The sequence below is a fragment of the Neoaquamicrobium sediminum genome, assembly GCF_040970315.1.
GTDB lineage: Bacteria > Pseudomonadota > Alphaproteobacteria > Rhizobiales > Rhizobiaceae > Aerobium > Aerobium sediminum.
In genome coordinates, this window is the sequence record NZ_JAZHFV010000012.1 from 1 (window position 1) to 57018 (window position 57018).

Here is a 57018-nt window from a genome sequence, read left to right on the forward strand (position 1 = left end):
CTGCGCCACGCAGAAAAGGGAAAAAGTGGACGACTTTTACGCCGCCCGCAGCCGGACAATCCCGCCGCTACCGTGGTCTAGTTTTCCACCGCCGTTCTCAGGCCATGATAGCGCGCATGGAACACTGCCCGCCAGCTTGCGTTAATTTTGCCAAAGCCAATCGAGCGAGATAGTGCAATGGCCAAGTTCAACATCGGAGATTCAGTAAGCTGGAATTCGGAGGCCGGGCGGGTCTCCGGAAAGATCATCAAGATTCACGAGCGTGACTTCGACTACAAGGGGCACATGCGGCGCGCTTCCCAGGAAGAGCCTCAATACGAAATCAAGAGCGAAAAAACGGACCATATCGCCGCTCACAAGGAATCGGCACTTTCGAAAATTGGTTGAGGCAATCGAGGTGGGCCCGGTCTTCACCATCGGCCACTCAAACCGATCATTGACGACCTTTAAGCATATGCTTTTGGGAGAAGCCGTGGATTTGGTCGTTGATGTGCGTCGGTTTCCCAGATCACGATCCAATCCGGCCTACAATTCGGAGAGTCTCGCACCACAGCTCCAATGTGACGGGATCGGCTACATCCACTGCCCGCCACTTGGCGGTCTAAGGTCCAAAGTCTCGGAGATTCCGCCTGTCGATAACGGCTTCTGGCGCAACAAAAGCTTCCAAAATTACGCCGATTATGCCCTCACCGACGTATTTCAAACTGCATTGATGAAGCTTCTCGACCTTTGTGGCGAACATCGTTGTGCGCTCATGTGCGCGGAGGCGGTATGGTGGCGTTGCCACCGGCGGATCATCTCCGACCACCTGATCGCACATGGCGTGAGCGTCTATCATGTCATGGATATCGGAAAGCTCACACCGGCGCATTTGTCGGATGGTGCAGTTGTCGATTCCGATCTGCGTGTTCGCTACCCATCTCAGTAGTGACCAATTGGCCTCGTTCGGAAATCGGTCGGGTTCGCCTTTTGCCCAGCGCCTCGATGTCGCGCTCAAGGGAGGCGACAGCCAGCTTTTGTCTGTGCCGCCGACAACTGAAGCTGAAACAGAATGACGACACATCACCATTGATGACCGCGACATCCCAATCTTCGTCATGGCCCACAACGCAAGTGACGCCGTCGCGATGAGCGATCCAGAATAAAGGAAAAGTCGTCAAAGCGGGCGTCGTCTCAAGCATGTTCGTGGACATCAGCGAATGCTCTATGCGCCACATCTCGACTTCGCATACGATGACTAACCTACCTCAGTCCCCTTATCGATCGCAGTATCATCGCTATGATATGGGTCTGTAAGCACAGGATTCGGCGTGGCGTCCGTCGTTCTCACGTCGAGAGCAAGCGACTCTGGGGTCGGCGCAGGCAACGGCGGCATGACGCGAAAGTCATCACGCTCTGAAGGAGCCAGCGCCCGCGAGCGCATCGATCTCCAGAGTGCATAAAGACCATAGACCGCATAAACGCTGCCCATCGCGACGAAGAACCCGTCGAGCCCCAGCGAGTCCATCAGTCGGCCCCCAAGCTGAGGTCCTACTACGTTGCCGATGCCATAGACGATCAGCAGCCCGCCCGACACTTGCAGGAATTCGTCCGCGTTGGCCTGGTCGTTGGCGTGGGCGACGTTCAAGGCGTAGATCGTAAAGAGAACCGAGCCGAGCGCGAACACGCCGACTATGATCGCTGCAGGGTCGGTCGGGGCAATCATCACCATGCAGGTGGAGATCACGGCGCCCAGCGCGCCAGCAAGCGCCATGACGTAGCGCCTGTCGACCCGGTCCGAAAGCCAGCCGAACGGAAACTGGAAGACAACGCCTCCGATCATGGCGGCGGTGAGCATGGTGGCAATGCCGATCTCGGTCAGGCCCGCCGCCTGACCGTACAGGGGCCCAAAATAGCTCCAGTTCCCGAATATTACGCCCGCGAGGAACGATCCGACGACCGCGGCTGGCGACTTCCTGAACAAGGAGCGAGCATTGATCGTAACCTGGGTCAGCGGCTGGGGCGAAGGCGCGACCGAAAGGGCTACCGGAAGCAGAGCCGCCCCAAACGCGAGCGCCCCGACCATGAACAGAGTACCGGTCATGATATTGCCAAGCGGCAGAATGAACTGTCCGACCGCCACGCCCGTCATCGACACGATCATGTATGCAGCAAAGACCGTTCCCCTGTTGGCGTTGTCGACGCGTTCGTTCAGCCAGCTCTCGATCACCATGTACCCGCCAACGAGCGTCACCCCGCCCAAGGCACGGAAGAGAGCCCAGGCGACCGGGTGAGGAACGAGCGCGAGCAGAAGGAGCGAAGCGGCAAGGACGGTCTGTAGCACGGCAAACACCCTGATATGACCCACGCGCCTGACGAAAAGCGGCGTGAGGATGCATCCTGCGGTGAAGGCGACCGCGTAGGCCGTTCCTATCCACGCAATGGCGGTCGACGACCATCCCTCGGCGGACGCTCTCAGCGGTACCAGGACATTGCCCAGCCCCGTCCCGACCATCATCAGGAAGGTTCCCAGTAGCAGGGCGCCGAAAGAGCGGAGTTGTTGCCACACGATACTGAATTCCGAGTCGATACGTCGAAGCATGAGCATAGGCATTCCACAGGCATACGGCCCGCGCTAAAGCGTTCCGTCGCTGGCGCTTTCCGGCTATTGCCGCCGCGCCCCTCCAAAGCTTGACTTTCCTGCTGCAAAGGCCCACGTCTGGGCCATGTACAAGACCGAGCGCCGCCTTCTTACGTTCTCCAGGGTGTGCCCCATCGCGGGCATCTAACCCCCGGCCAGGTCGCGTCGCGCCCCGGCCGCGGGGCATAGGCTGATTTCCGCAACCGCGGTCATCGGTATCTAAAGCGGCAACAATTCCAGACATGACATCACCCGGCGACGCTTATGGCGCGCAGGAGACAGCCACGAGAGGGCCGAGCCATGGCTCACGCAATGAAGAAGAACCGAAAGCCTACGATCACCGTAACCCGCACCGACAGCGAGCGACTCTGGCGGCTGGCGGAATCCTATGTCGGACGGAATCCTGCGGTCGCGGAAGAACTCCTTGTCGAACTCGAACGCTCGAATGTGATCGCCGACAGCCGCGTCGCTGCGGACGTCGTGCGCATGGACTCCACCCTGCGCTTCACCAGCGACCTCGGCGAGGACCGGAGCGTCACCCTTGTATTCCCGGGCGAGGCCGACATCGCCGAGGGCAAGATCTCGATCCTTACGCCGATCGGCGTGGCGCTGGTCGGTCTCACCGCCGGACAGTCGATCGACTGGACCGCGCGTGACGGCCGCACTCATCGGCTGACAGTGGAATCTGTCGATGCACCTGCATCCCGGAATACGGCGGCAGCGTCGTCGGCGGATCTGCCGGCCGCGTTATGACTGAAATCAGGCCGGCGTGCCGCCTCTCGCTTTTCGGGGGCTGCCTTATTGCAGGATCGTAGCCCCTGCGCCGCACGCCGCGGCCAGGGGATCTCCAGTGCGCCATAACGTAAGCGCTCGGTGCGGAGCGATGGAGAACTGCGATGACAAAAGAAACCTGTTTCCTCACGACAAAGGACTTCACGATCCTGGAGGTGATGCGTGACCGCTGCCTCGGCCAGGACGATCCGCTTGCGCCCATACTGAAGCGGAAGATCGAAACGGCGACCGTGATGTTTCGCGAAGACATCCCCGTCAATGTCGCCACGCTCAGCAGCAGGGTGACATTCAGCGTCAACGGACGCGATCCCGACACACGCGTAATCTCGTACGACAAAGTGACGACCCCAATCGGCATGTTCCTGCCGATCGCCAGGCCTCGTGGACTGGCGCTGCTCGGCCTCTGCGAAGGCTCAGAGTTCGTCTTGGCCGACGTTGACGGTGCTGAAGAGCGTATCGTGCTCCACGAAGTGCTCTACCAGCCGGAGGCTGCAAGACGCGACAAGGAAGCCATGGAGCGGATGAGCGCGGCACCTTCGGGGAAGCCGTCGCTGCGGGTGATCCGAGGCGCGCTCCACGATCAGCCCCGTCTTGCGCCGGTGGGCGCTGGCGGTTTCGACGATCCCGGCCCTTCGGCCGCCTGAGCGCGCGCTGCGGCACAGGAGAACGCATGACTGAATACCTCATCCTCGCCGCGGCAGCCTTCTTCGCCAGAATGCTGAACAGGGTGGCAGGGGCCGGCACTTTCCTGACTTTCCCAGCTCTCGTCTACACGGGCATGCCTCCGGTGTCCGCGAACGCGACCAGCGCCGTCGCCGTGTTTCCTGGCTATCTCGGCGGGGCGTTTGGCTTCAGCAAGGAGATCGCTGGTTTCGAAAGGATGTGGCTCCTCAAGATCGTTGCCTTCACGACGATCGGGGGACTTGTCGGATCGCTGTTGCTCATGGTGTCCAGCGAGGTTTTCTCGCTTGTCATCCCTTTCCTGCTGGCGTTGGCCACGTTTGCGTTCGCCTTCGGCCCTCGCATTCAAGCCTGGGCCAGCCGTCGCGGTTCCCGCAATGCGGAAGGATCATTCGGGACGTTCCTTGTCTCCATCCATGGGGAGCTATTTCAACGGCGGTCATGGGATCGACCCTCTGGCTCTGTTCTCGCTCTGGGGGATGCGCGACATCAACGCGATGAACGGCTTGAAGGCCGCACTGTCCTTCGTGCTCTCGGCCATTTCCGTCGCGACCTTTGCAGCGGCCGGCCTCGTCGCCTGGCCGCAGGCAGCCGTCCTGATGGCAGCAGCCACGGTGGGCGGATACGTGGGCGCGCCTGTCGCTCGAGCGCTGCCTGCGGTGGCGGTCAAACTCATTGTCATCGTTCTAGGCATGACAATGAGCGCCGTCTTTTGGCGGGCATTTGCATGAGCCGCGCGCCGATTCCGAAGACAGGAACATTGCTGATCCGGCACTGACCCCCGGAAGACCACGCGATCGGCCTGCTCTCCCGGGGGACTTCACCAGCTAGTATGTCGCGCGCCGTCTTGTGCCTCTCTCGAGCGCCCGCGGATGCGCGCGGCCGAATCGCATCACGTCGCGCATGGCCTTTATGCGGCGCGCGCCCAACCAATTGGAGAAAACCATGTTCGAACACGACAATCGCAGACCTCGATCCGCGTTGGGAAGGCTGCTGCTCCGCGGCCTGCGTCGCTGGCAGCGGCAAAGAGCGATGGACGAGCTCCAGGCTATGGATGACAGGGACCTCTGGGACATAGGTCTTACGCGCAACGACATCCCGCGCGCGGTTGAAAGGCCCGTTCAGCAAGAAGTGACAGCGCCTCACGGACACTGTTATTCACTCAGTTTCGAGGTTTCGAATTGGACACCACCACGAAGATGATCATCGCATCCGGTGTGCTGGGCCTGTTGCTTCTCGCATTTGCTACGCTCTGACAGTCCGCCTGGATGCCTGCACGCGAACGCAGGTTCGCGTGCAGGCTCAGCGCTAGCGCTGCTTGCCAGGCATCGACGTCCTGGCCATCAGCTCAGAGACGGACCCTGTCTCTACCTTCTTTTCCTTGTTCTGCTTGGGCTTGCGGGCTTCCTTGTTGCCCTTGCGCTTTGCCATGACGGCTTCCTTTCCTAAGGCGCGCCACGCGCGGCTGCATCGCAGCCCGCGGCGCAATTGAAGACTCTCGTGGAAGGATCCCTGGCCCGCTGCGCCCAAGGCGGCACGAGCCAGGGCTAGCGGCCGTTTTTGGGCTGCTTCCGAGGAGGAAGCGGAATGTGGAATAGCTTGATCACGACAGCATCATGGCCAGGGAACCTGGGAAGTCAAACCTTCTTTGCCAGCTACATCAGATGCCCGGGCGACATAAGGTCGCCTCGGAAAGTGGAATGTGAATGCCTATGTATTGGGTATGTGCATGGAGACTTTCATCAAGGTGTCGAGGCTTGCCGGAAACGGACGTGTGCCGTCCCGGTGCAGGCCCGCAGACCTTGGACTCCGCACCTAAGCCTGCTCCGGGAAACCTCGAGAACATTGCGGTCTACCCCATGCGGCCCCAAGGGCCGCATCGATGGAGCTTGTCATGAGAAACACCCGTGTCCGGCTGATGTGCCTGCCCTGCAACCGCCCGCTTCCGCGGTCCGCGGCCAGGTGCCCTTGGTGCCTGTCGCCGATGGTCCAGCCGTCCGGAAACAATGTCTATTCATGTATCGGATCGCCAGCGCCTTCGGCGGCGCGGTTGGTGCGGCCATGACGAGAACCTTGGAACAGACGGCCGTCTCCGACCTGCACGCGAGAGCCTACGCGGCTCTCCCGTGGCGCATGAGCGCTGAAGGGACCATGGAGGTCCTCCTTCTTTGCGCGCAAAAGGACAGTGGATGGGCGATCCCGCAAAGCATGCATTCGGCGGAGAGAACCGGACTTCGGTCCGCCGAAGGCGCGGCATTTCATGACGCGGGCGTCGCCGGAAGGCTCGGACCGGAACCCGTCGGCCGCTACGGCATGATCCGCGAGCTTGCATGCGGTCGCACGGAGTGCTGCGAGGTTACCGTGTTCGGACTTCATGTCTGGGGCACGCTGACGAACTGGCCTTCGGAAAGGAAGGTACTGCGAAGATGGATGGACCTTGACGAAGCCAGCCAATCCGTCGCCGAACCGGGACTTGCGGCTGTTCTTGCTTCCCTTCTTTCAGGGTCCGCCGTCCAACTGGGCGGAGCGGCTTTCGGTCGCACTCGTCATGCGGCGCACGGTGGCAGCCCAGGGCTTGCTTCGCCGATTGGAACAGCTAGGGTCGGCACATGTTGACCTTGCCTGCTTTCATGCTCCCCAAGGGGGCGCGCCCGCTCAAAGCGGGACGCTGACCCGGACGCGATCTGATCCCTGGCTCAGCGTCCGGGTCCGCCAGGCTCCAAGCAATCCCCATCGACTTTCCCGCCCGCAATGCCGGGCGATTGCCTCGGCATCTGGGCCAAGGCCGGAGTCCATCATGGCTATTTTCGACCTCTTGCATCGGCGGGACATTGTCTTGAACGCGCCAGCACAGGCCAAACGTTCACTGCTGCGCCTTCTCGCTCACACATTGTCTGCCCGCTGCGGCCTGCCTGCGGATTCCATCCTGGCCGCGCTTCTCTACCGCGAGAAGCTCGGCTCGACCGGTATCGGTCATGGCATCGCAGTTCCGCACGCGCTGATGAAAAGCCTGTCGGAGCCTGCGGCAGCCCTGGCGGTCCTCGACCGTCCGGTTTGGTACTTGGCATCGGATGAGCAACCCGTCGACATTGTGCTCGCCACCATCTGGCCGGGCGAACGCGCCGGAGAGTTCACGCCCGCACTGGCTCGCTCCTGCCACCGACTGGCATGCGCGGGCGCGATGAAGAAGATTCGAAGCGCGGCGACGGCGGATGAAGTCCTTGGATGCTTCCGAGGGCAGAACGAAGCTGGATGGAGTCCGCCCACTTCCTCGCTGCCAGGTTCCAGCCAGCCTGTCGGGGCGACATATTGGGAGCGCCGGAGATGACCCCAGCCCTCGAAACGAGCCAGCAGGCCCGCTGGCGAAACGGAAAGATGTCCGAGCAGAACGTCGCGGACGCGCTGGAGTGCGACGTGACGCTGATACGCGAGATCGTCTCAGCGTGGGCCTGCCGTTCCCTGTCGATCGTGCCCGCTTCCCTCGAGCGCCGGCACAGCCCACAGACAAGCATCAGGCTTGCCGTGGCCCATGCGCTCCTTACCGCCGCCGGGCTCGCAGTCGCCGACTAAGGATCGTGGATTTCCACCCGCGTGATGGAGCCTCCGCCGTCGAGGCGGGTTGCGACTTGCAAGAATCCGATCCGTTCATGCTGTTTGCGGCGCATGCCTCGGAAGCCATTCCGATGGCGGCGACTGACGAGTATCTCGACGTGGCCGATGGCCGACGCGTCTACTGGAGGAAGCCGCGCCGCGACCCCTACGCGCTCGCATGCGAGTTGCAGAGGCTCTCGGCCGCCTGCAGGCGCGATGATACTCCAGCACTCCAGGAGGAATATCTGGAACTGCTGGCCCGACTCCGCGAGCCTGCGGACCATTCATGCGAATGGATCGGCACGGTGGCCGACGGGCGCTTCCGGCCCGCGCCCGACAGGTTCGCCGAACGGTCCCCGCGGATGCATCAAGGACCAGAGGGCGGCACGACACAAAGCTTTGCGGAGTCTTACGCCAGCAAGGTCTCGGTCAACGTGTGGCTGGCGGCACGGTCGATGAAGCGTCGCGCTCTCGGCCTCGCCGTGACGGAGCCTGGCACCAGAAACAGGCCCGCGCTAACGCAGAAACGAGCGATACCGGGATAACGACGCCTAGGTACTGTTTGACCGGGTCGGGCTTCTCCGCAACATGGAGTGGGTCTGGTACTCGCGGCTGAAGCGCTGCCCAAGCCGGGTGAGGATTTCGTAGCCGATGGTGCCTGCATCGCTTGCGACGTCATCGACCGTCTGTTCAGGACAAAGGAGGTCAACGAAGCTGCCTTCGCCCGGGAGATCGGCGCAGTCGGTCGCATCGACCACGATGCTGTCCATCGAGACGCGTCCTGCGAACGGCAAACGCGTTCCTCCGAAGAATACCGAGGTCGTTGCGGTTCTCGGCCAGCCGTCGGCGTAGCCAATGGAAAGCGTCGCGAGCCGCATACGCCTGTCGGCGCAGAACGTATGGCCGTAACCCACGCGAGTGCCGGTGGGCACGTCACGCAGCTGCAGGACGCGCGCTGACAGCCTCACGACTTGACGCATTGGATTTGGCGCCCCGGGAACCGGGTTGATCCCGTAGAGTGCGGCACCCGGTCTCACAAGGTCACCGTGGAATCCCTGACCAAGGAAAATGCCCGAAGAGTTCGCGAGGGAGGACCGAGCCTTCTTCGCAAACACCGAGCGGAGCTTGGCGAACTCGCGCCGCTGCTGTTGGTTGGCGCGATGCGCGGGCTCGTCGGCGCAGGCAAGATGGCTCATGATCAGCTCTACTGAAAGCCCCTCCAGGAGGGAGGGATCGCCTGCCAGCATGGCGACGTCGCCCGAAGACAGTCCGAGGCGCGCCATGCCCGTGTCGAGATGGAGCGCGACTGGCATGCTGCGTCCTGCCTCGCAGGCGTGACTTCGCCAGGCAGCAAGCTCTCCTGCCGTGTTGACGACCGGGATCAGGACCGATCGCAGGAACTCCGCCTCGGCCCCCGGAGGCGTGCCGTTGAGGACGAAGACGCGGGAGCGGAAACCGATCGCCTTCCTGAGAACGAGGCCTTCGTCGAGATGCGCGACGAAGAAGGTCTTGCACCCGGCCTCTTGTAGCGCTGCCGCGACCTCCGGCGCTCCGAGTCCATAGGCGTCCGCCTTCACCACGGCGGCACATTCAGCTGGCTTCGCCAGTTTCGACAGCAGCCGCCAGTTGGAAACGATTGCCTCGAGATTGATCGTAAGGAAGGCGCCAGCCCGCATTGTCTGCGCGCTCATGAGCGGTACCGCTCTGGCCCGAGGTCGGAGACATCGATTTCGGGAACCTTGCTCGAGATGAGGTCTGCAAGGATGCGTCCCGAGCCGCATGCCATAGTCCAGCCGAGAGTGCCGTGCCCGGTGTTGACGTAGAGGCCGGGCACCGACGTAGCGCCGACAATCGGCGGGCCGTCCGGGGTCATCGGCCTCAGCCCGCACCAGAAGGATGCGTCCGCGGCGTTGCCTGCCCCTTGAAACAGGTCGGTGACGGAATGCTCGAGCGGTGCGCGGCGCGAGTGCGGTAGCGACAGGTCAAAACCCGATATCTCTGCAGTACCACCGACGCGGATGCGGTTGCCCAGGCGCGTGATGGCGATCTTGTAGGTCTCGTCCATTACCGTCGACACGGGGGCGGCCGCCTCGTCGATAACGCGGAAGGTCAGCGAGTAGCCCTTGACCGGATATACAGGAACATGGATGCCCACAGGAGCGAGCAGTCGGGGTGAGTGGCTTCCCGCGGCGACGACAACTGCGTCCGCTGGAAGCAACCCGTCTGACGTCAGGACTCCTGAAACTCTACCGTTTTCTTGAACGATTCCTTCAACCGGGACATCAAAACGAAAGTCGACCGCGGCAGAGGCGAGAGCCGCCAACTTCTCGGTGAAGATGCGACAGTCTCCGGTTTCGTCGCCAGGAAGCCGCAGGCCGCCAACGAACTTCTCCGTCACCCGCGCGAGCGCCGGTTCCGCGGCGACACAGCCGGATGGGGCAAGGACCGTGAAATCAACCCCGAACTGCTTGAGGACCTCGACGTCATCGACGATTCCGTCGAGTTGCTTCTGCGTGCGGAACAGTTGCAGGGTGCCCTGCGACCGCTCGTCGTATTCGATGCCGGTCGTAGCCCTCAGCTCGCGAAGGCAGTCACGGCTGTACTCCGCGATCGGCACCATGCGAGCCTTGTTCACGGCGTAGCGCCGCGACGTGCAGTTGGCGAGCATCTGCAACACCCACGACCACATTGCCGGATCGAACCGGGGACGGATGGCGAGAGGGCCGTGCTTCATCAGGAGCCACTTGATCGCTTTCAGGGGCACTCCGGGACCCGCCCACGGTGAGGAATAGCCGGGGGACACCTCTCCGGCATTGGCGTAGCTGGTTTCCAGCGCTGGACCCGGCTGGCGGTCGAGGACGGTGACTTCGTGTCCGGCGCGCGCCAGATACCACGCGGAGGTCACGCCGATGACTCCGCTGCCTACGATGAGAACCCTCATGTCCGCCTCCCGCGGACGGCGAGATTAAAAGCCGCGTACAAGCGGCTGGGACGTCTGTCGATCATCATGCATCTCCACCGGGCCAGCGGTGGCGGACCCGGAAATCAGAACCGAATTCTTGGCTTGGTTGGATTTCCGGCCCCCGGTCGACGGCCTTGCGGCCGCGCCAGGGCTAGATGCATGCGATAAGGCTGCCCGCGTGGTTCATGAACCGGATGCGGGTCCGCGAGAACTCGAGAGATTTCCAAGCCGCACAATAGCGCAGGCCGCACAGCTTGCAATTACCAGGTCGTCGAGTCCGCCGCAGACTGACGAAGCTGTCCGAGTTGCTGAGGTTTCAAAACAGCAGAACGAGCACAGCCATCACCGAGACTGCCAGAGCGATCATGCTCGGAATCATCACGGCTACGCCCGAGCCGAACGCCAGCGCCGCCACCCAATCGAACTTCCTGTCGGTATGCTCGCTCATCATTCACTCCGTGTCTTGGCAAGGTGGACCCGCTTACGATCGTTCCCATTCCGTAGTGGTGCGTCGTCGGCCTCGTGCAGCAAAATTCGCTCGGCCGCGCCGTCGAGGTCTTCAAGCTGCGCACTTCAGGCTAAGTCGGCCTGAGATTTCAATTTATTTGGCCTTCCCGTTCGGGTGGAAAGCGCAGTCCTTGCCGCGCTCCCTGCCGCTGCCGATCTCGTTTGCCGGCCAGCTCACCGACAGGTCAGCGGGCTGGCGCGCGAATGTTATGATCGCAACTGCTTTTCGGCCGCAACCTCTCTCCGCCACGCAGTAGGTGGGGCAAACAGATGTTCTGGAACAGAACTTGCGCTGGTGAGCGGCTGTCGGCAACTCCAGCACTGCGGCCCCTCTGCCGCGGTGCACCCGCAAGATAGGCAGGGTTGAGCGACGATCATGGCTCAGAACTCGATCTTTTTCATCCGATCGACCAGCACGTTCCGATCTTCCGGAGATTTCACCCGGATAGTCATGGCGTTGCTCTTGACCGGAACCTGAGGCGGCAAGCTTACCTCGATTTCGGGTGCATGCTCTGCGGCCCACTTTTTGAAGCGAGGGATCTTGTTTGGTCCGGCGATGGGGAATGTGTAGCTGTAGCTGAAATTCATAGCGGTTGTCCTCTGAACCCATGACGCAGCATCGCGAGCGCACAGGGCGCTCGCTCAGCGATGGCGGCATGTCAAAACTGGGAATTGGGCTTAACCTGGTGCCGCTCTTGCTTACGCAGTTAGTAGCACCAGGCATTCAGCCGGGTTGGCTGAAGCCCTTTGCGTTGAGGACTATGCGAGGATTGATGCGCATCGGGTATCTGTCGGCCATATGCCGATGGAAGTCAATCGACCCCGAGCGGCCTGCCAAAGGGGCGAAAACTTACCACCGGCGCCATCGTTCGAAAGCCGAACATCACTACGCGTGTCAATCGGCGCATTGTGGGTTACGTCTCCATGCCAGATCTCAGTCAGCACTCAGCCTGCTGACGTTCGATCATCGGCGACATCCATTACTCGCCCGCCACTGAAACTGCGATCCGTTTTACCAGGTCGTGTGCTACGCCGACTCGATCTCGAAAGTCATCGTACGACTAGAGCTCAAGGTCCCCAAACGCTTCCGGCTGGTAGACCACCTTCTCGACGCAAATGCGTCTGGTGCGTTCTGCCACCAACCAGTCGATGGAATCGCCTTCCTGATACCCCAGAATCGCGGTGCCGACCTCGGAGAGGATCGATAGCTTTCGAGAGGGGTCGTCGGCGTCGTGCGGATAAACAAGAGTTACTTCCTGTTGCGTGTCGTCCAGGTTCAGCACGACCCTCGAGTTCATCGTCACGACATCGCGCGCTACATGCTGAGGCTCAACGACAATCGCTCGCTCGATCTCGTGTTTGAGATCCACTTGTTGGGCCTCTTCCTCGACCTCAATCAGCCTCAGTAGCCTAGCCCTGTCGATCTCGGTGACGCAGATCCGGGAAGAATCGGTCATAGCGCCTTCGCGCAGCAATTGGAGATACCGGTCAGCGGTCATGGCCAAATGAGTGAGCGTTGGCGTTCGCAGTTTCGGGAGAAAGCCGCAGCTCTCAAAGCCCTTCACCGAGCGCGTGTTGTTGGGATGAATTTTGGCGATGACGCATTCAGCCCGCATGTCAAGAAAGGCTAGCTTCAAACCCTCCCGGATGGCGCTCCAGCCAAGCCCGCGTCCCCAGTTGTCATGGTCTCCGACGACCAGAACGATCTCACACTCAGTGCCACTCTTGACTAGCCGTACGAATCCGACCGGAATATCGTTTCGATCGTAGGCCATGAAGAAGCGGCCGCCCTGATTGAATAAATGCGTCAAAATAGGCAGCTGCGCTCGATCGACGGCTTGGGCGATGAACCGCGACACGCTACTTGCGTCACTCAAGTAGCGGGTGACGCGTTCATCTTCCATCCAGTCCATCAGGGTAAGTGCGTGTGTTCGGGTTATTTCCGGACGCAACGAGATATAAGGCTTCGCCATCATCGCCACCTTGGGTCGCAGAGAATGAAAGCCTGTAACGGTGGGAGCCGTGCTGGTTCTTTCGGATACGGTTGAGGATCGGAGTGCTTCCCTATCAAAAATCCAGCAGTGAGGCCAGAGGCAAGTGCTTGCATATGCGCGAGGGCGCTGCAGTGGCGTCTCTCGAAACGAGCGCGAATGTCCGGTTACGGCTTAGGCAAGGTTCGGCCGATCGTCCGAAATGGTGAAAGGTTTCGCGTTCGGGCAGACATATGAAAGCCTCTCGCAGGAACCCGAGCGCCACAGTCCGGCGCCTCTCCCGCAAAGTGGGTGCGTGCCGGCGAGCGCAAATTAGTCACTTGATGAGGTCGGGTGGAGCTTTGATGAACTGGTCTAACGCGCGAAGATGCGGCACGGGCGCTGGGCGTCGGGTACCCGTCCAATCGCTTCTACGTCGAGCCGTGCAGGAGCGTTCGTAAAGCCGGGTTGGGAAAGCGACGTTCCATCGTCACAGCGAAGAAGGTCTCCGTGATCCCTAACGGCTCATCGCCCTCGACGAGGAGGCCGGCCGCCAGCTCATCCTTGACGACGATGGGCGGCAGGACAGCAAGGCCAACATCTTCGCGGGCCAGAAGCCGCATCATCGCCATGTCCTCGACTTCCGCGACGATCTGCGGGCGCACCGCTAGGCGATCGGCAACAGCATCGAAGCCGGCGCGCACGCTGCTCTCCAGCGTCGGCACTATGACGGGATGGTCGCGCAGGAGGTCGACGAGGCCAGATCTGCCTTGAAACCGGTCCGGTGTGCCGACGATGCCGACCGGCTGTTCCGCGATCCTGCGGGCCACGAAGGACGTGAGCACATCTCGCGCGGGCGCCTGGTTGATCAGGACGACGTCGAGGTTCAGTGTTTCCAGAGCGCGCAACAATTCAGCGGCGCCGCCGGAGCGCAAGACGAGCTCGATGTCGGTCCGGCCTAGAACGGGCCGCAGAAACTCCATCTGGAAGTTGCGCGACAAGGTGGCGAGCGCCCCGACCCGTAGGGCCTGGCGCGCCCTACCGGTCTCGCGAAGCGTGCCGAGCAGCTCCTCCCCGGTCGCGAAGATCACATCGGCGTGGTCAAGCGCGATGCGGCCGGCCTCGGTCAGATGAAGTTGTCGCCCGCGCCGGTCGAAGAGCGCGTGGCCGAGTTGCTCCTCCAGTTTGCGAATCTGCACTGAAAGGGCCGACTGGGTTAGGTTTAAATGCTCGGCCGTACGCGTGAGGTTGCCGTCATGCGCGACGGCCCGGAAGTATCGAAGGTGGTGATAATTAAGCGCTGCCATGACGTTCGATATTAGCGAACGAATTTGAGCAAACAATGCATTTTATTCCGGGCAGCGGCTCGGCTAGCAGCAGGAGGTCACTGCCGCTCCTCGGGAGACTGTCTTGTCAATCAATATGCTTCCGCTCGCCGCACCGCTTTTGCTTTTCCTCGCCGCTCTGTTCGCGTCTTCTCGCCAGGGTCGAAGGCCGCCGAACGTAGTGGCCATGGCAGAGGGGTCCGCCATGTTGGCCCTCGCCATCGCGGCCGGGTCGCTGCTTCTCCTGTTGCTGCACGGTCCGGGCGATAGCGCGCTGATCGGCTGGGCTGGTATGGGCCTCTCCGCGCGGCTCGACGCGGTGAGCGTGACGATGCTGCTGCTGGTCTCCTTCGTCGGCTGGATCGTCCTGCGCTATTCGCATAACTATCTCGACGGCGAGGCTAGGCAGGGCGCATTTACCGGCTGGCTTTGCGCGGCGCTTGCCGCAGTCCTGCTCCTAGTCCAGACCGGAAATCTCACCCAGCTGCTCGGCGCGTGGATTGCGACGAGCTTTGCGATTCACCGCCTGCTGCTTTTTTATCCTGAGCGCAGCGGGGCACGGCGCGCCGCGCGCAAGAAGCAGCTCTTCGCGGTTCTGGGCGCCCTTTTTCTGGCCGGGTCGGTGCTGCTGATGAGCACGGCCCTCGGCACCACCGACATTGCTTCGATCAACGCCATGGCGAGATCGGGCGACCTCCCCTGGCATGCGTCGGCCGCAGCGGGATTGCTGGCGATCGCAGCGCTCCTCAAATCAGCGCAGTTCCCGACGCATGGCTGGCTGACCGAGGTGATGGAGGCGCCGACGCCCGTTTCGGCGTTGCTCCATGCCGGTGTGATCAATGCGGGCGGCTTCCTCCTCATCCGCTTCGCCGACGTCATGCTGCTCGCGCCTGGTGTGCTGGCGGTGCTGGCGATTATCGGTGGCTTCACGGCTCTCTTCGGCGCGCTCGTCATGCTGACACAGCCGGCGGTAAAGACCTCGCTCGCCTGGTCTACCGTCGCGCAGATGGGATTCATGATCTTGCAATGCGGGCTGGCGCTGTTCCCGCTGGCGCTGCTCCACATCGTCGCCCATTCGCTTTACAAGGCGCACGCCTTCCTGGCCTCGGGCGGCGCCGTAGAGCAGGTCGCCTCCATCCGCCGCTCGGGTCCGGTCGCAATTCCCGATGGCAGCGCCGTCGCCCGCGCCTTTCTCATTGCACTGGCGATTTATGGCGCGATTGGTCTCGGGTTCGGGTTCGAGCACAAGTCGCCGCAGGCGCTCGCGCTCGGTGCCATCCTCATCTTCGGCGTTGCCTATCTGCTGGCCCAGGGGCTGGCGGACGCAGCACCCCGCGCCCTGACGACGAGGACGGCGCTTTATGCGACTGCAGCCGCCCTCGGCTACTTCGCCCTCCAGACGGCAGCCGAGTGGCTGACAGCGGGCCTGCTGCCCGCGACGCCCGCACCGGGCCGGCTCGAATGGACCTTGATGGCGCTCGCTGTCGTGACCTTCGGCCTGGTAGCAGTCGCGCAAGCGCTGTTCCCGCTCTGGGCGGGCCATCCGGCGGCTGCGGGCCTGCGGGTCCATCTTGCCAACGGGCTTTATGTCAACGCGATGCTCGATCGCATGCTGGGCGGGTGGGCCGTCCGCAGGCCTTCGTGACGCTCAAAGATCAGGTGAAGTACCATGCTGATGACTGCACCCAAGACCCCACTTCCCGGCCGCGAAGCAATCATCGCGGCGGCGCACGGCGCGACGCGCGCCATCCCCCCGCTCTGGCCGCTGGCCTCAAGCGTCGCGGTCAATCCGTTCCTCGGCCAGACGGGCGAACCGCTGGCCGTAACCGCGGCGCGTCTTCGGCGGGTGGCAGGTATCCCGCTTACCATGCCGCGCCGCTGGTATCTGGAGCGCCACCTTGGTGGCGAACTTACCGACGAGGACCTTGCGGAAGCGCTCGAGGCAGCGCCTGCATCGCAGCGCCCGCAGACCGTTGCCGCGCTGAAGCAGGCCGTGCGCGTCGAGGCGCCCCCGGCGCGAGCGCTGCCCACGGTCGCCCAGTTGGCGGGTGAGGCGAGCGGCATCGACTGGCAGGCCGTGGTCGATGAGCGGATCAGCCACTGGGCGGCAGGCTATTTCGATCAGGGCCAGGCGCTCTGGGCCGCAGCGGAAGGACGCGGCGCCTATTCGTCTTGGCGCACCGTCGCCATGCACGACCTGACCCCGGAAATTCTCGGCCTTGCCAACTTCGCCAGAACCGTCGCGGACACACCCGAAACCGCCGAAGCTGCCTTCATCGACGCCGTCCAATTGCTCGGTCTTTCCGAGGCGGCTCTGGAAAGCTGCTTCCACCGCTTGCTGACAGGGCTCGGCGGCTGGGGGCAGCTCGCGCGCTACCGCCTCTGGCAGGCCGAACTGACAGGTGAAACGGACGGAACGGTGACCGATCTCCTCACCATTCGCCTCGTGTGGGACGCAGCACTGCTGCGCCAGTACCAACAGGAGATCGGATCGCGATGGCGCGAGACCGTGATTGCCCATGCCGAACCGATTGCTGCAAGCGGGGAGGATCATGTCGACGCGATCCTCCAGGAGGCTACTGAGCGCGCGGCCCAGCGGCGGCTGCGGGCCCTTTTAGCCGAAGCGCGGCCTGCCGCGCCGGCTTCGTCGCGACCCGCGATGCAAATAGCCTTCTGCATCGACGTGCGCTCTGAGGTCTTTCGCCGGGCGCTGGAAACCCTCGATCCCGGCATCAGCACCTTGGGTTTCGCCGGCTTCTTCGGCATGGGGATAGCTCACCGCCGTTTCGGCTCGGACGTGGTGGAAGCACGCCTGCCCGTGCTGCTCCAGCCCGCTCTCTTCACGTGCTCTGGAGAGCCGACGCCTCAGACCGGGCGCGCCGATCGGGCGGCAAGGATTGCGTCGCGCGCGAAACGTGCCTGGGGCCGCTTCAGGCTCGCTGCCATCTCATCTTTCGCGTTCGTCGAGGCGGCGGGGCCGGTCTATGTCGGCAAGCTCCTGCGCGATGCGCTAGGGCTCACCCGCACCGCCGCCCCGAACGATCCGGCGCCGCGGCCGACCGAGGAAATCGGACTTGAGCAGCGGATCGCGATGGCGGAGAACGTGCTCATGGCCATGTCGCTCACCGAGGGCTTCGCACGGCTGGTTCTGATCGCCGGTCACGGCGCCAACGTCGTCAACAATCCGCATGCCACCACGCTGCATTGCGGAGCCTGCGGGGGCTATTCGGGCGAGGCCAACGCCCGGCTGCTCGCCTCGCTGCTCAATGGGCCTGACGTCCGCGCCGGCCTCATCGGGCGCGGCATCGTGGTTCCCGATGACACGCTGTTCCTCGCCGCCCACCACGACACGACGACCGACGACGTCATGATCTACAGCGCCGATCATCCGTCGGCGGACCACGCCATAGACTTGGCAAGGGCCAGAGGCTGGCTCCAGGCCGCGGGCGGGCTTGTCCGCACGGAACGGGCGAGGCGCCTGCCCCGCGCCGAGTCGCAAGCTGACATCGCCCGTCGCGCCCGCGACTGGGCCGAACTGCGGCCCGAATGGGCGCTCGCCGGCTGCAAGGCCTTCGTCGCCGCACCACGGTGGCGCACCTTGGGCCGCGATCTGGCCGGCAGCGCCTTCCTGCACGACTATGACTGGCGGCGGGACGGGGGCTTCGGCGTGCTGGAACTGATCCTCACCGCGCCGGTCATCGTGGCGAGCTGGATCAGCCTGCAATATTACGGCTCGACCGTCGCGCCCGAACTCTTCGGTGCCGGCAACAAGCTACTGCATAATGTCACCGGCGGCGTTGGCGTGGTCGAAGGCAATGGCGGTATCTTACGCGCCGGGCTGCCCTGGCAAACCGTTCATGACGGGGAGCGGCTGGTACATGAGCCGCTGCGGCTCTCTGTCGTGATCGAGGCGCCGCGCGAGGCGATCGCCGACATCCTCGAGCGTCACCCGGAGGTCCGGGCACTGTTCGACAATCGCTGGCTGCACCTCTTTGCGCTCGATGAAGATGGTCGAATGGCCTGGCGTTACGCTGGTGATCTGACGTGGAAAGAAGCAGAGGAAAAAACCTCGAGTTTTCAGACAAGCCCATGAAAACGCGGCTCCAATCACCAGTCGTCTTTCAGCAGCCACCGTTCACCCGTGTGCACCTATGCCGGACGGCACGCCGTGCTCGCCACCATGCATGGCAAGGAAGCAGCGATCGCCCGGTCTTGCACGACCGTCTCGGGCTGATCATCCCCACCGCCCCTGATATCGACATCGACGCGCTCGGAACCTTCACCGGCGCGGTTCTGAGCGCCGGCACCATTCGCGAGATGACGATCGCGAAGGCGCGGCTGAATATGAAGACCACAGGCCTGCCGATCGGCCTTGCCAGCGAAGGCGGCTACCTGGGGCGGGCCATGCGTTTCCATGGGCGGAGCGGTGTGCCTTCGCTTGGCTGGAGCCGATCGACCCCGACAGAGGAAGCACGCCCCCTCACAACGAGAGCTTCAATTCGCGGCTCCGCAGCCGCCTGTGAGACCACCGGTTGAAGCGGTTCAAGATCGTTCTGGGCCAACCGTGCGCTCCCCGGGTGGTTCCTCGGAAGCTGCGGCTCGATCGCCGCGCACACCTCGTCGTCCAACCAGTAAACCTTGCTCATCATTAGTTGATAGAATGAACGATGCTGGAGGGTCGGCTTCCGATAAATTCAGATCGCGCCGTATGCAACGTTATAGGCGAGATCGATTAACACCCTACGGTCGTCGACAGCGCTTACGCCTGGAATATTTTCTACGAGCACCTGCGACGCGCGGCGCTCGTCTTCGGACTGACATGTACCCCACAGGGTTACCACCCCGTCCGCCACGCTGGCGTCAAGACCCGTGGTAACTGTCCAGCTTTCCTTTCGAAGAGCGGTCAGCACATCCGTCCTGATGTCGGACTCTTCGCGCGAAACCGGCAGCAACGTACCTTGAAAAGCTACCGCCAAGGCCCGAATGAGGTTCGCGCGGCTCACTATTCCTGTCAGCCGGCCGTCGCGCAGCACCGGCACTCTCTTGATGTGCCTGCGCTCGAGGATGTCGGCAATCTCACGCACCGGGGTCTCTTCGTCCACCGTCACGACATCGCGTGTCATCACGTCTGCAACATGGACGGAATGGGTTTTTGCATAACCTCTGGCCAGCGCGCCGTTGTCCCTGAACAGACCGAGCCACCAGGAGCGATTGGGCGGCAGGGTGTCAATCTCCTCGCGATGCAGGAGATCTCCCTCGCTGACGATGCCCCTCAGTGTGCCCTTCTCGATCACGGGCACGGCGCTGATGCCGTGGGTCAAGAGGAGTTCCGCGACGTCCGCGACCCGGGCGTCCGGGCCTACGGAAATTATTGGAGATGTCATGATGTCCTTCGCCCGCAACATTGATGCCTCCAACAATCGGACCGGTCTTTGGAACTACCCGATTGTCTTGTCAGTCTTAGAAAAAGTCGAATGAATTTAATCCCTATTTCAACGCAAAATAATTGTCTTAAAGCAGATACTCAGTGTGGCTTCGGTCCGCAGAATCTGATCGACCGCGGGCAGCTTTGCAGCGCTGGTCAATACCCGGTCACGAACGCACGACGGCAAATCCCGGCGGGAGCGCGAAACGGCGGCGATCAGGTGACCACCTGCTTCAGCCCCTGCAACGCGTCCTGCATGTCCGCGCGTCCCTCTCCGGTCTCGGGATAGACGGCATAGGCGGGGTAGGTGAACTCGGGCGCACCTTCCACGATCTCCAACTCGCCCGCCTCGATGTGAGGCTTCACCACCCCCCTCCGGAAATAGCCCATACCGCCTGCTCTGAGGATGTAACTCAGGCCGAGCGGGCCAAGCCCTACCATCAACCCCGGCTCGCGGAACGCGGGCGAGCCGGTGCCATGCTGGGCCGCGAAAAGCGGTCCCCAATTGACATAGACATAGTCCGGCGCGGCGTCGTCCTTCACTTCCCGGTCCGGGGTTCGGACCAGTATCAGTTGCTCTTCCTGGAGAAGCTCCACCCTGAACCCGGGCAGAAGCTTCGGCGCGTAGAGGACGGCGATGTCGAGCACGCCGGTTCTCAACTGCTCGATGAGTTGGTCGGGCACACCGACATGGGCATGGATGGCGATTTCGGGCTTGGCCTTGCGCATCCATACCAGCCAGTCGAGCAGGAGCGGGTTCCACAGGCTGAGTTCACCGCCCAGCGCGATCACGCTGGTTCGACCGGAGGGGATCGCAAGCTGTTGGCGGGCGCGCTCCCATATCTGGACGAAGGATTGGGCGAATCGCTCGAACTCGCGACCCGCCGGCGTAAGCTGCGCACCGTTGCGGTTGCGCACGAACAGACGCCGGCCTAGTCCCTCCTCCAACGTGCGAATGCGTGCGCTCACTGTGGTCTGCGTGACGTGCAGTCGGTCGGCTGCGCCGAGGAACGAACCGCAATGGACGATCTCCAGGAAGGTACGGGCGCGATCGATGTCCATTGCTAGTCTCCTATAGTGCAATATTATTGCATCTATCGGGCATTTAATTCCATTTGCTTTCCTGATTCAAGCGTCCCACCATTCGAACCCAAAGGACGAGCCCACAGCCCGAGCGCAGCGAGCGAGATCGTCGCGATGACCAAGGATGACAAAGCGCCTGCGGCGACCGGGGAATACGCTTCCCCGCCCTGCTTCATGCACGAGCTTGCACCCGAATACCGGGCGGCGCCGGAGCGGACCGATGAATGGGCAGATGTGGCCCGCTGGAGAAAGGCGGAGCGCAAGCGTCTGGTCAATGATAGGCTTGCCATGGATGCCGAGACGCGCATGGAACGGTCCCAGAAGATCGCCTCCGGGCTCGACCGCGCGATTGGCAAGGTGGCCGGTCGCATTGTTTCCACGTACTGGCCGTTCCGAGGCGAGCCCGACCTGCGCGACTGGTCGATCAGGGTGATCGAGCGCAGCGGCCGGATTGCGCTCCCGGTCGTCGTACAGAAGGGCGCACCACTCGAGTTCCGCATCTGGACGCCGGGCGATCCGCTGGAACGCGGCGTCTGGAACATCCTCGTCCCCTCGCGCGGACCGGCTGTGCAGCCCGACATCGTTGTGGCCCCGGTGGTGGGCTTCGATAGTGGGAACTACAGGCTCGGTTATGGTGGTGGCTTCTTCGACCGCACCCTTGCGGCGATGACGAAGCGACCTCTCGTCATCGGGGTTGGCTACTCCGAGGCCCGGATTGCCACGATCTATCCGCAGCCGCATGACATCGCCATGACCACGATCGTGACTGACGAGTGACGACACAAGCGGGCACTGCTCGGCTTCCCATGTGACGGACTTCTGCGTCGTCTGAGGCCGGAGCGGCCCGCCGGAGTAGACGGCAGGAGGCCGGCAATGACGGAAGCGACCATCACCCCTGAAGACCACAAGCCCGGCCTCCTAGAGCGTTGGCTTTATACCACCAACCACAAGGATATCGGCACCCTCTACCTGATTTTCTCTATACTCGCCGGCATCCTGGGCACGGGACTGTCTGTGGCGATCCGCATGGAGCTACAGGAGCCGGGTATGCAGATCTTCGCAGCGTCGGAAACCTTCAACGTCTTCGTGAGCGCGCACGGGCTGGTCATGATCTTCTTCGTCATCATGCCGGCGCTGATCGGAGGCTTCGGCAACTGGTTCGTGCCGATCATGGTCGGTGCGCCGGACATGGCCTTCCCGCGTATGAACAACATCTCCTTCTGGTTGCTCGTCGCTTCCTTCATCCTGTTCGTGACGTCGATGTTCGTGCCGGGCGCGCCGGGCTCGTTCGGCCATGGCGGCGGCTGGACGCTCTATCCTCCCTATTCGAGCATCGGCCAACCGGGGCCGGCGGTCGACCTCGTCATCCTGTCGATCCACCTTTCCGGCGCGGCCTCGATTCTCGGCGCTATCAACTTCATCACCACCATCTTCAACATGCGCGCTCCGGGCATGACGCTGCACAAAATGCCGCTGTTTGCCTGGTCAATGCTGGTGACGGCGTTCATGCTGCTGCTGGCGCTGCCAGTGCTGGCGGGAGCCATCACCATGCTGCTAACCGACCGCAATTTCGGCACATCGTTTTTCGCACCGGCCGGGGGCGGTGATCCCATTCTCTACCAGCATCTGTTCTGGTTCTTCGGCCACCCGGAAGTCTACATCATGATCCTGCCGGCCTTCGGCATCATCAGCCACGTTATCTCGACTTTCGCGAGGAAACCAGTCTTCGGCTATCTAGGTATGGCCTACGCCATGGTCGCAATCGGAGCGATCGGTTTCCTGGTATGGGCGCACCACATGTTCACCGTCGGCATGTCGCTCGACAGCCAGCGCTATTTCGCCTTCGCTTCGATGGTCATCGCCGTGCCGACCGGCATCAAGGTGTTCTCTTGGTTGGCGACGATGTGGGGTGGATCGATCAGCTTTAGAACGCCGATGCTGTGGGCCTGCGGCTTCGTTCTGCTGTTCACCATCGGTGGCGTCACCGGCGTGGTGGTCGCCAATCCCGGCGTCGACCGCATGTTGCATGATACCTATTACGTCGTCGCCCATTTCCACTATGTATTGTCGCTCGGCGCGGCCTTCGCCATCTTCGCCGCCTGGTACTACTGGTTCCCGAAGATGAGCGGCTACATGATGAGCGAGACGCTGGGCAGGTTGCACTTCTGGGTGACCTTCGTGGGGGTGAACCTTATCTTCTTCCCGCAGCACTTTCTCGGGCTCGCCGGCATGCCTCGCCGCTATGTCGACTATCCGGATGCCTTCGCCGGCTGGAACCTAGTCTCCTCGACCGGCTCCTACATCTCTGCCGCCGGGCTCGTCATCTTCCTCGTCGCGGTGGCGGAAGCGTTCGCCCGCAAGCGGCCCGCAGCCGCCAACCCATGGGGCGAGGGCGCGATGACGCTGGAATGGACGCTGTCCTCTCCGCCACCATACCACCAGTTCGAAACATTGCCGCGAATACGCTGAGCGGACAGGGCAGGCAGGGTCGAAAGACCCGAGCGTGCCATGGAGATCGAAATGAGCGAATTTGTCGATATGAGCGGCAACCTGTCAGCAATCATCCTGTTCTGGCTGTGGTGGGCGCTGCTGAGCGTCCTGGATGTGATATCCGCGAAGAATCGCGCAGGAACCGCAGGGTCGAAGGATGTCAAAGAGTGCACTGACCGGATCGACCCCGCCTGCTGCGAGAGGATCCGGCGAATTGATCCGTCGTTCGATGAAGGATATTTCCTCCAAGGGGCTTCCAGGGCCTACGAGATCATTCTCGAAGCCTACGCCGCAGGCAGTCTTGATACGCTGCACACGCTGCTCGAAAGCGAGGTGCTTACCGCATTCGAGCACGCAATCACCGATCGTGAAAGCAGGGGCGAGACGCTGGAGTTGACCTTTATCGGCATAAGGGACGCCCGCATTGTCGATGCCGAAGGCGCGAAAGGCGGCGCGGCAATCAGTGTCAGTTTCACCGCCGAAATCGTGATTGCAACTCGTTCCCCTGACGGGAAGATCGTCCACGGCGATCCGGAGCGCGTGGTCGAAACCCGAGACCTCTGGACATTTGGGCCTGATCCGGCGTCCACAAACCAGTCGTGGCTGGTGACTGCGACCGACAGCGCATGAGAGATCCCGGGAGGCGGTAGCCGTCGTGCCTGACGGCGAGGAAATCCCGCAGCACGACAACATTGTTGCGCTCGGTGTCTCTCGCTGCCTCGAGCAGTGTCGTGGCCGCTTCCTCTATCCCCTAGCAAAACGCATCCATCTCTGTTCCATTGGCCCGCCATTCCCATTCGTAGCGACGACGGAACTCCGGCCATTTGTCCGAATCAGGCCCGAACCATTGGCTTAACTCGGTACTTGGGGCGATTTCCTTCGCCCAATGGTCGATGCAGGCTTCCTCCTTGCCGAGACCGCGCGGCCACAGGCGATCCACGAGGACTCATAGACCGTCCCTATGATCCGGGGCCACATAGACGCGCTTAAGCTGCAGTTTCAAGGTCATCGAACACGAGCCAGACAAGGCACTGCGCCAGAGCTGCGGGCTAACCGAGCACAAGCACACATGCTTCGGTTCGCGAGGCTCTTGAGATAGCATGAACTGCGGGCGCTGCATGATTCCCGACACGCCTCGCTGCAGGCAGGCACATGTTGCCGCCCGGCTGCCGAAGGCGCCGCGACTAAGGTGGAAAAGAGGTTAAGCGATGGCCGAGAAAGAAAACGGCAGGGGTGCCGCCCACCCTGCGTCGAACAACCCAGACGAACGGGAGCAGAGCCCTCTTTTGCCGGTGCATTGGCGGCCTCATCCGATCATCGGCGGGATGGCCGCCTTGGCTATCATCGTCTGAGGGCGGGGCGTGACTGAGATTCCGAACACGGACAAAGCGATGAAGGTCGATATCGACAATAGCGAGATCACCGTCGATGCGCGCGTTCTGGGCGAGCTGTTACACGTTCCAGCGGCCGAAGTGCCGGGATTACTACGGCTGGGCGCTATCACTAGCATATGCGAACGCGGTGTCGGTGCAGATGCCGGACGCTACCGACTGACCTTTTTCCATTCGAACAGTCGGGTTCGGCTGAGTGTCGATGCTCAGGGACGGATCGTGCAGCGGGCCGTGATCGATTTCGGAGACCGCGAATTGCCGCCTGTGCTCCGTCGGGCAGGTTCGTAGGCCTGCGACAAGAAGGGGCAAGCTTTAGACACGTCGGCGTGGCAGGGCTGGCGGCTGAGCAAGATGCGACCGGCAACCTGCCGCCTGACTATACCGCATCCTTTCTGGCCCTTGCGACATCCGCAAGAGCTGCAACGACCCCGGGGTCGACAAGGGTGGAAACGTCGCCGAGTTCCTCGACCTTGCCCTCCGCGAGCTTGCGCAGGATGCGTCGCATGATCTTGCCAGAGCGTGTTTTGGGCAGTGCGGTAGCCCACTGGATGACGTCAGGCTGGGCGATCGCGCCAATCTGGCGCCGAACGAAGTCGCGCAGCTCCTGCCTCAGCGCTTCCGTTTCCCCCTCGCCAGCTTTAAGCGTGACGAAGGCGTGAATGCCCTGCCCCTTGACCGCATCGGGATAGCCGACGACGGCCGCCTCAGCGACGGCCTGATGGGCGACCAGCGCGCCCTCGATCTCCGCCGTGCCCAGCCGATGGCCCGACACGTTGATGACGTCGTCGATGCGGCCGGTGATCCAATAGAAGCCGTCCTCGTCGCGCCGGCAGCCGTCGCCGGTGAAGTAGAGGCCCGGGAACCGCCGGAAATAGGTTTCGATGAAGCGCGCCGGGTCGCCATGGATCGTACGCATGATGCCTGGTCCTGCGTCCCGAAGGCACAGCAACCCCTCGGCGACACCTTCAAGCACCCGACCTGCGTCGTCGACAAGCACCGGCTCCACGCCAAAGAAGGGCAGCGCCGCAGAACCTGGCTTGAGCGGCGTGACGCCGGGAACCGGCGCGATCATGATCGTACCCGTTTCCGTCTGCCACCATGTGTCAATCACCGGGCAGCGTCCCTCGCCGACCACCTCGAAATACCAACGCCACGCTTCGGGGTTGATCGGCTCGCCGACCGAGCCAAGGATCCGCAGCGAGCTGCGGTCGATGCGCATGACATGTTCGTCGCCCTCCCGCATCAGCGCACGAATGGCGGTCGGAGCTGTATAGAAAATTGTGACCCCGTGTCTGTCGCAAATCTCCCAGAATCGCGATGGTGTCGGCCAGGTCGGTATACCCTCGAACATCACCGTGGTGGCGCCGTTGGCGAGCGGGCCGTAGACGATATAGCTGTGCCCCGTCACCCAGCCGACATCGGCGGTGCACCAAAAGATATCGCCGTCGCGGTAGTCGAAGACGTGGCGGTGCGACAGGGCACAAGCGACGAGGTAGCCGCCCGTCGTGTGCAGCACTCCCTTGGGCTTTCCGGTGGAACCCGAGGTGTAGAGGATAAACAGTGGATCCTCGGCATTCATCCATTCGGGCTCGCACTCGGCGTTCATTGTATCGACGAGGTCCAGATAGCGTATGTCGCGACCTTCCACCCAATCGACCTGGCTCGCCGTACGACCGACGACGATGCATTTCTCGACGAACGGGCAGCTCTCTAGCGCTTTGTCCATGTTGTGCTTAAGGGGTATTGTTCTGCCGCCCCTTACACCCTCATTGGCGGTGACAACGACACGCGCGCCGCAATCCCTAATTCTGCCGGCGAGCGCTTCCGCAGAAAATCCGCCAAAGACCACCGAATGCACCGCGCCCAACCGGGCGCAGGCAAGCATCGAGATCGCCGCCTCGGGAATCATCGGCAGGTAGATCGCGACCCGATCTCCCTTACCGATCCCCAGCGATCGCAGGCCGTTGGCTAAACGGCAGACGGCGCCATGAAGCTCCCGGTAGGTGATCCGCTCGGCAAGGCCGGGCTCGTCGCCCTCCCACAGGATCGCCACCTGATCCCCGCGCGCATCGACATGCCTGTCGACGCAGTTGTGGCACGCGTTGAGCGTACCGTCCGCAAACCATTTGATCGAAACGATGTCGGGTCCAATGTCGATATTACGCACCCTTGTGAAAGGCACCTGCCAATCGACGCACAGAGCCTGCTTAGCCCAAAAGGCATCGGGCTCCTCAATCGAGTGCCGATACATCTGTGTAAAGGCATCCATATCGAATGAAGGGACATAACCCGGCACACTTACGACATCGAGTGTAGCAGACATACGACCTGTTTCCGTCTTGCTTGAGGGCCGGAGCGAAGCCGGATATGACCAGCAACCACGACATTATCGGAGCTGCCAGACCTCACCTCAAATGAAATTATGTGCCGTCTCTGCGCAGTAATTTTGTAGTGAAATATTGTCCTCCACATTGTCCGCGCCCGCTATTCGGCTAGAGTGCGGGCACCTGAAACTTTCAAACTGCTTGAACAGCGCCGTCAAACGCATCACGCCGCGCTACACCTTCGGTCAGCGGAACTCGCCATCCTCCAACAGTTTCGCATGTATACAGACGCCAGTGCCGTCCCCGAAGATCAGCTTGAACCGATCCGTTCGTTTGGCACGGAAGATATAGACCGCATCGCCACATGGATCGGCACCCATCGTCTCGCGAGCCAGCGCGGCCACTCCCTTCCCTCCCTTGCGGAAGTCCCCCCGTTTCATCGGTACCATATCTCTGACGGCACATGGCGGCCCGATCACGACGTTGCCGTCAGCGCACGGATCACCGCCGCAACCGTCTTGGCGTCGGCTCTCCGGCCAACCCGACTATCGATGCCCTCGATCTCAAGCTCGATCCCACTTCGGCTTTTCCGTGGCGGCCTATGTCTTCCATGAAACTGCCTTTTAGCAGTTCGCCCCGGAAGCAGACCGGAACGCCGTTCGGCAGCTAAGCACGGCTGCTGCGTGGTATTCCGGTGCTTGGCTGCTTGCACGGGTGATAGGCATAGCTCTGCGCAGAACGGGACCTGATCGCCGCAAGGCGCCGAAGCTGCTCGGAGAGCTCATTGCCGTTATCGGATTCGCCATTCGCAATGTGCTTTGCCTGCGATCGTCCCCTGTGCCCCTGGCTCTGCAGCCGCGACGGGTACGACAAGGGCGAGAAAGCCAAATTCAATGATGGCTGATGTGAGCATGGCTGTGACTACTCTAGGTTCATTGGAATTGTCGTAGATCATTCGCCGAGCGTGATCATCGCGCGTCCGAGAACGCTCTGGCTTTGTAGGTCGAGAAACCGCACTTCGTATTGTCCCGGCTCGTCCGGGAGCTTGAATACCGTTTCGGTTTCGTCGCCCACGCGATGGACTGCAATCCAGGTAAAGTCGGGCGCATCAGCTCGTGCCAGCGCCACGCGCCGATCGGCATGGCCAGCTTCGATTGTCCACGAGACCGTGACGATTTCGCCAGGCCTTGCTGTACCAGGAACCACGAGCCCGGCGCTCTCGTCTATCGGCGCGTCCGCCGCCAGCACCTCAAGCGGTCGCCGGGCAATGACCCGATCGCCGTGGTCCAAATGGTAGCGGATTTCATAGGCACCAGGCTCCGCGGGTGCAGTGAACGTGGCCTGATCTTCGTTCTGAATGCGGCGATAGCCACTTTGCTCGCCGTCGGGCGTGCGGCCGGGAACGATGGCTATGTAGTCGCGCGGATGAATGGCACCGGTCCAGGATAGAGTGATCTCGGCGCCCGCCGGGACCCTGTCCGGCCCGTCAAGCAAAACATCACCATCCAGCACCTCGACCGGGGTGCGGGCGAGCACGCGGTCCCCCACGTCCAGTTGCAGGCGCACCTCGTAGAGGCCGGGCTCGGCAGGCGCCCGCAGCTCTCCCTCGCTCTGATCTTGCATGCGATCATAATCGGCATAGGTGCCGTCCGCGGCACCGGCGGGAACGATCGTCACGTAGTCGCGCGGATGCAGGCCCTCGCCCTGCCAGGCGACCGGGAACGCCGACCCGACAACGACTTGAGCCGGCGCGGAGACACTGACCTCGGCGTCGACAACCTCGATCGGGGTGCGGGCGAGCACGCGGTCCCCCACGTCCAATTGCAGGCGCACTTCGTAGAGGCCAGGCTCGGCAGGCGCCCGCAGCTCGCCCTCGCTCCGACCTTGCATGCGATCGTAGTCGGCATAGGTGCCGTCCGCCGAACCGGCGGGAACGATTGTCACGTAGTCGCGCGGGTGCAGGCCCTCGCCCTGCCAGGTGACCGGGAATGCCGACCCGACAACGACCTGGGCGGGTGCGGAGACCGTGACGTCGGCATCAACCACCTCGACCGGGGTGCGGGCGAGCACGCGGTCCCCCGCGTCCAATTGCAGACGCACTTCGTAGAGGCCAGGCTCGGCAGGTGCACGAAGCTCGCCTTCGGTACGGTTCTCCAGCCGGTCATAGTCCGCATAGGCTCCGTCTTCGGCGTCGGCGGGGACAATTGTCACATAATCACGCGGAGCCAGTCCCTCACCTTCCCAGCTCACCGTAAACGCGGAGCCAACCAAGGTTTGTGCCGGGCCGAATACCTGGGCGGCGGGCTGCTGCGACGTGATGGGCGGGAAAATGGCGTGGACATTGCGCGCGCTGTCCAACGCCAAACTGGCCTCGGTCTGCGAGAAGTCATCCTGCGCCGTCGAATGGACCGTCACGATATACTCGCCGAACGGAAGGTCCGTGGTGAAGGGGTTCGCGGTGCCGGTCTGCACCATGTTGAACGAAGTATCCGATATCTCCCAGATCACCTCGCCGGACAGAAGCGGAAGCTCCAGTGGCGCTGCTGGCCGCTCCCAGACGGTCTCGTCGCCGATCTCCTCGCCTCCGAGATTTGCGGTGAAGGTGAAACTCCCTGAGGCAGGCGCGGCAGTGACCTCGCGCAAGGCCTCGTTGAGTTCCTGGGCATTGTCGGCAGTCAGAAAGCGGCCGCCGGTTTCCTCGGCGATGCATTGCATCTGCAACAGGGCGTCGGCTTCGCCCCGCACATCGAAGCCAATGACATGGGCGGTAAAATCTACGCCCGCTTCTTCCAATGCACGGGCGGCGGCGCAAGGATCAGGATTGCAGGTCTCGATCCCATCGGAAACCAGGATCACCGTCGCCGCCTGTTCGGTGTGGCGCAACGCCTGAGCCGCGGTGATGACGGCATCGGTCATCGGGGTCATGCCCCGCGGGTTTAACCCTTCAACGATGCCGGCGATCTCTGCCGCAGTGCCGGGCGCGGGTTCGACCAAGGTCTCGATATCCGCGCATTGCCCGCGCTCGCGATGGCCATAGGTGACGAAACCGAGATTCTGATCGGCGGGGAAATCCGACACAATGTCCCCGACGACATCGCGCGCGATGGTGATTTTGTTTATCCCATCGATCTGCCCCCACATCGACCCCGAGGCGTCCAAAACAAGGATCGTGCTGGGGCGCTCCTGGGCAAGCGCTGCCGGCGCAAGGGCGGATGTCAGGGCGATAAGCCCGGCGGTCACAAGAGATCTCATGCGGCTTCTCCATCGCGCGCTGTCCCGAAGCGGGCACCGGCGCGTTCTTTCAGCTTGCGGAAATGTGAGGACATCTGCTCCAGCCGCGCATCCCACTCAGAGTCGGGCTCCTGGCCATCGGTGATCCTGAAATAGACCTGCATCAGGCAGGTGACGGCGAAGGGCTCGAGAAAGGCCGCCTTGACGCTCCAGGCGAACAGCAACGCGAAAACGAAGCCGCCCGCCGACCAGGCGCCGGGCATGACGTAGACCAGTGCCGCTGCCCGCGCGAGCATCACGAGGAAGATCAGGAAGGCGAGACCATAGGTGAAGAGGGTCAGCCAGGCGGCGTTCCGGAGCATCGCCTTCCAGTTCTGGCCATAGAGCACCAGCGCCTCGCGTGCGGATCCCCAGGGATCGGTCGAGCGGGTGCGGATGGCATGGGCGAGGATCACCTCATCGATGAAGCCCACCGCCACGCGCAGGAAGGCCTGCACAATGCCCATCAACTGCCGGACATAGGGGATCGGCAGGATGGACAATACACCGCGCACAAGGCCGATGACGGCGCGAATGACTCCCTTGACCAATTGGTCCAGCGCGAAGAGCAGTGAGGCCTGGCCGAAGCGCCCCTTCACCACGGCCGCTGCATGGGCAATCTGGCCGCGACCTTCCGGGAGGGGCTTGCCGTCAATCAGTTCGACAAGAACCGCGACATGGCCTGCCTTAACGATATAGAGAATGTATTCCCGAAGCCAGTACATTACAGCGCCGGTCAGGCCAAAACCAGCCATGCCGCCCCATACCATCGCGGTCGCGCGGAACTCGTCATCCCCGAAGGCGCCAACGCCCCAGCCGACCCCAATACCGGCGCCGGTGGCCAGAATATAGGCCAGTGTGATTCCGAAATAGACGGCGGCACGTAGGAGCACGAAAGGCATTGTTCGGCCCAACAGTCCGAGAGCTTGTCCGATATTGAAATCCCACATGGCTCCGGTTCCTTTTGGGGCAATCAGCTTGAAGGTTAAGATGCGGGGGAAGTTTGTTCGCCCCCGAGATGGCGTCGCAGCCAGGCATTGATGTCATTGGCGACCTGCCCAGGTCCATCGCCCGATACGCCCCAACGTGACAACGGAACCCGTGTTGCCGGGCGGGTGTTGCGAAAAACCAGAACCACCTTCGAGGTGCTGCGGTCCTCTCGCGAGGTATGGCTGCGGTCAAGTTCGGCACTGTCGAGCGCCTCGAGCGGATAGTCCCGCTGACGCGTGACGAGGCGCGATGTCCGGATGATGCTGACCAGCCCCGACCCTGCGTCCAACCTGAGCCGTGTGCGCTCGGACAGGGCGATATATCCCGCGAGAAAGGCCCCGTTCAGCCCGACCAGCAGCACCAGCGCGGTCAGGATTTCTCCCCCGATCAGATTGGCCAGCCCGATCAGGGTGATCGGCAGGACAGGCAGCATGACGAACCACAGGATAAAGCGCGGTATCGCCAGTTCCAGTTCCAGTCGTTCGGGCGTATTCGTCTCAATACTCATGACGGGTTTCTCTTTCCCTGGCGGGAGAGCCAGCCATTGACGACGCCCGTCAGATGCGCCACATCTTCGGGATCCGGGCGGAACATGGGCACTATGATCTCGCGCCGTTCTGGTCCCGATCCGCAAATCAGCACCAGCCGGGTCTCATCGTTTCCTGCCGCCGTGCCATAGTGCGCGACGCTTTCCAGCTTGTGCAGGTCCGAAAGTGCGAATGTCTCTTCACGCCGCCCGCGCAATGTGGTCACACGCAGCCGGACAAGGCCGGCATGCCTGTCCAGGCTCAGTTGAGTCAGCTGCACCAACTCGTGCATGTAGAGCCAGCCGATCAGGCCCACCACGGCAAGCACGATGATCCCCGTTCCGGTCGCAGCATCCCCGATGGCTGCCAGGCCCGCCGCGATCGCCAACAATATCACCGCCGCAGCAATCACCGCCCGCCGGACCGGACGATTCTCGATCTCCAGCACGCTGTCGGAGATTTGCGTCACGCGCAGGGGATCAGCCAGAAACTCGGCCAGTGTCATGGGCCGGCACCCAACGACGTGTCGATCCGCCCCTCGACGTCGCGACAGTCGTCCGGGGCATCCCGGCGGCATAGGGTTGCCGCAAAGCTGGCCTGGATGCGGCCTTCATCCTCAAGATCCAGCAGGTCGATCGACATCTGCGGCGGCTCTTCCTCGCTTTCCCAGACCGCGCCCGCCATCGCCCCGCGATCGGGCCGCATGTCGATGGTCAGACCGGCGGGCGGCGTATCTCCGGAAGGCTTGCCGTGAAAGATTAGGCCGATGGAAATGCTGTCGTCGCCAAGTGCATGCAGTTCGATCATGGTCAGCGGGCCGATATCGGTGATCTGCACCATCGCCGAGCCATCATCCTGACGCATCACCTGCCAGTTCAGTTCTTCACCGTCCAAGTTTGCCCCGATCTCGCCGATGGCGTCCAATGCACCAGCCGGGGTTGCGTTTCCGAGGGCCAAGACAAGCGGGACAAGCACCTTCATTGGCATTCCTATCGGCTGATCAGCTGTTCGCGGACGCCCCGCGCCGAATTGCGTTTTGTTCCCATCGCCGCATTGGCCGAGAAGAAACTGATGATCCCGTCCGAGCGCCGCGCACCGGTGCCGAATTGCCATTCGAATTGCGGCGCCGAGGCAATCTGGCAATCCTGAACCAACGCCCATTCCCAAGGCTCCGCGCCGGGCTCGGAACCCGTTGAAGTCAACATATAAAACTGCGGGTCCATTTCTTCGCCACGCACAAAGTCAAAGCGCAGCGGCTTGTTGCCACCTCGAACCGGCACCAGTTCGGTCTGAATGCCGTCCGAACCCAGATACAATCGGTTGCGGTTCCGATCATAAATGATCTCGAAGGTGCTCTCCTGAACGCCTATTGCCACACTCGTTCCGATGGCGACTTCGGTCCACGTTCCCGCGATCAGCGGACCAATCTGTCGCAGGTCAAAATTACCGGCGCGATGGACGTCCGCGTGGCAGACCGGGTTGGACGGTTCACCGGCCAGTGCTGAGGTTGCCGTAGCGATCAGCAGCAGGGCCGCAGTTCGGGCAAGGGCGAGTCCAGCCATCTCAGTCGAGCTCTTCAAGCCGGGTGTCGAAGCTGAAGGTGACAGGCCGGGTTTCGGATGAGGGACCGCCACTGACTTGCCCGGTGAGCGTGCCCTTCAAGGCGACAATCCCGTCGCCCGGCGTGAATTCCTCCAGGGTCAGTGTCAGGCTGTCCTGATCGCCGGTCCAATTCCGTCCCATGTCGCGCGAGAAGGTGATCGTCAGCGCCATTTCGCCGGGCGCGGGCAATTCGCCATTGATCGTCAGTTCCAGATTGACCGGCCCCTGATCGCCCTCCATCTGTGCGGCAAGCAAGGAGGCATCGGCATAGTTGCCGATGATCGTCGCACCGGACAATTCGGGGGCAACAGTCAGCTCCAGCGGCTGATCGCCAAAACTGCCGGTAACCAGCCCTCCAGGCTCGTCGGCCAGCACCGGCAGCGTCAGCAGACAGGCCAGAACAGGTATGCCCGCCCTTCGCATCGTAGAGAAGATGGTCAAGAGTAGATCCTCCTCCTGTTTGATTCTGAGTTTAGCTTTGCTCAACACCGGCCGCCCCGTTCGTTTGAACGGGGAACATGCCGTCTCCTGTGATAGAGTTCAGGTCGGAACCGGATTTTCATTTTGGATTGTGGTGATGAGATTGCGGTATCAAATCGTTCAGACCGCGTTGATGACGGCACTTGTGTTCATGGCCGGGCCAGTGGCCGCCGAGGACGTCCTGCTGACCCTGACCGGGGCGGTCAGGAACGACAGGGTAGAGATGACGCGCGCGGATTTCGATACGATGGACTGGCATGAGTTTTCGACATCGACCAGCGTCACAGATGGCAAGCCGGAGTTCCGCGGCGTGCTGATGCGAGACATCCTCGCCCATGCCGGGGCCGAGGGAAGTAGTGTGCGCGCGACAGCGTTGAACGACTATGTCGTCGATATCCCTGTCGAGGATTTTCACCGGTTTGATGTTCTGGCCGCGCTTTACATGGATGACGTGCCTCTGACCCCGCGTGACAAGGGTCCAGTCTGGATCGTCTATCCGCGCGACAATCACCCCGTTCTGGCCGATATACGGTATGACATGCGATGGGTCTGGCAGCTTGTCGCGCTGCATGTGCAATGACCGGCACAGGCGGGCGGACCCGGTATCTGTGGCTTGGTGGGCTGGTGGCGATCTGCCTGGGCCTGCTGGGGCTGGCTGCGTGGCAGCTTGTCGTGCTGGAACGCCAGATGCGGATTGCCGCAACCGAGAACATGATCTGGGTCTTTGGCCAGACGCAGATAGAGGCCTTGAACCTTGCGCTGGCGCTTTCGGATGAAGTTGCGCCGCAACAGATCCAGACTCGCTTTGACGTACTGGTTTCACGACTGACGCTCTTGGACGATGGGCCGCAACGTCGCTTTCTCGAGGAAGCAGGGGTCTTCGAAACGCTTGCGGGCTGGCGCAGTGGGCTACTGGCGCTTGACCCCGCGCAAGGTGTCGATCCGGCCGGGCTGCGGGCGCATGTCATGGCGCTGGTCGCTGCCCTAAGGGCCAAAGCGAGTCTGGTGATGTCCCATGAATGGCAGAGCCAGGCCACGCGCCTAGACAGTCTGAGGCACCTGCATTTGCTTGCGCTGTTGTCTATTCTGGGGGCTGCTGTAGCGGGATTGGGGCTGGTGGCAATCCTGATTGATCGTGAGAGGCAGCTGATGAGCGGACAGCTGGACTACCTGCGGGCTGAGAAGCTCGCCAGCGATCTGGAACGCGAACGCGAAACCTCTGAGAACCACCGCCGGTTCGCCGACCTGATTGCCCATCAGTTCCGCACGCCGCTAGCCGTAATCGACAGCGCGATGCACCGCCTGACGCGGCGCAGCGGCGGCCCGGTTCCACCAGAACTGATTTCAGAAAAGGCGGCGGTGTCCCGTGAGGCGGTCGCGCGGCTCGTGAAGTTGACAGATACCGCATTGATGATGTCCCGGCTGGAACGCGATGCGGTTCTTCCTAGCCTGCGCGCCCATGACCTAAGCGATCTGGTATCTTCAGTCATTGTTGACCTGATGGCGACGGCGTGGAACCGCGACCCGGCCCGTATCCGGCAGTCGGTGCAAACAGAACCAACTGTCGCGCTGTGCGATCCGATGTTGACTGCCGAAATCCTGTCCAACCTCCTGCGCAATGCGCTTTTGTATTCTCCACCCGATTGCCGCGTCGATGTGAGTGTTTTTCAGTCGCGGGACTGCATCGTCTGTCGGATCGAGGACAGAGGGAGGGGTATGTCGCCCGAAGAGATTGAGTGTGCTTTTGACAGGTTCTACCGAGGCAGCGGGCACGAGACTTTGCCCGGTTCCGGGTTGGGGCTGACGCTTGCGCGCGATCTGGCCCGAATACAGGGAGGAGACGTGACCTTGACGCCGCATGACGAGGGAGGCCTGACAGCCGCGCTTTATCTACCGAAGGATGACGCCGCATGACCGCGCCACTGATCCTGTGTGTCGAGGATGAACCATCCCTGCGAGACGACATCGCCTTCGAACTGCACGAGGCCGGTTACATCGTGAGCGCCGCCGGAGATGTGCGCGAGGCGCTGGCCTGTTTGGAAAGGCAGCGCCCCGATCTGATCCTCTGTGACATCCTAATGCCCGGCATGGACGGCAAGAGGTTCATGTCCCATTTGCGCCAGACAAGACACGATCTTGATGACGTGCCCTTTGTCTTTCTGACTGCCCTGGCCTCACGCCAGCAGGTAATCGATGGGCGCATGGCGGGGGCCGACGACTATGTGACCAAGCCGATTGACTACGACCTGCTTCGTGCCACCGTTGAAGCGCGCCTGAACCGGATGCAAAGGTTGCGCGCAATTCCGGGAGACCGGTCCGGCCTGGCCGCCCTCGACCGTCTGGCTCTTGGCGTGGTGCTGCTCGATGCCAATGGCGGCGTAGTCCATGTCAACCCTATGGCCCAAAGCTTATCGGACGCGGCAGGGATCTCGCTGAGTGGGCGTATTACCGCCAGCGGCGAAGATGGCCGGAAGTTGTCCGCGTTAATCTCAGGGTTGGCCCCGGGTAAAGGGATGGCCCCGACCGGGTTGCGCTTGGACGATGGGTGCCATCTCATGGTTATCGGGATGTCGCTGCCAGCGCACTCGCACCATGATGAGGCGGTCGCCATGCTGATACTGAGCGGCACAGGCAGCAAGCCTCCTATCGACACTGCGACCCTTGGCCAGTTGTTCAGCCTAACGCCGATGGAAGCTCAGGTCGCGTGTTTGTTGGCCGAAGGGTTGCGCCGCAGCCAGATCTCAGACAGGTTGGCGATCTCGGGTACGACCGTCGCATTCCATCTGCGAAATATCTTTTCCAAGACCGGTGTGCAAAGGCAAGCGGAACTGGTGGCGTTGATTCTGTCAGTCCCACCGACACAGTGCTGCGGTTGTGAGGACTTCGCGCCGCCCGTGCCGGACTGCGGGTCGCCACGCCCCTCGCCCCGTCGGCAATGAAATCGATCGGTGGCTAACAGATGGCGAAACAATTGCAGATACGGTCGCCGACGACGACCACTTGCTAGGGTCCAGATCTGTATTTTGCAGAGCTTGCGGTGTTTCCCTTGAGGGTTTCAAGGATCTGTCCGCACTGACGGCTGCGAGCAGCTGTCGTGCTGTATCGGGTTTCACAAGGCCGAACGTTGCATTGACTCAAAGCGGGCTCGTTGGCCCATCTGGTTATCTTCGCAGATCGTTCGTCCCTGCGTTCCCTCTCGGGACACCGCCCTCGGATCAGCTTTCCGGCTTCACCGCTGGCATATGGAATCTACCTCACCTCATGCTTCGAACAAAGTGCCGTCAGGCAGCATTGCGTGCGTGATCACGGCAAGACGGCGGGCAAGCGCCACGCGCGCTGCATTGTTGACCGAATCTTCGATGGCGGCACCCACACGATCATCGTAGGCGTGATTCGCGATATTGCCCATTACACGTCACGGAAGCCTCTTATCTATCATGCTGGTTCATTTGGCACCGTTTCGATGGGGCTCCCAGAATGAACTACCGAATAACGGGAAACCTGTGAGGAATACCTCTCGCGCATGATCGGGATTGGAACGCAGATACCTTGGGGCAGAATAAACGCCCTGACGGGAAGTGACATGTCGCAACGCGCGCGAATACTGCACGGGCCTGCTAAGCGCCTTCGGCTGATACCATGGCGAAAGTGTCCTCTAACACTTCAATAAGATGATCCGCATCAGCACGGCTGAAGACCATTGGCGGACGCATCTTAAGCACGTTGTCTTGCGGTCCCTCGGTGCCGATCAAGACGCCGCGCACCTTGGCCCCCTCATTGACCTTGCGGGCGAAGGCAGTGGCAGGCTCCTTCGTTTTGCGGTTGTTAACCAGCTCGATACCGAGGAACAGGCCCTGCCCCCTGACGTCGCCGATGACCTCATAGCGCTGTTGCATCGCCCTGAAACGGGCGACGAGGTAGGCACCGATCGCGGCGGCGTTGTCGCGAAGGCGATCCCGCTCGATAACGTCGAGCACGGCAAGACCCGCAGCGCACGACACCGGGTTGCCGCCGAAAGTGTTGAAGTATTCCATGCCATTGTTGAACCGATCGGCGATCTCGCGCGTGGTGACCAGCGCCGACATCGGGTGGCCGTTGCCTATGGGCTTACCCATGGTGACAATGTCGGGAACCACGCCTTGCATCTCAAAAGCCCACCAGTGGCTGCCAACACGACCGAAGCCGACCTGCACCTCATCGGCGATGCATAAACCGCCAACAGCGCGGACCATCCTGTAGACTTCGCGGAGGTAACCCTCGGGCAGAATGACCTGGCCAGCGACGCTGGGGATGGATTCCGCGATAAAGAAGGCTGGCGCGCGGCCCTGCTTGCGCATCGTTTCGATCTGTTCGCCAATGCTTTCGGCAAAGCGTAAGGCATACTCCTCCACCGGCCAGTCCAACGGCGCACGGTAGCTATCGGGAATGGCCGCCTCGAAGACATGCGCCGGCTTGCCCTTGCCGCCCTTGCGCTTGTATTTGTACGGGCTGAGGTCGATCAGTTCCTGGGTGGTGCCGTGATATGCCCAGTCGAGCACCAGCGCATCATTACTCCCGGTCATGGTGCGTGCCATGCGCAGCGCGAGCGAATTGGCCTCGCTGCCGGAGCAGGCGAATGAGGCGACCGACAAGCCCTCCGGTAAGGTTGCTGTCAGCCGCTCGGCGTAGGTGACAACGGCGTCGTGCAGGTAGCGCGTGTTGGTGTTGAGCCTCGCTGATTGGGTGCAGATGGCCTCGACTATGTCTGGGTGGGCGTGGCCGAGATGGCAGACATTGTTGAAACAGTCGAGATAGGCGCGGCCTCGGTCGTCGATCAGCCAGGCGCCCTCGCCGCGCACGAACTTGATCGGCTCGGAATAGGAGATCGACAGATTAGGCAAGAGCGACGTCCTGCGCGCGGCGACGATCTCGGGGCGCGTCCGACCTGTCTGAACAAAGGTCTCGGGGGGTATGCCGGCGAGCGTTGCTGCATCCGGAAACAGCTCGCCCCAAACATTGAGATATCGCGCCTCGCCGACACCCAGTATATCGCGGGCGGAGAGATTGAGGTCGGTCGATATCTGGAGGTGCAGGTGCGGCGCCCACCCTCCGTTTTCCACTGGCGCTCCCATTTCGCCGACGAGCGCGCCGGCTTGCAGCTTCTCGCCCGGCGTTAGGCGCGCCATCGCCTCATGTGCCATGTGGCCCCACAGTGTGACGAAGGGCGGGCAGCCGTCAGGTCTGTGTTCCAGTTCTATGAGACAGCCATAGCCGAGTGGGTCTTCCTCGATTTCCACGCTTCTGACGGTGCCGGGGAGCGGCGTGTAGACTTTTGTGCCAGCCTGCAAAAACAGGTCGAGGCCAAGGTGATGGACCCGGCGGGCGCCCTCGATGAAACGCGAACAGAAGATATCGGACGTGTAAACCGTGCGCGCCTCACCCCATGGGCCGATGCCAAGTTCGATGCCGTGTTCGGCACACCAGGCGTCCCACCAGGCGGTGGCCTTGTCGGGCTGCCGGGCGGCCGAGGTGACGGTCATCGGATGGGCCGGATCGCCGTAGGGCACCAGCGCCTTGACCTGGGTTGCCGGGTGACGATCGAGGACCGGCGCAAGGCTTTTCCTGTTGGCCTCGATCCAGGCGACTACGGCCCGGGCGCCCGGTGTAGCTTCGAATCCGCAGGCGTTGCGTAGGATGGACGTGGCGAACCTGCGGTTCATGGCGCCAAAGCGGCGGAGCAGCCGCCAGGCCGGGGCCTCGGAGATAGCAAGATAGGGATTGTCGGCGGACTTCTCCTTGCGCTCCGCCGACAGCGTAACGGAGATTACCAGGCGCATTGCGATGAGGTCGAACAGGACGTCGAGCTCCTCCTCGCGCAGCGGATACTCGGCGTGGAAGCCGGCAACCAAGGTTGCAGCAGCGCCGATCGGGTCTTCGACATCGAGAATGGAGTAGGCGCAGGCAACGGCCACCTCAGCGATCAGAGGTGAGTAAAGCGCGTCGCCGAAATCGATTATGCCGGCGATGCGCTCATGGTTGTCCTCGTCGACGAGGACATTCCAGTCATTGGCATCGTTATGAATGACCTGGGCACGCAAACCCGCAAGACGCGGCGCAACCGCGGCATCGAAATGATCGAGCAGGCCACGCACAAGCGCACGATCCGCCACATCAGAGACATGGTGGAGACGCTGACGCGCCGCACCGGCTTCCCGGATGTCCCAGTCGAACGTACGCAATGCGCCAGGATGGATGAAGCCCTGAAGTGCACTGTCAAGTCGGCCAAGCGCACGGCCAAGATTTTCGAGAAGCGCAGGGGTTCGCCCTGACATGGCCATGGGCAGTCCGGGCAACCACGTCACAAGGCGGACCGCGTGACGTTCGCCGGCATCACTTATCGCGTCGGCCAGCGGCGTGCCGTTTTGCGAGATCGTCAGTCGGGGTGCGGCGACATCGGGGTTGTTTCGCGCGAGATGGTCAAGCAATGCGACTTGGAACTCGCACTCCGAAACTGGTTCGCTGGCGTTGACAATCTTGAGGATCCACTGCGAGCCGTCATCGTGTGAGAGCTTGAAATTCTGGTCGCGCTCACTATCCAGGACTGTGACACGACCACCGATGCCAAACCTATCCATAGCCAACTGGGCGGCTTCTCTAAGGGAAAATGCGGGCGCGGGATGAGTCACGTCGGTCATGGGCAATCCAAAATTGTCATTACTGGAGCTTGGCACGAGCCGAAAAGTTCGGCATCCGGCAAAGCGTCGGTTGCACCGACACTATGACGACCTGGACCAGCATTTTAACGACGCGGATCGAAACCTCGCCATGAACGAACTCGATGCCAAGGACAGAGCCATTCTGGCAATTCTTTCTCAGGAGGCCCGCATCCCGCTAAAAACGTTGGCTGGGCGTGTCGGGCTGTCACGAAGTGCCACCAGCGGCCGCGTCGCCGCCCTTGAAAAGAGCGGCGTCATACGCGGCTATCGCGCCGATATCGGACTAATGGATACCAAGCTGGTTTCGGCGTTCCTGCTGATGACGCTGGTATCTACGCCATCAATCGGTGTGCTCGACCAACTGGCGCGCTACGCGGAGGTGCGACGGGTGTCGTCGGTCACCGGCCAGCTCGACCTGGTGGTCGAAGTCGAGGTGGCTTCGATTGACCAGCTGAACACCCTGCGTGACAACATTTCCGCGCATCCGAGTGTGCAGAACCTCACGACGCTGATTGTGCTGCGGCGGGACATCGAGCGGCGGGAACCAGGTAGCTGAGCCCGTTGCGGCATTGCCGTGTAGGTTGGCAAAAGGCCCCTCCCCTGCCCCGGGAATTTGCAACACCTCAGCGCCAAGACAACTGGTCCTTCGGTAGCCGGCCACTCGGATCGAAGACCCTCACCTTGTGCGGCAGATCCTGCCCCCAATCGATTTCGTAAGAACATAGCACGCAGGAATCTATTCGATGCGCAAAGCCCAGACTGGGTTCCTTGACCGCCGTCATAATGCTCAAGCCGAGATAGAAGGCCGGCACTCCCTTGGGGTTGAAGCAATCGCCCCTGATTGCTGCGCCATCCCCCGACATCGGCTTGAGTGCCCATCGCGGATCATGCGCTCGGTAGCATGTCCCTAAGAATCTCACGCAAATCCGCCAAGAGCCATGTGATCGAGATAGTCCCGAACTGCTGCAGCCTTGCCTTCCTTGACCAGGGCCTCGGCAGTCCGGCCGCCGAATGCCGGCAAGGGCTGGGCGCGATACCAGGCCATGGCCTGCTCCTTGCCGCCGGCCCACTCCGTCACGCGGCTGATGATCTCCAGCATTTCACGAAGGCGCCCCTGCGTTTTGGGAGCATGGCTGCGCTGGGCACGATAAAGCGTCTCTCGCGCAAGCCCCGCGGCCTCGGCAAGCTGGGTCTTGGACATCCCAAACTCGTCTGCGAGCTTATTGACCGCGATCCTTCCAGTCCGATCCATGTAGGACAGCACCAAGGATTCGTCAGGCATGGAAACTTTTGTGGCCGCGGTCATTCAGGTTACCTTGCCATATCGAATTGCACAATTCTTGTGCAAAATATACGGCGTCTTTGACTAGGCGGCGACTCTTTTCGATTTTTTGGGATGATGCTTGCTCCCGGAGGAGCTCACATCCGATCGGTTTATCCGTATCATCTGAGTTTGGAAATCCGCTCCCAAGTCGCACTCTCCGGCGCTCAAGATGGCCCGGCACCAGCGGTCCCGCGCGGGTGCTTAGGTCAAAAGGAATCTGGCCTCCGGATTTAGCCACTGAACTTCATTATCGATTGTCGATGCCTAGAACCGCCTGGCGAGTTCCAGGCCGATCGCGTGTTCCTGCGTGTCGTTTCCGAACGCCGTGCGGTAGTCGAAGCCCAGTGTCCAGGCCTGCGGGAGCTCGGCGTCGAGCGACAGGCCCAGCGTCACATAGCTTCGGTTGGATGCCTCGATATCCAGCCAGTACGGCAATCGCTCCATGTCGATGTAGCCCATGCTGATCCGGCTCGATCCCGCGAAATCGTGCGTGTACTCAACGCGCGCGCCCGGGGTCAGTGTGCCCCAGCCCGTCTTGAAGGCGTATTTGGCGCGAAGGCCGATGACGCCGGATACCGTATCGATGCTCTGGTCTCCGTAGCGCAGCCCGAAGTCGCCTCCGCCTTCTTCGGTGAAGCCGTCGAGCCAGGTACGGGACATCTCGACGCGCCCATAAGGCGAGACCAGCAAGGCCTGGTCGCGGAACTCGTAGGCCGCGGTCAGCGAACCGAAAAGCTGGTGTCCCGAGCGCGTGCCGTTGGCGAAGTCGCCGTTCGCGGTGACAAACCGTCTGCTGTCGAAATCGAGCCAGCTTCCACCAATGAGGCCATCCAGGAAGAAATTGTCGAGCGGCTTGTAACTGCCGTAGACAGCCGCGCTGTAGGCACGGCCAGTGCTCTGCGTGCCGTTGGCGCCGACATCTGTTCGATCACGGCCGAAGCCGACACCGAAGCCGCCGATGAACTTCTTCGAGAACCGATAGTCGATCCCGGCGCTGACCCCGACCATCGTGTGATCGAGGGCAAGTCCGCCATCGTCGCTCTCGCCGAAATTGACGTAACCGCCGGTCCAGACCGCGAAGGGTCCGAGATCCGGTCCTCCACCGTTGCCGGATGCGGACGAAGTGGCCTTCTCATCCGAGGCGAATGCGCCGCTTTTAGACGCGCCGGTATCATGCGGCGCATAGCCGAGGACACCCGGTTTCTCATGGGCCCGTTCGACAAGCTGCTGGATTTCACGGTCGCCGCGGCTTTCTTCCGCATTGTAGCCGAGGCGCAGATTCATGCTGTTCGTGCGCCGGTCTCCTTCGTCATGCAATTGTTCCAGCCGGTCGTTGAAGTTGCGTGTCTGCACCTGCGCGAAGCGCTTGGCGGCATCGACCTGGGCAGTCAGCAGTCCCACCACCTCCGGGTCCTGCGCAGGGTCGGGCCGGCCGACGATGGTGAACGCGATCGTTCCGGGCGCCGACGTTCCGGCAGCGTTGGAAAGCGTGAAGCGTAGATCGGCTTCACCCGCGTAGGTGGCGCTCGCGGCAAAGATCAGTTGGTAGGTCTGGCCGTCGCGCTCGATGCGGGCCGTGCCGGCCTCGGCATTGGATAGATCGACGATCGCGGCCCCCGTGAACGGGCCTCCTGTGGCGCCCTCGGCAAGGTCTACGGATGCCGTGTCGCCCGCATCGACTTCGATCGCGCGGGAGATTACCGTCGGCACGGGCTGCGCCCGCTCGACCGTGACCGTATAGGTTCGGGTCGTGGTGCCATCTTCGGCGGTGACGCCGACCTGAATCGCCGTTGAGCCGACAGACAAGGCAATCGCCTGACTGGCACTGCCGGACGCCACACTTTCCCCGTTGACGGTAATCGCTGCTTCAGCGTCATCGGCTGTCGGCGTCAGTGCAATGCTATCGACGGCGTTGGCAACGCCAATCGCATAGTCGAAACTGCCGGCGTCGAAAGCGGGATCGAGCGTACCGACACTTGGCACCAGATTCGCCAATCTCGCATTGGAAGACGCCGCGCGGGTGACAGTGGCGGTATAGGCACGGGTGGTCGTACCGTCCGCGGCAGTAACGACGACCTGAATGGCGGTCGACCCAACCGTCAGCGCGATCGACTGGCTGGCGCTGCCAGAAGCGACCGTCTGTCCGTCAACGGCGATCGTCGCTGTGGCCTCCGTCGCTGTCGGCGTCAGCGTGATGCTGTCCGTCCCGTTTTCGACGGCAACGTCATAATCCGTCGTTGCCGGGTCGAATACCGGATCGAGTGAGCCGGCGCTCGGTACAAGACCCGCAAGCGTCGCCTCGGCGGAAGCCGCGCGGGTGACCGTGACCGTGTACGCCTGGGTCGTCGTGCCGTCCTGCGCAGTCACCACGACCGGGATCGCCGTCGTGCCGACCGCCAGCGCGATCGACTGGCTGGCGCTGCCGGAAGCGACCGTCTGCCCATCGACCGTGACCGTCGCATTGGGTTCAGCCACAGTCGGTGTCAGCGTGATGCTGTCCGTCGCGTTGTCGATGGCAACGGCATAATCCGCCGTTGCCGGGGCGAATGCCGGATCGAGTGCGCCGGCGCTCGGTACAAGGCCCGCAAGCGTCGCATCGGCGGAAGCCGCGCGGGTGACCGTGACCGTGTAGGTCTGCGTAGTGGCGCCGTCCTCAGCGGTCACGACCACTGCGATTGGCGTCGGACCCACTGCCAGCGCGATCTGCTGGCTGGCGCTGCCGGACGCCACTGCCTGTCCGTCAACGGCGATTGTCGCATTGGCATCTGCTGCCGTTGGCGTCAGCGTAATGCTGTCGGTCGCATTGTCCACGGCAACAGCATAGGCTGTTGCCGACGGATCGAACGCGGGAGCGAGCGTACCGGCGCTTGCTGCCAGGTTGGATAGCGTCACATCGGTCGAGCCGCCGCGCGTCCAGGGCGTCCCTGCTGCGAACGGCACTGTCATCGGATTGCCGGCCAAGTCGGTGATCGATCCATTCGCGCGAGCATCGAGGCGCAGCGAGCCCATACCGGATATGCCGGTGACGTTGACATGGTAGGTCACGCCATCCGCGGTGCCGATGCCGGCGATCTCGCCCACGGCAGAACCAGCTGTTGTCAGCACGAAATCCGACTGGTCGACCCCGTTCACCTGCTCGGAGAACGTCACGTCGAAAAGGGCTGACGTCGCGTCCGGTGCCGGGCTGCCGCTGACCGCGCTGGAGATCGCCGTCGGCGCCACGGCATCGACGATCACGCCGCTCAGGTCGGGTATGCCGTTGAGCGTAAGATTGGCGGCGGTCCCGTCGGTGCTCTCGATAGTCCCCCCATTCACGAGGATGGATGGGCCAAGGCCGATACCGGACGGGGCGAGATCGCCAGCCTGCACCACATACCTGAACCTTACGACGACGCCACTATGAACATCGTAGTCCGCATATCGAGTCGTTCCGCCGATATCGATCGGCAATCGGGGATTGCCGGAAGCCACCACAACATCATCAAAATAGACATTGAAGAGTATGGTTTCACCCGCAGTGTAGGTGCCATCCGAGACGGTCACCAAATAAGGATTGGGAGCCGGCGCTCGATAGGTGAAGCCATCGGGTTCCGTGACCGTGCCACCCGGCGTCGCCACCGCAACATCCACCGCGCCAGTCGATCCCGCCGCCGTCACCGCCCTGATCTGCGTGTCGCTGTCGACCGTATAGCTTGTCGCCGCCACGCCGCCGAACGTGACGGCGTTTGCACCGGTCGCACCGGTCAGGTTCGTGCCCGTGATGGTGACCGTCGTGCCGCCGGCCGCCGGGCCGGTGTCCGGCGAAATGCCGGTGATCGTCGGCGCCGGAGGCAAGACAGCCAGCGTGTAGGTTCTCTCCGTCCAGTGAAGGCTATAGTCTCTGGTTGTCGCCCGAACCGTGAAGTTAACGGCGCCAAGTGCCGGTGGAGTCCCAGAAAGATCGCCGGTGTCACCGTCGAGAGTGAGCCAGGCGGGGAGATCAGCGGACGAATAGAAAAAGCCCGTATAGCCGCCGGTTGCCGCTACCGTCTGACTGTAGGTCTCTCCGACAACCCCATCGCCGAGCGTGTCTGGGGAGACCTCTATCTCCTCGACCGCTATGGTGATGTGACAGGTTTCGGTGACGGTACCGGCCCAGGTATCGGAATATGCATGACTAATGCCGCAGCCACTCGGCGGGCTGCTGTAGGTATTCGCGCCGCTTGGATGGATATTGATATGAAACGGCGTTCCAACGGGCACGGCGTCGCCATTATCGATGCTCGTGCCGGAGTCAAAAGCAAGGGCTACAAATCCAGCACCCGTGTCCCAGGTAATAAGAGCCGATGACGTGTAGGTGAAACCAACGACCTCCGTCGCGCTGCCGCCCGGCGTCGTCACAGCGACCTCGACCGCACCGGCCGGCCCTCCGGGCGTCACCGCCGAGATCTGCGTGTCGCTGTCAATTGAGAAGCTTGCTGCGGGTGTGCCGCCGAACATGACGGCTGTTGCACCCGTCAGATTGGTGCCGGTGATCGTCACCGTCGTGCCGCCGGTGTCCGGCCCTGCATAAGGCGAGATGCCGGTAATTGTCGGAGCATCCGGAGCGATCGTTACAGAAACATCAACTGGCGGCGAACTGAACGGCCCAGTGCCCGTGCTACTGTCAATCGCAACCACACCAAACGTAAACGTTCCAGCAGTCGTGGGCGAGCCGCTCAAGCTGCCGTCCGCCGCCAGCGTCAACCCGGGCACCATCGTTCCTGAAACCTGGGCATAATCATACGGAGTAGCACCACCGCTCGCGCCGCTCGCGATGGATTGGCTGTAAAGGACGCCCACGGTGCCGGCGGACGGGTTGGTTGGCATGTAGATGATCGTCGGGGGGGAAACCGTAACTGTTACCGTCGCCGGCGAGGAGGTGCCGCCGGCATTGGTGGCGGTATAGGTGAAGGTGTCCGGGCCGGCATAGCCGGAGGTCGGAGAATAGGTGATCGACATACCGGAAACGTTGGCAGCGCCGTGTGCGGGAGCCGTGGCAACGTCGACCGAGCTGGCTGGCATGCCGGTTATGCTCAATGTGATCGGGTTGTTGCTGCTGCCATAGGCGACCGTAGCGGAGACTGGATTCGCGGTTGGTGGGCTGTTTTCGACAGTAAATGCTGCCGGCGCGGTGGCTGTCCCCGCGGCCGCAAAAACTTCAACGTCCACAACCCCACCCGGGTGCGCAGGCACCTCGGCGAGGACCGTACTGTCATTGACCGCCGTCACATCAGCAGAGACCACACCGCCGAAATGAACACCCGAGGCGCCCGTCAAGCCAGCGCCTGTGATGGTCACCATCGTGCCGGGCGCGCCAGTGCTTGGCGAAACGTCAGTGATTGTCGGCCCGCTCGCATCATCGTTCAGGATCGTGCCTACAGCTTGTGCGTCGACCACCGTCGCGCCCGAAACGTTTGTGACGTTCACGAAGAAGGTCTCGTCCGCTTCATCGAGCGTGTCGCCGTAGATCTGTATGCTGTACGATACAACGGCATTGAGCGAACCAAAGCTGACGCCAGTATCACTGCTAATCTGGTAGTCGTCCCCCCCGGTGGCAGTGCCGTCAGCTGTGGCGATATCGAACGTCACCGATCGAAACTGCGGCAAAGGCTGGTCGAGCTGTATGGTGAACATGGCTGTGGTGACGCCGGAATCACCCTCCAACACGGAGACGTCGCCAATTGACAAAAACAACTCCACCGGGGCGTCATAGGTGAACCCATCGGACGCAGTAACGCTGCCGCCGGGTGTGACGACTTCCACATCGACAGGGCCCTGCGCGTGTGGGGGCGTCACGGCCGTGATCTGCGTGTCGCTGTTGGCAGCGAAACTTAAGGCTGGATCGCCTCCGAAGCTGACGCCGGTCGCGCCCGTAAAGCCAGTGCCAGTGATGACTACACTCGTGTTGCCCTCAGCGGCGCCGTTGCTTGGCGAGATGTTGGCGATGGTAGGAGCACCGGCGCTGGGACCGACGACGGTGAGCGTGAAGGTTTGCGATCCAGAGTGGCCGTACCCGTTTGTTGCGCTGGCCGTGAAGGTGAAGCTTCCTTCTTCGCTGGGCATACCCGACACAGTTCCACCACTAAAGGTCATGCCTGTCGGGACCGCGCCAGACTCCAGCGTTACAGTGAAGGGGCTGTCGCCTCCACTCGCCATCACGTCGAAAAACCCGAACTCCCCTTCCACCAGTTCGGTCGGCCCCACACCCATAACCATGATTGGGGTTTCGTAGCCTGCCACATGACATGTTTCCGTGATGGTCGCCTGCCAGCTATCACCGCTGCCGTGAACGATATTGCAGCCGCTAGGTTCAGACCCATACGTCCATCCGGTCGGAAAATTGAAATCGAAGGTGAGTGTCGTTCCGACGTCCACCAGGTCGCCGTTCGACACGAATCCGCTCGGGCCACCGTGCACCATAACGAACCCGGAATCCCACGTGACGGTGGCCGTCTGTGCGCTTGCCGGAGTGGTGACCCCCAGCCCGGCAAACAGGAAGATGAAGAGCAGCATGAGCCGTGACAGGCGCGAGATCGATCCAGTTTCACTGCGTCCAGCAGTGACCGCATTCGCGAACAGAACGCTTGAACTGGCCATCTTCGCCCCCGACCTAAAGAACCGTCCCGCAGACGGTTGATGTGGCTCGTGCGGCGTGTGCGCGTTGCAGGAACCACGACCCAATGCCCCCTCAAGGCAAAGCGCCGGCAATTCCTCTCAAAGTCGACATCTCCCAGGCAACGTTGGCCCTAGGAAGGTTGTCAGTGCCGCATGAAATCCACCTAAGGTAGCTTTTGAACACCCACTGAATCCATCGACCAATTCTAGTGAATTCTAACCAATTCTTGCACTTGCGGCCGTGACTTGCCTCTCCACGCAACTCCTGCAAAGCTCGGAACTGATGCAGCGGAGGGCCGCAAGGGCGGTACGAATGCGCGGGGATGCTTGATCTCAAAACGGTCCTTGTGGTCACCTTCGCGATCGCTTGCTTGCAGGCGGTCGCCTGGACGTTTGTCTGGCTAGCCTGGCGCCATCTCTACGAACTCAGATTTCTTGCAGCAGGCCTCGCCGCGATCGCGCTTGGCTTGTTTCTCATGATCGTACGCGGCATGGAGCCGGCCGGATGGAGCATCGTGCTCGTCAATCTCGTGATCAAGATCGGCCTTGTCCTTCTCGCCGAAGGGCTTGCCCGTTTCCTGGGACAACCGCGCTACACGTGGGCTGGTGTGTCGCTGCTGGTTTTTCAGCTCGCGACTTGGACGATCGCGGTGAGGGTCGATCCTGGCAACGTAGCCATCCGAATCCACCTTTCGACCGTCTTCACGGTGATCATGATGTCGATCATGTGCCTTGCGCTTTTACGCGACAGGACGCAGCCGCAGCTGCTGCGCTGGATCACGATCGGCATCCTGCTCGAATACATGATCGCCAGTCTCATGCAGAGCGTGATCGAGCAAGGACGAGCCGTATCCGGCTCGGCCTTCGTGCTGGCCGATCATAACGCCTGGTATCTGATGCAAGGCGCACTGTTCCAGATCGCCTTCTTTGCTTGCGTCCTCTTCATGGTCAGCACCCGCCTGTCGACGGATTTGCGCGAGAAGAACGAAGCCCTCTCACGTGAAATCGACGAGCGTCGAAGGTTGGAAACAAAATTGAGTGCGAGCCTGGAGGCTGAACGGGCGCTGCGCGAGGAGCAGGCCGATTTCATGCGTGTCGTCAGCCACGAGTTCCGCACACCGCTTGCCATCATCCGCAACGCAACCGAGATGATCGGGCTCGTCGGCGACAAATCCCCTGATGCGACGCGCGAACGTATCGCCGGTATCCGCGACGCGCTGAACCGGCTGTTTTCCCTCATCAACCGCTTCATGTCGGACGACCGGGATAGCCGGTTTCAACCCGAGCATATAACGCTCGCCTCGGTGTTGCTCGACCTGAGGCTGCATTTGAGAATGACAGAGCAGGAACACCGCCTGAAGCTCACCGTGGATGACGAGCGGACCTTACTGGTGGCGGATCCTGAGATGCTGACGACCATCATCATCAATCTCATCGATAACGCCCTCAAATACTCGCCTTCAGATGAGCCGGTCGAGGTCGACGTACGACGGCGGGACCGTGATTTGATCATTCAGGTGCGCGATCGGGGCATCGGCATACCCGAGGACGAGCAGCACAAGATCGGGCGACGTTTTTTCCGCGCCTCCAACGCTGCGGCGCGCGGCGGAACAGGGCTTGGGCTATACACCTCGCGCAAGCTGCTTGCCTATCATGGTGGCACGCTGCAGCTGGTTGCCAACGTCGATCAAGGGATGACGGCAACAGCAGCGTTGCCGCTGCCCGCTGTAGACGCGACCCAACCTCGCCCGGACAAGATAACGGCATGACCCACATTCTTATCGTCGAAGACGAGCCCCGGCTGCGCACGGATCTGGTGGATTTTCTGCACCTGAGCGGTCTTGAGGCTTCTGGCGTAGCAACAGCCCGTGATTTACGGGAAGAGTTGTGCGGGGGCTGCAGGCCGGCAGTCGTGGTCCTTGATGTCGGACTACCGGACGGCAACGGGTTCGACCTCGCCGCCGAGATCCGTCGCGACCACCCATGCGGCATTATCATGCTGACGGCGCTCGGCGACAGCGACGACCGGATCCGTGGCTTCGACAGCGGCGCCGATATCTATCTCGTCAAGGACAGCACTTTGCGCGAGATCGAGGCGGCGATCCGCAGCCTGCTGCGCCGCACAGCCGATCTACCCAATTGGACTGGCAATGACGAACAATGGGTCCTCGACAGCACCGGCTGGATTCTGACCGCGCCCAGTCAGCGGGCACTCACGCTAACCGCGGCAGAGTTCGCCTTCGTGAATTTTCTGTGCAGCCGGACTGGCCAGGTTTGCCATCGCGAAGAACTGGTCGAGATCATGGCGCGTCCTCGATCGACATTTGACAACCGGCACCTTGACGCAGTCGTCAACCGACTGCGCCGCAAGATCGAGTCCCGCACCAATCTCCCGGCGCCAATCAAGGTTGTCTATGGCGTGGGCTACATGTTCACCGCTTCAATCGTCGCTCGTAGCGGCAGCTCATCGCGCAGTGAAGGTTAGCCAACTCATGCTTCGCGCGCAGCACCAAGCTTGGTACCTTGGTGCTGCCGACCAGACGAGGGACCGAACGCGGATTGGCAATCAGCCGAGTGATCGCACAGATGATAGCGCACACCGCAGCCGGGTGGTGGAAGAGATTTCATCCGAGCCAGAAGAAACTGCCAGGCCAGTGTCAGGCAATGAGTTGATTCGCCTCAGGCAAAATAATCCAGTACATTTAACTACATGAAGATGGATGGGATCGCCTCATGAGCTGGGCCATAATAGCCCCGCTAGCTGGAACCAGCGGGGCTTGTTATCTGAGATGCGGCACTCAGTACTCATCCGCGAAGACAATGATGCCAAGCGATGGTGAAGCAGCGGTTAACGGCCTAGGCCGGGAGCAGCAAAACGCAAAAGTAAAATCGACCAGTTTGGCATAGTGGAATGCCCGTCAAACCGCCAAAGGTTTAGAGCCGTAATGTGGGCGGAGTGAACCATGATCGTGGCAAAAGCGATCAACCTCCTGACGTCAGACAGGCGCCGATTGCTGTGTGCGTCCGATTCATCCTTGAAGCGCCAGATCACAGTTCTCACGCGCATGCGGCACAGACCGCTGAAGCTTGCCGACAACCGCAGGCTTTGTGTGCGGTCGACGCGGCCACTATGGCACCGCCCGATCCTTAGTCCCGGCTTTCACCGATTGGCTGCGTGGATATTGTGATGGACGAGCGGTCCAAAATATCGGAATGCTGCGCTCGCGCGCACCCTGCTTATTTATCCACCTAAGCAGGTTCGGGGAACGCTTTCGACCTCCTCCCGAAGCGGAGGATCTGATCCACGCAGGATCTGCCGGCAGCAGGCCTAGCCGTTGAGAACGTCACTCACGACATCTGCGAGAAGTCTCGGGAGAATGTCAAATGCATAGCCGGTGTGCAGCCGCTCGAGCGGCGTGTGATAGTCGCGACCCCACGGTCCAATGTTAATGGTGGGAACGTTGGCGATGCCATCGCTACCGGGCCAGCGTACGACCTGTTCCCACAATGGTGTGTTACGGCCGACGACGTTCAGGTTAGATTCGTCTGCTTCTCCAAAGAAACTCATGTCAGAGATCCCAGCAAAGTAGTCGACGCATCTGACGACGCAACCATAGCGCGCTTCGCTGTGCCTCGCGGCGCGAACGGCGACGGTCCGCAAATGCCTCGCATTGTCGCGGCTCGAAAGTTGTGTCGAAAGATACGGAACCGAACCGAAGCCTGTTACGACGGCTGGACCCGCCAGGCCGCTCAGACGCCAGGCATGCTCCGTCATCAGCCGGCAGCTTTCTGGCAACGACAGGTGCTGCGTCGCCAGGGTGCGCGCCTTCTCCGTCATCAGCGTGTCGTTTCCTGGCTGACGTTTTCGCGCCGCGGCCGCCACATCCTCGTAGTTGTAGATTGGGATCGAACCCGGCAGGAGGGGTGCGTCCTTGGTGCCTGCGATCCCAACGGCCCGTGCCCGTAGCTCTCCCAAAGCCTGGGCCAGGGCTTCTGCGCAAAGCGCATCGAACCGGGTCAGAACCTCGATGGGTGTCCTCCGGTAAGTGAGGACATTAAAGTATGCGAAAGCCGTTGCCGGCGTTGTGACGTCATAGGATGTTTTCCCGTCCCGCAAGCTGAGTAGGCTCGGCGGTGCCCCGGCACCCGTCGAAAGCGTCTCCGTCAGTTCCTCCGCCCACTCCACTCGCGCTGCGATGACCGCTGCGAGTGCGCCCGCATTAATGCCGTTGAAGGGAAAACCGCTATGGGCAGGCGTTCCAATGACGAGAGCGGTTGGCAACAACTTGCCTACGGTGCCCAGCGCGATCACGCGACCGTCATGCCCCTCCTGATCGTCGGCAATGGCGTCCAGATTAATGACGGCTGCGATGTCGAGATCGTGTCGGAGTGCGATCTCTGGCAGGAGCTGCGCGGCGCGTCGAGCGCCTGCTGAGCCGTTTTCCTCATCTGGAACCGCGATGAAAAGCACGTTGCCTGAACCCGAAGCTTCAGTAGCCAGGGCTGCTATGGCCGATAGACCGGCTGCCAAGCCGGCCTTCATGTCAAGAAGACCTCTGCCCGGTAGGAATGCATTCGCGGCTAGATCGGATTCCGCCCTCTGCGCGGCAGCCGTTGTCGGATTGGCAAGCCTCTGGCGCATGGCGACTGCAAGCTCTTGCGGCTCAGTTGCAAGATCGCTGAGGTCACCGTAGTCGTCTATCGAAACTGTATCGTAGTGACCGGTCAGAATTACTGTTCGCCGGCCCCCACGGCGCAACAACATCGCGACGCACTGACGCGCATCCCCGTCGGCCACGGGGAAGGTCCACACGTCTCGCCGAATGCCGAAACAGTCACTTTCCATGAGCCGGTGCGCCAGCCATTCCGCGAAATCCACCTCACCGGAAGTGCCCGTCACGCTGCGCCGGCGTGTCAGTTCCATGGCCCAGTGTTGGGCAATGTCGAAGTGCCGCTCGTCGGGACCGCTGTTCGACGTTTGATCCATCTGTGCACGCTCGCTCTTTGGCTGCCTCAAGGTTCGGTATGATGCCAGAAAGCACCAATTCAGCCCGACCGCCATCGTTCTAGCGACGCTGCGCTCAAGGCGGCTGTCAAACGCAAGCAGAGCGGTGTGGGTGAGCGGCACCCTTGTCCTTTGCTCCGCGCTCCGTCAGATTTGGCCGTTGAATCGAGGGACCTCATGACGAACGAAGCCGTACCCAGCATCACCTATTCACCACTGGGCCAACGGATTGAAGGTGACGGCACCTACATCGATGTCGAGATCTACCGGCGCGAGAGTGATGCTGGTTGGATTCTGGAAGTCGTAGACGAAGAGAACGCCTCAACGGTCTATGACGATCCTTTCGAGACTGATGAAGCTGCGTTGGCCGAGGTTCTGGCGTCGATCCAGAAGTACGGATTGAGGGTCTATCTGGAGAATGGATTTCCAGATGAAGACGTGCAGTCAGGCACCCTTCACTAAAGCCATTTCGCTTAAAATCGATTGCGCCACGCCGCTAGGACCGGAGGTCACCTGGATTTGGAGAGCCAGTAGATGCAATCGGTTGCTTTGTATACCGTCGCAGGGTTGATCTTGACTGCTGTCGGCACGTTGGGAGTTGCTCCCGCCCTGATCAGAGGGCGGATTGGCAAGCAAGCCATCTGGTTCGCCATCCCTCTCGTAATCGGACTTGCAATGCTAGTCCTATTCCTCGCTTAAGCCACGCTGCAGTGTCGGATGATGCGCAAGCCGACAAAGTCTGCCAGCTAGCAGGCACAAAGGCCCGTTCGCGCGGGTTCGGCGAGCGAAGCGAGATTTGAGCGGGCGGCCCCGACATAAGGCCATTGCAGCCGGAGACCCTAACGCGGGGATCCGTACCTGCCGCATTCATAGGCACGTCTGCAGCGGGGGCCTTAAAAACGCTGAAGTACGCGAGCTGTATCGTACCCCTCCGGTGAAGGCCGCCTTGCGGGCTGAGGGCGAACGTCGGAAGTCCTAGGGATAATCCTAGGAGTAGCCCTATGACGATGCCGCGGGTGGAGGTGATCACGTCGGTCGAGAGACGCCGCCGCTGGTCGCGTGAGGAGAAGGAGCGCCTGGTCGCGGCGTCGCTTGAGCCTGGCGTGTCGGTTTCGGAAGTCGCGCGATCGGCGGGCATTCACGTCAGCCAGCTCTTTCGATGGCGCAAGGAGCTGTGCGATCGGGTCGATACCGGTTCATCGCAATTGGTCCCGGTCGAGATCGTTCCTGCCGCTGCCATACCGCCCGCCGTTGAGGCGGCGGTGCCATCGGCGTCTCCCGGCCGCAGTCGCCGCAAGAGCGGCATCATCGAGATCGAGCTTGGCGGCGGGCGCCGTGTCCGTGTCGATCGCGACGTGGATGCCGAGGCGCTGCGGCGCGTGCTGGACGCGCTCGGGTCCCGATGATTCCGGTTCCCAGCGGCGTGCGGGTGTGGCTGGCGACTGGCCACACCGACATGAGGAAGGGCTTTCCGGGCCTGGCGCTGGTGGTGCAGGAGTCGCTGAAGCGTGATCCGCACAATGGTCACCTGTTCGTCTTCCGCGGCCGCCGCGGCGATCGGATCAAGGTTCTGTGGCACGACGGCCAGGGCGCCTGCCTGTTCTCGAAGAAGCTCGAGCGCGGCCGCTTCATCTGGCCGTCGCCGGCCGACGGCGCGGTCACGATCACGCCGGCCCAACTCGGCTATCTGCTCGAAGGCATCGACTGGCGCATGCCGCAAAAGACCTGGCGGCCGACGGCGACAGGCTGACGATTTTGGCCTTGCACATGGTGGTGGATATGATTCCATCGCCCTGTGTCCACCGCTGAATCGCTCCCTTCCGACCTCGCCGCCGCCCACGCGATGATCCTCGCGGAGCGCGCCGCGCGCGTCGAGGCCGAAGCGCTTGCCGCCCGTGCGGCGGCGGTCAGCTCCGGGACCTAGGCGCTGATTGCAAGACTGAAGCTGGAGATCGAGAAGCTCAGGCGCGAGCTCTACGGCAGCCGCTCGGAGCGCAAGGCCAGGCTGCTCGAGCAGATGGAGTTGCAGCTCGAGGATCTGGAGGCGAACGCAACCGAAGACGAACTGGCGGTGGAGCACGCGTCGCGCGCCACGACGGTGAAGTCGTTCGAGCGTCGTCGTCCATCGCGCAAGCCGTTCCCGGAGCACCTGCCGCGCGAGCGCGTCGTGATCGCCGCTCCCGAGAGCTGCGCTTGCTGCGGCTCGACCAGGCTGTCGAAGCTGGGCGAGGACGTCACCGAGACGCTGGAGGTGATCCCGCGCCAGTGGAAGGTGATCCAGACGGTGCGCGAGAAGTTCTCGTGCCGGCAGTGCGAGGCGATCAGCCAGCCGCCGGCGCCGTTCCACGTGACGCCGCGCGGCTTCGCCGGCCCGAACCTGCTTGCCATGGTGCTGTTCGAGAAGTTCGGCCAGCACCAGCCGCTGAACCGGCAGAGTGAGCGCTATGCCCGCGAGGGCGTCGATCTGAGCCTGTCGACGCTGGCCGATCAGGTCGGCGCGTGCGCGGCGGTGCTGCGTCCGCTTCACGCCCTGATCGAAGACCATGTGCTGAAGGCAGAGCGGCTTCACGGCGACGACACCACGGTGCCGATCCTGGCGAAAGGCAAGACGACCACCGGCCGGGCCTGGGTCTATGTCCGCGACGATCGCCCCTTCGGCGGGGCATCACCACCGGCAGCCCTGTTCTACGCATCGCGCGACCGGTCGGGCGATCATCCCGAGCGGCACCTGAGGCAGTTCACCGGCATTCTGCAGGCCGATGCCTATGCCGGCTACAACGGGCTCTACCTCCCCGACCGGAAGCCCGGACCGGTGACGGAGGCGCTCTGCTGGAGCCATGCACGGCGCAAGTTCTTCGTGCTTGCCGACATCGCCGCCAATGCGCGTCGGGGAAAAACCGCGCCGCCGATCTCACCGATCGCCTTCGAGGCCGTCAAACGCATTGATCTGCTATTCGACATTGAGCGCGACATCAACGGACTGCCCACGGAGGAGCGCCTCGCCATCAGGTCGGAGCGGAGCGCGCCGCTGGTCGCCGAGTTGGAAGAGTGGATACGTGACGAGCGGGCCAAGCTGTCGCGTCACGCGCCCACCGCACAGGCTATAGACTACATGCTCAGGCGCTGGGAGGGGTTCAGCCGTTTCCTCGCAGACGGGCGCATCTGCCTGACCAACAATGCAGCCGAGCGGGCGCTGCGCGGTCTCGCCCTCGGCAGAAAGTCCTGGCTCTTCGCCGGCTCCGAACGAGGTGCCGAGCGTGCGGCCGTCATGTATACCCTCATCGGCACGGCAAAGCTCAACGATGTCGACCCGCAGGCTTGGCTCGCC

At 62.1% G+C, this 57018-nt stretch carries 52 protein-coding genes and 2 pseudogenes (1 of these 54 only partly in view); 28 read left to right on the top strand and 26 right to left on the bottom strand.

The window, feature by feature from the left end:
- Window positions 1–177: 177 nt before the first annotated feature.
- Both V1479_RS23760 and V1479_RS23765 read left to right on the top strand, forming a co-directional pair.
- Window positions 178–387: a hypervirulence associated TUDOR domain-containing protein gene (locus tag V1479_RS23760; RefSeq protein WP_368805044.1), complete on the top strand. Its 210-nt coding sequence runs from the start codon at window positions 178–180 to the stop codon at window positions 385–387.
- Between the two features lie 67 nt (window positions 388–454).
- Window positions 455–928, top strand: coding sequence for a DUF488 domain-containing protein (locus V1479_RS23765; protein WP_368805089.1), 474 nt, complete (start codon window positions 455–457; stop codon window positions 926–928).
- A 309-nt stretch (window positions 929–1237) separates the two neighbouring features.
- Here the strand turns inward: V1479_RS23765 and V1479_RS23770 are convergent, their stop codons facing one another.
- A complete protein-coding gene (locus tag V1479_RS23770; protein ID WP_438620871.1) occupies window positions 1238–2581 on the bottom strand; it encodes an MFS transporter in 1344 nt (447 codons plus the stop codon).
- Window positions 2582–2920: 339 nt separating this feature from the next.
- Between V1479_RS23770 and rnk the strand changes: the two genes are divergently transcribed.
- From rnk to V1479_RS23795, 5 genes and pseudogenes are all read left to right on the top strand, one after another.
- On the top strand, window positions 2921–3373 hold the full coding sequence (gene rnk / locus V1479_RS23775; RefSeq protein WP_368805046.1) for a nucleoside diphosphate kinase regulator: 453 nt from the start codon (window positions 2921–2923) through the stop codon (window positions 3371–3373).
- A 143-nt stretch (window positions 3374–3516) separates the two neighbouring features.
- Entirely contained in the window at window positions 3517–4056 is a 540-nt protein-coding gene (locus tag V1479_RS23780) for a GreA/GreB family elongation factor (RefSeq protein ID WP_368805047.1), read from the top strand.
- 71 nt (window positions 4057–4127) lie between these two features.
- A pseudogene (locus tag V1479_RS23785) lies at window positions 4128–4409 on the top strand (TSUP family transporter); the annotation flags it as partial.
- A gap of 163 nt (window positions 4410–4572) precedes the next feature.
- The gene (locus V1479_RS23790) at window positions 4573–4824 is read left to right on the top strand and encodes a TSUP family transporter (protein ID WP_368805090.1); all 252 of its coding nucleotides are present in this window, start codon (window positions 4573–4575) and stop codon (window positions 4822–4824) included.
- 214 nt (window positions 4825–5038) lie between these two features.
- Window positions 5039–5296, top strand: coding sequence for a DUF1127 domain-containing protein (locus tag V1479_RS23795; RefSeq protein WP_368805048.1), 258 nt, complete (start codon window positions 5039–5041; stop codon window positions 5294–5296).
- A 105-nt stretch (window positions 5297–5401) separates the two neighbouring features.
- Here V1479_RS23795 and V1479_RS23800 read toward each other — a convergent pair whose 3' ends face one another.
- Entirely contained in the window at window positions 5402–5524 is a 123-nt protein-coding gene (locus V1479_RS23800; protein ID WP_368805049.1) for a hypothetical protein, read from the bottom strand.
- A 1366-nt stretch (window positions 5525–6890) separates the two neighbouring features.
- On the opposite strand from V1479_RS23800, the gene V1479_RS23805 reads away from it, so the two are divergent.
- From V1479_RS23805 to V1479_RS23815, 3 genes are read left to right on the top strand one after another with little or no spacing between them, the layout of a single operon-like run.
- Window positions 6891–7421: a PTS sugar transporter subunit IIA gene (locus V1479_RS23805; RefSeq protein WP_368805050.1), complete on the top strand. Its 531-nt coding sequence runs from the start codon at window positions 6891–6893 to the stop codon at window positions 7419–7421.
- Window positions 7418–7663, top strand: coding sequence for a hypothetical protein (locus tag V1479_RS23810; protein WP_368805051.1), 246 nt, complete (start codon window positions 7418–7420; stop codon window positions 7661–7663). The genes V1479_RS23805 and V1479_RS23810 overlap by 4 nt, the downstream gene beginning before the upstream one ends.
- A 56-nt stretch (window positions 7664–7719) precedes the next feature.
- Window positions 7720–8229, top strand: coding sequence for a hypothetical protein (locus tag V1479_RS23815; RefSeq protein ID WP_368805052.1), 510 nt, complete (start codon window positions 7720–7722; stop codon window positions 8227–8229).
- 6 nt (window positions 8230–8235) lie between these two features.
- Here the strand turns inward: V1479_RS23815 and alr are convergent, their stop codons facing one another.
- The 6 genes from alr to V1479_RS23845 form a co-directional block, all read right to left on the bottom strand.
- The gene (gene alr, locus V1479_RS23820; RefSeq protein ID WP_368805053.1) at window positions 8236–9375 is read right to left on the bottom strand and encodes an alanine racemase; all 1140 of its coding nucleotides are present in this window, start codon (window positions 9373–9375) and stop codon (window positions 8236–8238) included.
- Entirely contained in the window at window positions 9372–10625 is a 1254-nt protein-coding gene (locus tag V1479_RS23825) for a D-amino acid dehydrogenase (protein WP_368805054.1), read from the bottom strand. Before V1479_RS23825 ends, alr begins: the two co-directional genes overlap by 4 nt.
- A gap of 337 nt (window positions 10626–10962) precedes the next feature.
- Window positions 10963–11094 carry a hypothetical protein gene (locus V1479_RS23830; RefSeq protein WP_368805055.1) on the bottom strand — a complete coding sequence of 44 codons (132 nt, stop codon included), beginning with the start codon at window positions 11092–11094 and terminating at the stop codon, window positions 10963–10965.
- Between the two features lie 440 nt (window positions 11095–11534).
- Window positions 11535–11741 carry a hypothetical protein gene (locus V1479_RS23835; RefSeq protein WP_368805056.1) on the bottom strand — a complete coding sequence of 69 codons (207 nt, stop codon included), beginning with the start codon at window positions 11739–11741 and terminating at the stop codon, window positions 11535–11537.
- Window positions 11742–12214: 473 nt separating this feature from the next.
- Window positions 12215–13126 (bottom strand): bifunctional GNAT family N-acetyltransferase/nucleoside diphosphate kinase regulator, encoded by a 912-nt coding sequence (locus V1479_RS23840; RefSeq protein ID WP_368805057.1) that lies wholly within the window; start codon window positions 13124–13126, stop codon window positions 12215–12217.
- 428 nt (window positions 13127–13554) lie between these two features.
- Complete coding sequence (locus V1479_RS23845) at window positions 13555–14430, bottom strand: LysR family transcriptional regulator (RefSeq protein ID WP_368805058.1); 876 nt, start codon at window positions 14428–14430, stop codon at window positions 13555–13557.
- Between the two features lie 115 nt (window positions 14431–14545).
- Here V1479_RS23845 and V1479_RS23850 point away from each other — a divergent pair, with 115 nt between their 5' ends.
- From V1479_RS23850 to V1479_RS23860, 3 genes are all read left to right on the top strand, one after another.
- Window positions 14546–16093 carry a proton-conducting transporter transmembrane domain-containing protein gene (locus tag V1479_RS23850; RefSeq protein WP_438620872.1) on the top strand — a complete coding sequence of 516 codons (1548 nt, stop codon included), beginning with the start codon at window positions 14546–14548 and terminating at the stop codon, window positions 16091–16093.
- 24 nt (window positions 16094–16117) lie between these two features.
- Window positions 16118–18541: a YbcC family protein gene (locus V1479_RS23855; protein ID WP_368805060.1), complete on the top strand. Its 2424-nt coding sequence runs from the start codon at window positions 16118–16120 to the stop codon at window positions 18539–18541.
- A 119-nt stretch (window positions 18542–18660) separates the two neighbouring features.
- The gene (locus V1479_RS23860; protein WP_368805061.1) at window positions 18661–18984 is read left to right on the top strand and encodes a hypothetical protein; all 324 of its coding nucleotides are present in this window, start codon (window positions 18661–18663) and stop codon (window positions 18982–18984) included.
- A 158-nt stretch (window positions 18985–19142) separates the two neighbouring features.
- Here the strand turns inward: V1479_RS23860 and V1479_RS23865 are convergent, their stop codons facing one another.
- Together V1479_RS23865 and V1479_RS23870 are read right to left on the bottom strand one after the other, a co-directional pair.
- Window positions 19143–19853: a CBS domain-containing protein gene (locus V1479_RS23865; RefSeq protein ID WP_368805062.1), complete on the bottom strand. Its 711-nt coding sequence runs from the start codon at window positions 19851–19853 to the stop codon at window positions 19143–19145.
- Window positions 19854–20089: 236 nt separating this feature from the next.
- On the bottom strand, window positions 20090–20935 hold the full coding sequence (locus V1479_RS23870; RefSeq protein ID WP_368805063.1) for a LysR family transcriptional regulator: 846 nt from the start codon (window positions 20933–20935) through the stop codon (window positions 20090–20092).
- 135 nt (window positions 20936–21070) lie between these two features.
- Here V1479_RS23870 and V1479_RS23875 point away from each other — a divergent pair, with 135 nt between their 5' ends.
- The 3 genes from V1479_RS23875 to V1479_RS23885 all read left to right on the top strand — a co-directional run bounded on the left by V1479_RS23875 (window position 21071) and on the right by V1479_RS23885 (window position 24076).
- Window positions 21071–21733: a 5-formyltetrahydrofolate cyclo-ligase gene (locus V1479_RS23875; RefSeq protein WP_244649400.1), complete on the top strand. Its 663-nt coding sequence runs from the start codon at window positions 21071–21073 to the stop codon at window positions 21731–21733.
- 96 nt (window positions 21734–21829) lie between these two features.
- Window positions 21830–23425, top strand: a complete 1596-nt coding sequence (gene ctaD, locus V1479_RS23880; RefSeq protein ID WP_173194474.1) for a cytochrome c oxidase subunit I — start codon at window positions 21830–21832, stop codon at window positions 23423–23425.
- A gap of 51 nt (window positions 23426–23476) precedes the next feature.
- Window positions 23477–24076, top strand: coding sequence for a Tim44/TimA family putative adaptor protein (locus V1479_RS23885; protein ID WP_173194473.1), 600 nt, complete (start codon window positions 23477–23479; stop codon window positions 24074–24076).
- A 121-nt stretch (window positions 24077–24197) separates the two neighbouring features.
- On the opposite strand, the gene V1479_RS23890 is transcribed toward V1479_RS23885, so the two are convergent.
- On the bottom strand, window positions 24198–24386 hold the full coding sequence (locus V1479_RS23890) for a DUF488 domain-containing protein (protein WP_368805064.1): 189 nt from the start codon (window positions 24384–24386) through the stop codon (window positions 24198–24200).
- A gap of 268 nt (window positions 24387–24654) precedes the next feature.
- Here V1479_RS23890 and V1479_RS23895 point away from each other — a divergent pair, with 268 nt between their 5' ends.
- Window positions 24655–24798, top strand: coding sequence for a hypothetical protein (locus tag V1479_RS23895; RefSeq protein WP_173194472.1), 144 nt, complete (start codon window positions 24655–24657; stop codon window positions 24796–24798).
- Between the two features lie 39 nt (window positions 24799–24837).
- Window positions 24838–25125 (top strand): DUF6522 family protein, encoded by a 288-nt coding sequence (locus V1479_RS23900; RefSeq protein WP_173194471.1) that lies wholly within the window; start codon window positions 24838–24840, stop codon window positions 25123–25125.
- An 88-nt stretch (window positions 25126–25213) separates the two neighbouring features.
- Here V1479_RS23900 and acs read toward each other — a convergent pair whose 3' ends face one another.
- The 9 genes from acs to V1479_RS23945 all read right to left on the bottom strand — a co-directional run bounded on the left by acs (window position 25214) and on the right by V1479_RS23945 (window position 33991).
- Window positions 25214–27160 carry an acetate--CoA ligase gene (gene acs, locus V1479_RS23905; protein ID WP_438620863.1) on the bottom strand — a complete coding sequence of 649 codons (1947 nt, stop codon included), beginning with the start codon at window positions 27158–27160 and terminating at the stop codon, window positions 25214–25216.
- Between the two features lie 246 nt (window positions 27161–27406).
- Complete coding sequence (tnpB, locus tag V1479_RS23910; RefSeq protein WP_368805065.1) at window positions 27407–27610, bottom strand: IS66 family insertion sequence element accessory protein TnpB; 204 nt, start codon at window positions 27608–27610, stop codon at window positions 27407–27409.
- A gap of 502 nt (window positions 27611–28112) precedes the next feature.
- Window positions 28113–30413 (bottom strand): VWA domain-containing protein, encoded by a 2301-nt coding sequence (locus tag V1479_RS23915; RefSeq protein WP_368805066.1) that lies wholly within the window; start codon window positions 30411–30413, stop codon window positions 28113–28115.
- Window positions 30410–31333, bottom strand: a complete 924-nt coding sequence (locus V1479_RS23920) for a hypothetical protein (RefSeq protein WP_368805067.1) — start codon at window positions 31331–31333, stop codon at window positions 30410–30412. Before V1479_RS23920 ends, V1479_RS23915 begins: the two co-directional genes overlap by 4 nt.
- Before the next feature lie 83 nt (window positions 31334–31416).
- Entirely contained in the window at window positions 31417–31929 is a 513-nt protein-coding gene (locus V1479_RS23925) for a hypothetical protein (protein WP_368805068.1), read from the bottom strand.
- The gene (locus V1479_RS23930) at window positions 31926–32453 is read right to left on the bottom strand and encodes a hypothetical protein (RefSeq protein WP_368805069.1); all 528 of its coding nucleotides are present in this window, start codon (window positions 32451–32453) and stop codon (window positions 31926–31928) included. The genes V1479_RS23925 and V1479_RS23930 overlap by 4 nt, the downstream gene beginning before the upstream one ends.
- Window positions 32450–32872: a hypothetical protein gene (locus V1479_RS23935; protein WP_368805070.1), complete on the bottom strand. Its 423-nt coding sequence runs from the start codon at window positions 32870–32872 to the stop codon at window positions 32450–32452. The genes V1479_RS23930 and V1479_RS23935 overlap by 4 nt, the downstream gene beginning before the upstream one ends.
- Before the next feature lie 65 nt (window positions 32873–32937).
- The gene (locus tag V1479_RS23940; RefSeq protein ID WP_368805071.1) at window positions 32938–33510 is read right to left on the bottom strand and encodes a hypothetical protein; all 573 of its coding nucleotides are present in this window, start codon (window positions 33508–33510) and stop codon (window positions 32938–32940) included.
- A gap of 1 nt (window position 33511) precedes the next feature.
- A complete protein-coding gene (locus V1479_RS23945) occupies window positions 33512–33991 on the bottom strand; it encodes a hypothetical protein (protein WP_368805072.1) in 480 nt (159 codons plus the stop codon).
- A gap of 172 nt (window positions 33992–34163) precedes the next feature.
- On the opposite strand from V1479_RS23945, the gene V1479_RS23950 reads away from it, so the two are divergent.
- From V1479_RS23950 to V1479_RS23960, 3 genes are read left to right on the top strand one after another with little or no spacing between them, the layout of a single operon-like run.
- Window positions 34164–34610: a putative pterin-binding protein gene (locus V1479_RS23950; RefSeq protein ID WP_368805073.1), complete on the top strand. Its 447-nt coding sequence runs from the start codon at window positions 34164–34166 to the stop codon at window positions 34608–34610.
- A 44-nt stretch (window positions 34611–34654) separates the two neighbouring features.
- On the top strand, window positions 34655–35944 hold the full coding sequence (locus V1479_RS23955; RefSeq protein WP_368805074.1) for a sensor histidine kinase: 1290 nt from the start codon (window positions 34655–34657) through the stop codon (window positions 35942–35944).
- The gene (locus tag V1479_RS23960) at window positions 35941–36969 is read left to right on the top strand and encodes a response regulator (protein ID WP_368805075.1); all 1029 of its coding nucleotides are present in this window, start codon (window positions 35941–35943) and stop codon (window positions 36967–36969) included. Before V1479_RS23955 ends, V1479_RS23960 begins: the two co-directional genes overlap by 4 nt.
- Window positions 36970–37289: 320 nt before the next feature.
- On the opposite strand, the gene V1479_RS23965 is transcribed toward V1479_RS23960, so the two are convergent.
- Together V1479_RS23965 and V1479_RS23970 are read right to left on the bottom strand one after the other, a co-directional pair.
- Window positions 37290–37439 (bottom strand): hypothetical protein, encoded by a 150-nt coding sequence (locus V1479_RS23965; protein ID WP_173193772.1) that lies wholly within the window; start codon window positions 37437–37439, stop codon window positions 37290–37292.
- 208 nt (window positions 37440–37647) lie between these two features.
- A complete protein-coding gene (locus tag V1479_RS23970) occupies window positions 37648–40704 on the bottom strand; it encodes an aminotransferase class III-fold pyridoxal phosphate-dependent enzyme (RefSeq protein ID WP_368805076.1) in 3057 nt (1018 codons plus the stop codon).
- 130 nt (window positions 40705–40834) lie between these two features.
- On the opposite strand from V1479_RS23970, the gene V1479_RS23975 reads away from it, so the two are divergent.
- On the top strand, window positions 40835–41281 hold the full coding sequence (locus V1479_RS23975; RefSeq protein ID WP_368805092.1) for an Lrp/AsnC family transcriptional regulator: 447 nt from the start codon (window positions 40835–40837) through the stop codon (window positions 41279–41281).
- 67 nt (window positions 41282–41348) lie between these two features.
- Here the strand turns inward: V1479_RS23975 and V1479_RS23980 are convergent, their stop codons facing one another.
- From V1479_RS23980 to V1479_RS23990, 3 genes are all read right to left on the bottom strand, one after another.
- The gene (locus tag V1479_RS23980; RefSeq protein ID WP_368805077.1) at window positions 41349–41645 is read right to left on the bottom strand and encodes an RES family NAD+ phosphorylase; all 297 of its coding nucleotides are present in this window, start codon (window positions 41643–41645) and stop codon (window positions 41349–41351) included.
- Window positions 41642–42031 (bottom strand): antitoxin Xre/MbcA/ParS toxin-binding domain-containing protein, encoded by a 390-nt coding sequence (locus V1479_RS23985; RefSeq protein WP_368805078.1) that lies wholly within the window; start codon window positions 42029–42031, stop codon window positions 41642–41644. Before V1479_RS23985 ends, V1479_RS23980 begins: the two co-directional genes overlap by 4 nt.
- Before the next feature lie 282 nt (window positions 42032–42313).
- Window positions 42314–48667 (bottom strand): cadherin-like beta sandwich domain-containing protein, encoded by a 6354-nt coding sequence (locus V1479_RS23990; RefSeq protein WP_368805079.1) that lies wholly within the window; start codon window positions 48665–48667, stop codon window positions 42314–42316.
- A gap of 341 nt (window positions 48668–49008) precedes the next feature.
- Here V1479_RS23990 and V1479_RS23995 point away from each other — a divergent pair, with 341 nt between their 5' ends.
- Complete coding sequence (locus V1479_RS23995) at window positions 49009–50454, top strand: sensor histidine kinase (RefSeq protein WP_368805080.1); 1446 nt, start codon at window positions 49009–49011, stop codon at window positions 50452–50454.
- Window positions 50451–51170, top strand: a complete 720-nt coding sequence (locus V1479_RS24000) for a response regulator transcription factor (RefSeq protein WP_173194452.1) — start codon at window positions 50451–50453, stop codon at window positions 51168–51170. The genes V1479_RS23995 and V1479_RS24000 overlap by 4 nt, the downstream gene beginning before the upstream one ends.
- A gap of 843 nt (window positions 51171–52013) precedes the next feature.
- Here V1479_RS24000 and V1479_RS24005 read toward each other — a convergent pair.
- Window positions 52014–53672, bottom strand: coding sequence for a M20/M25/M40 family metallo-hydrolase (locus V1479_RS24005; RefSeq protein ID WP_368805081.1), 1659 nt, complete (start codon window positions 53670–53672; stop codon window positions 52014–52016).
- A 195-nt stretch (window positions 53673–53867) separates the two neighbouring features.
- Between V1479_RS24005 and V1479_RS24010 the strand changes: the two genes are divergently transcribed.
- The 4 genes and pseudogenes from V1479_RS24010 to tnpC all read left to right on the top strand — a co-directional run.
- Window positions 53868–54152: a hypothetical protein gene (locus V1479_RS24010; RefSeq protein WP_368805082.1), complete on the top strand. Its 285-nt coding sequence runs from the start codon at window positions 53868–53870 to the stop codon at window positions 54150–54152.
- Window positions 54153–54691: 539 nt separating this feature from the next.
- Window positions 54692–55096, top strand: coding sequence for an IS66-like element accessory protein TnpA (gene tnpA / locus V1479_RS24015; protein WP_144706539.1), 405 nt, complete (start codon window positions 54692–54694; stop codon window positions 55094–55096).
- Window positions 55093–55440, top strand: a complete 348-nt coding sequence (tnpB, locus tag V1479_RS24020; RefSeq protein ID WP_368805083.1) for an IS66 family insertion sequence element accessory protein TnpB — start codon at window positions 55093–55095, stop codon at window positions 55438–55440. Before tnpA ends, tnpB (V1479_RS24020) begins: the two co-directional genes overlap by 4 nt.
- Window positions 55441–55533: 93 nt before the next feature.
- A pseudogene (gene tnpC / locus V1479_RS24025) lies at window positions 55534–57018 on the top strand (IS66 family transposase) (it continues 96 nt past the right edge of the window).

Coding starts and splice junctions, on each gene's coding strand:
- V1479_RS23760 (WP_368805044.1), top strand. CDS start 178: ATGGCCAAGTTCAACATCGGAGATTCAGTAAGCTGGAATTCGGAGGCC.
- V1479_RS23765 (WP_368805089.1), top strand. CDS start 455: ATGCTTTTGGGAGAAGCCGTGGATTTGGTCGTTGATGTGCGTCGGTTT.
- V1479_RS23770 (WP_438620871.1), bottom strand. CDS start 2,581: ATGCTTCGACGTATCGACTCGGAATTCAGTATCGTGTGGCAACAACTC.
- rnk (WP_368805046.1), top strand. CDS start 2,921: ATGGCTCACGCAATGAAGAAGAACCGAAAGCCTACGATCACCGTAACC.
- V1479_RS23780 (WP_368805047.1), top strand. CDS start 3,517: ATGACAAAAGAAACCTGTTTCCTCACGACAAAGGACTTCACGATCCTG.
- V1479_RS23790 (WP_368805090.1), top strand. CDS start 4,573: ATGCGCGACATCAACGCGATGAACGGCTTGAAGGCCGCACTGTCCTTC.
- V1479_RS23795 (WP_368805048.1), top strand. CDS start 5,039: ATGTTCGAACACGACAATCGCAGACCTCGATCCGCGTTGGGAAGGCTG.
- V1479_RS23800 (WP_368805049.1), bottom strand. CDS start 5,524: ATGGCAAAGCGCAAGGGCAACAAGGAAGCCCGCAAGCCCAAGCAGAAC.
- V1479_RS23805 (WP_368805050.1), top strand. CDS start 6,891: ATGGCTATTTTCGACCTCTTGCATCGGCGGGACATTGTCTTGAACGCG.
- V1479_RS23810 (WP_368805051.1), top strand. CDS start 7,418: ATGACCCCAGCCCTCGAAACGAGCCAGCAGGCCCGCTGGCGAAACGGA.
- alr (WP_368805053.1), bottom strand. CDS start 9,375: ATGAGCGCGCAGACAATGCGGGCTGGCGCCTTCCTTACGATCAATCTC.
- V1479_RS23825 (WP_368805054.1), bottom strand. CDS start 10,625: ATGAGGGTTCTCATCGTAGGCAGCGGAGTCATCGGCGTGACCTCCGCG.
- V1479_RS23830 (WP_368805055.1), bottom strand. CDS start 11,094: ATGAGCGAGCATACCGACAGGAAGTTCGATTGGGTGGCGGCGCTGGCG.
- V1479_RS23835 (WP_368805056.1), bottom strand. CDS start 11,741: ATGAATTTCAGCTACAGCTACACATTCCCCATCGCCGGACCAAACAAG.
- V1479_RS23840 (WP_368805057.1), bottom strand. CDS start 13,126: ATGGCGAAGCCTTATATCTCGTTGCGTCCGGAAATAACCCGAACACAC.
- V1479_RS23845 (WP_368805058.1), bottom strand. CDS start 14,430: ATGGCAGCGCTTAATTATCACCACCTTCGATACTTCCGGGCCGTCGCG.
- V1479_RS23850 (WP_438620872.1), top strand. CDS start 14,546: ATGCTTCCGCTCGCCGCACCGCTTTTGCTTTTCCTCGCCGCTCTGTTC.
- V1479_RS23855 (WP_368805060.1), top strand. CDS start 16,118: ATGCTGATGACTGCACCCAAGACCCCACTTCCCGGCCGCGAAGCAATC.
- V1479_RS23865 (WP_368805062.1), bottom strand. CDS start 19,853: ATGTTGCGGGCGAAGGACATCATGACATCTCCAATAATTTCCGTAGGC.
- V1479_RS23870 (WP_368805063.1), bottom strand. CDS start 20,935: ATGGACATCGATCGCGCCCGTACCTTCCTGGAGATCGTCCATTGCGGT.
- V1479_RS23875 (WP_244649400.1), top strand. CDS start 21,071: ATGACCAAGGATGACAAAGCGCCTGCGGCGACCGGGGAATACGCTTCC.
- ctaD (WP_173194474.1), top strand. CDS start 21,830: ATGACGGAAGCGACCATCACCCCTGAAGACCACAAGCCCGGCCTCCTA.
- V1479_RS23885 (WP_173194473.1), top strand. CDS start 23,477: ATGAGCGAATTTGTCGATATGAGCGGCAACCTGTCAGCAATCATCCTG.
- V1479_RS23895 (WP_173194472.1), top strand. CDS start 24,655: ATGGCCGAGAAAGAAAACGGCAGGGGTGCCGCCCACCCTGCGTCGAAC.
- V1479_RS23900 (WP_173194471.1), top strand. CDS start 24,838: ATGAAGGTCGATATCGACAATAGCGAGATCACCGTCGATGCGCGCGTT.
- acs (WP_438620863.1), bottom strand. CDS start 27,160: ATGTCTGCTACACTCGATGTCGTAAGTGTGCCGGGTTATGTCCCTTCA.
- tnpB (WP_368805065.1), bottom strand. CDS start 27,610: ATGGTACCGATGAAACGGGGGGACTTCCGCAAGGGAGGGAAGGGAGTG.
- V1479_RS23915 (WP_368805066.1), bottom strand. CDS start 30,413: ATGAGATCTCTTGTGACCGCCGGGCTTATCGCCCTGACATCCGCCCTT.
- V1479_RS23920 (WP_368805067.1), bottom strand. CDS start 31,333: ATGCCTTTCGTGCTCCTACGTGCCGCCGTCTATTTCGGAATCACACTG.
- V1479_RS23925 (WP_368805068.1), bottom strand. CDS start 31,929: ATGAGTATTGAGACGAATACGCCCGAACGACTGGAACTGGAACTGGCG.
- V1479_RS23930 (WP_368805069.1), bottom strand. CDS start 32,453: ATGACACTGGCCGAGTTTCTGGCTGATCCCCTGCGCGTGACGCAAATC.
- V1479_RS23940 (WP_368805071.1), bottom strand. CDS start 33,510: ATGGCTGGACTCGCCCTTGCCCGAACTGCGGCCCTGCTGCTGATCGCT.
- V1479_RS23950 (WP_368805073.1), top strand. CDS start 34,164: ATGACGGCACTTGTGTTCATGGCCGGGCCAGTGGCCGCCGAGGACGTC.
- V1479_RS23960 (WP_368805075.1), top strand. CDS start 35,941: ATGACCGCGCCACTGATCCTGTGTGTCGAGGATGAACCATCCCTGCGA.
- V1479_RS23965 (WP_173193772.1), bottom strand. CDS start 37,439: ATGGGCAATATCGCGAATCACGCCTACGATGATCGTGTGGGTGCCGCC.
- V1479_RS23970 (WP_368805076.1), bottom strand. CDS start 40,704: ATGACCGACGTGACTCATCCCGCGCCCGCATTTTCCCTTAGAGAAGCC.
- V1479_RS23975 (WP_368805092.1), top strand. CDS start 40,835: ATGAACGAACTCGATGCCAAGGACAGAGCCATTCTGGCAATTCTTTCT.
- V1479_RS23985 (WP_368805078.1), bottom strand. CDS start 42,031: ATGACCGCGGCCACAAAAGTTTCCATGCCTGACGAATCCTTGGTGCTG.
- V1479_RS23990 (WP_368805079.1), bottom strand. CDS start 48,667: ATGGCCAGTTCAAGCGTTCTGTTCGCGAATGCGGTCACTGCTGGACGC.
- V1479_RS23995 (WP_368805080.1), top strand. CDS start 49,009: ATGCTTGATCTCAAAACGGTCCTTGTGGTCACCTTCGCGATCGCTTGC.
- V1479_RS24000 (WP_173194452.1), top strand. CDS start 50,451: ATGACCCACATTCTTATCGTCGAAGACGAGCCCCGGCTGCGCACGGAT.
- V1479_RS24005 (WP_368805081.1), bottom strand. CDS start 53,672: ATGGATCAAACGTCGAACAGCGGTCCCGACGAGCGGCACTTCGACATT.
- V1479_RS24010 (WP_368805082.1), top strand. CDS start 53,868: ATGACGAACGAAGCCGTACCCAGCATCACCTATTCACCACTGGGCCAA.
- tnpA (WP_144706539.1), top strand. CDS start 54,692: ATGACGATGCCGCGGGTGGAGGTGATCACGTCGGTCGAGAGACGCCGC.
- tnpB (WP_368805083.1), top strand. CDS start 55,093: ATGATTCCGGTTCCCAGCGGCGTGCGGGTGTGGCTGGCGACTGGCCAC.